At 61.8% G+C, this 57,671-nt stretch carries 44 protein-coding genes (1 of these 44 running past the window's edge); 11 read left to right on the plus strand and 33 right to left on the minus strand.

Going from position 1 to position 57,671, the window contains the following annotated elements; translation table 11 throughout:
* Positions 1-121: 121 nt before the first annotated feature.
* From P3T24_RS31795 to P3T24_RS31855, 13 genes are all read right to left on the minus strand, one after another.
* The gene (locus P3T24_RS31795; RefSeq protein WP_429440719.1) at positions 122-1,480 is read right to left on the minus strand and encodes a sigma-54-dependent transcriptional regulator; all 1,359 of its coding nucleotides are present in this window, start codon (positions 1,478-1,480) and stop codon (positions 122-124) included.
* Entirely contained in the window at positions 1,473-3,347 is a 1,875-nt protein-coding gene (locus P3T24_RS31800) for a sensor histidine kinase (protein ID WP_429440721.1), read from the minus strand. Before P3T24_RS31800 ends, P3T24_RS31795 begins: the two co-directional genes overlap by 8 nt.
* A 265-nt stretch (positions 3,348-3,612) precedes the next feature.
* Entirely contained in the window at positions 3,613-4,359 is a 747-nt protein-coding gene (gene phbB / locus P3T24_RS31805) for an acetoacetyl-CoA reductase (RefSeq protein WP_429440723.1), read from the minus strand.
* A gap of 41 nt (positions 4,360-4,400) precedes the next feature.
* Positions 4,401-5,582 carry an acetyl-CoA C-acetyltransferase gene (locus P3T24_RS31810; protein ID WP_429440725.1) on the minus strand — a complete coding sequence of 394 codons (1,182 nt, stop codon included), beginning with the start codon at positions 5,580-5,582 and terminating at the stop codon, positions 4,401-4,403.
* A gap of 70 nt (positions 5,583-5,652) precedes the next feature.
* Entirely contained in the window at positions 5,653-6,948 is a 1,296-nt protein-coding gene (locus P3T24_RS31815) for an MFS transporter (RefSeq protein ID WP_429440945.1), read from the minus strand.
* Between the two features lie 93 nt (positions 6,949-7,041).
* A complete protein-coding gene (locus P3T24_RS31820; protein WP_429440726.1) occupies positions 7,042-9,741 on the minus strand; it encodes a CoA-binding protein in 2,700 nt (899 codons plus the stop codon).
* 29 nt (positions 9,742-9,770) lie between these two features.
* Positions 9,771-11,057, minus strand: a complete 1,287-nt coding sequence (locus tag P3T24_RS31825) for an ATP citrate lyase citrate-binding domain-containing protein (protein ID WP_429440728.1) — start codon at positions 11,055-11,057, stop codon at positions 9,771-9,773.
* A gap of 490 nt (positions 11,058-11,547) precedes the next feature.
* A complete protein-coding gene (locus P3T24_RS31830; protein ID WP_429440729.1) occupies positions 11,548-13,827 on the minus strand; it encodes an NADP-dependent malic enzyme in 2,280 nt (759 codons plus the stop codon).
* 73 nt (positions 13,828-13,900) lie between these two features.
* Positions 13,901-15,649: a dihydrolipoyl dehydrogenase gene (gene lpdA / locus P3T24_RS31835; protein ID WP_429440731.1), complete on the minus strand. Its 1,749-nt coding sequence runs from the start codon at positions 15,647-15,649 to the stop codon at positions 13,901-13,903.
* 13 nt (positions 15,650-15,662) lie between these two features.
* Entirely contained in the window at positions 15,663-16,961 is a 1,299-nt protein-coding gene (aceF, locus tag P3T24_RS31840; protein WP_429440733.1) for a dihydrolipoyllysine-residue acetyltransferase, read from the minus strand.
* 22 nt (positions 16,962-16,983) lie between these two features.
* Positions 16,984-19,677: a pyruvate dehydrogenase (acetyl-transferring), homodimeric type gene (aceE, locus tag P3T24_RS31845; protein ID WP_429440734.1), complete on the minus strand. Its 2,694-nt coding sequence runs from the start codon at positions 19,675-19,677 to the stop codon at positions 16,984-16,986.
* 337 nt (positions 19,678-20,014) lie between these two features.
* Complete coding sequence (aspA, locus tag P3T24_RS31850) at positions 20,015-21,442, minus strand: aspartate ammonia-lyase (protein ID WP_429440736.1); 1,428 nt, start codon at positions 21,440-21,442, stop codon at positions 20,015-20,017.
* A 352-nt stretch (positions 21,443-21,794) separates the two neighbouring features.
* On the minus strand, positions 21,795-22,070 hold the full coding sequence (locus P3T24_RS31855) for a DUF883 family protein (protein ID WP_429440737.1): 276 nt from the start codon (positions 22,068-22,070) through the stop codon (positions 21,795-21,797).
* Between the two features lie 713 nt (positions 22,071-22,783).
* On the opposite strand from P3T24_RS31855, the gene P3T24_RS31860 reads away from it, so the two are divergent.
* Entirely contained in the window at positions 22,784-23,068 is a 285-nt protein-coding gene (locus tag P3T24_RS31860; RefSeq protein ID WP_429440739.1) for a hypothetical protein, read from the plus strand.
* 3 nt (positions 23,069-23,071) lie between these two features.
* Here P3T24_RS31860 and P3T24_RS31865 read toward each other — a convergent pair whose 3' ends face one another.
* The 4 genes from P3T24_RS31865 to P3T24_RS31880 all read right to left on the minus strand — a co-directional run bounded on the left by P3T24_RS31865 (position 23,072) and on the right by P3T24_RS31880 (position 35,719).
* Positions 23,072-24,172 carry an aspartyl protease family protein gene (locus P3T24_RS31865; protein WP_429440741.1) on the minus strand — a complete coding sequence of 367 codons (1,101 nt, stop codon included), beginning with the start codon at positions 24,170-24,172 and terminating at the stop codon, positions 23,072-23,074.
* Between the two features lie 831 nt (positions 24,173-25,003).
* Positions 25,004-25,858, minus strand: coding sequence for an EAL domain-containing protein (locus tag P3T24_RS31870; protein ID WP_429440743.1), 855 nt, complete (start codon positions 25,856-25,858; stop codon positions 25,004-25,006).
* 93 nt (positions 25,859-25,951) lie between these two features.
* Positions 25,952-26,773 (minus strand): OmpA family protein, encoded by an 822-nt coding sequence (locus tag P3T24_RS31875; protein ID WP_429440745.1) that lies wholly within the window; start codon positions 26,771-26,773, stop codon positions 25,952-25,954.
* Between the two features lie 84 nt (positions 26,774-26,857).
* Positions 26,858-35,719, minus strand: coding sequence for an ESPR-type extended signal peptide-containing protein (locus P3T24_RS31880; protein ID WP_429440747.1), 8,862 nt, complete (start codon positions 35,717-35,719; stop codon positions 26,858-26,860).
* A 584-nt stretch (positions 35,720-36,303) separates the two neighbouring features.
* On the opposite strand from P3T24_RS31880, the gene P3T24_RS31885 reads away from it, so the two are divergent.
* Together P3T24_RS31885 and P3T24_RS31890 are read left to right on the plus strand one after the other, a co-directional pair.
* Positions 36,304-36,957, plus strand: a complete 654-nt coding sequence (locus P3T24_RS31885) for a response regulator transcription factor (RefSeq protein ID WP_429440748.1) — start codon at positions 36,304-36,306, stop codon at positions 36,955-36,957.
* 780 nt (positions 36,958-37,737) lie between these two features.
* Positions 37,738-40,314, plus strand: a complete 2,577-nt coding sequence (locus P3T24_RS31890; RefSeq protein WP_429440750.1) for an autotransporter outer membrane beta-barrel domain-containing protein — start codon at positions 37,738-37,740, stop codon at positions 40,312-40,314.
* 95 nt (positions 40,315-40,409) lie between these two features.
* On the opposite strand, the gene P3T24_RS31895 is transcribed toward P3T24_RS31890, so the two are convergent.
* From P3T24_RS31895 to P3T24_RS31920, 6 genes are all read right to left on the minus strand, one after another.
* Complete coding sequence (locus P3T24_RS31895) at positions 40,410-40,634, minus strand: hypothetical protein (protein ID WP_429440752.1); 225 nt, start codon at positions 40,632-40,634, stop codon at positions 40,410-40,412.
* Between the two features lie 108 nt (positions 40,635-40,742).
* Entirely contained in the window at positions 40,743-41,489 is a 747-nt protein-coding gene (locus tag P3T24_RS31900) for a hypothetical protein (RefSeq protein WP_429440753.1), read from the minus strand.
* 233 nt (positions 41,490-41,722) lie between these two features.
* Complete coding sequence (locus tag P3T24_RS31905) at positions 41,723-42,004, minus strand: helix-turn-helix domain-containing protein (RefSeq protein ID WP_429440754.1); 282 nt, start codon at positions 42,002-42,004, stop codon at positions 41,723-41,725.
* 332 nt (positions 42,005-42,336) lie between these two features.
* A complete protein-coding gene (locus P3T24_RS31910) occupies positions 42,337-42,561 on the minus strand; it encodes a DUF3717 domain-containing protein (protein WP_429440756.1) in 225 nt (74 codons plus the stop codon).
* 38 nt (positions 42,562-42,599) lie between these two features.
* Positions 42,600-42,821 carry an antirestriction protein gene (locus P3T24_RS31915; protein WP_429440757.1) on the minus strand — a complete coding sequence of 74 codons (222 nt, stop codon included), beginning with the start codon at positions 42,819-42,821 and terminating at the stop codon, positions 42,600-42,602.
* Positions 42,755-43,006, minus strand: a complete 252-nt coding sequence (locus P3T24_RS31920) for a hypothetical protein (RefSeq protein ID WP_429440951.1) — start codon at positions 43,004-43,006, stop codon at positions 42,755-42,757. Before P3T24_RS31920 ends, P3T24_RS31915 begins: the two co-directional genes overlap by 67 nt.
* Before the next feature lie 276 nt (positions 43,007-43,282).
* Here P3T24_RS31920 and P3T24_RS31925 point away from each other — a divergent pair, with 276 nt between their 5' ends.
* The 7 genes from P3T24_RS31925 (at position 43,283) to P3T24_RS31955 (ending at position 46,666) form a co-directional block, all read left to right on the plus strand.
* Positions 43,283-43,645, plus strand: coding sequence for a single-stranded DNA-binding protein (locus P3T24_RS31925; protein ID WP_429440759.1), 363 nt, complete (start codon positions 43,283-43,285; stop codon positions 43,643-43,645).
* Positions 43,646-43,701: 56 nt separating this feature from the next.
* Positions 43,702-43,944 carry a hypothetical protein gene (locus P3T24_RS31930; RefSeq protein WP_429440761.1) on the plus strand — a complete coding sequence of 81 codons (243 nt, stop codon included), beginning with the start codon at positions 43,702-43,704 and terminating at the stop codon, positions 43,942-43,944.
* Positions 43,945-44,055: 111 nt separating this feature from the next.
* Complete coding sequence (locus P3T24_RS31935) at positions 44,056-44,259, plus strand: hypothetical protein (RefSeq protein ID WP_429440763.1); 204 nt, start codon at positions 44,056-44,058, stop codon at positions 44,257-44,259.
* A 23-nt stretch (positions 44,260-44,282) separates the two neighbouring features.
* Entirely contained in the window at positions 44,283-45,053 is a 771-nt protein-coding gene (locus tag P3T24_RS31940) for a ParB/RepB/Spo0J family partition protein (protein ID WP_429440764.1), read from the plus strand.
* Positions 44,959-46,005, plus strand: coding sequence for a hypothetical protein (locus P3T24_RS31945; protein WP_429440766.1), 1,047 nt, complete (start codon positions 44,959-44,961; stop codon positions 46,003-46,005). The genes P3T24_RS31940 and P3T24_RS31945 overlap by 95 nt, the downstream gene beginning before the upstream one ends.
* Before the next feature lie 72 nt (positions 46,006-46,077).
* A complete protein-coding gene (locus tag P3T24_RS31950; RefSeq protein ID WP_429440767.1) occupies positions 46,078-46,377 on the plus strand; it encodes a type II toxin-antitoxin system RelE/ParE family toxin in 300 nt (99 codons plus the stop codon).
* A 1-nt stretch (position 46,378) separates the two neighbouring features.
* Entirely contained in the window at positions 46,379-46,666 is a 288-nt protein-coding gene (locus P3T24_RS31955) for an addiction module antidote protein (protein WP_429440769.1), read from the plus strand.
* 176 nt (positions 46,667-46,842) lie between these two features.
* Here the strand turns inward: P3T24_RS31955 and P3T24_RS31960 are convergent, their stop codons facing one another.
* The 3 genes from P3T24_RS31960 to P3T24_RS31970 all read right to left on the minus strand — a co-directional run bounded on the left by P3T24_RS31960 (position 46,843) and on the right by P3T24_RS31970 (position 49,775).
* Complete coding sequence (locus P3T24_RS31960; RefSeq protein WP_429440771.1) at positions 46,843-47,313, minus strand: hypothetical protein; 471 nt, start codon at positions 47,311-47,313, stop codon at positions 46,843-46,845.
* Between the two features lie 1,192 nt (positions 47,314-48,505).
* The gene (locus P3T24_RS31965) at positions 48,506-48,721 is read right to left on the minus strand and encodes a hypothetical protein (protein ID WP_429440773.1); all 216 of its coding nucleotides are present in this window, start codon (positions 48,719-48,721) and stop codon (positions 48,506-48,508) included.
* 352 nt (positions 48,722-49,073) lie between these two features.
* Entirely contained in the window at positions 49,074-49,775 is a 702-nt protein-coding gene (locus P3T24_RS31970) for an IS6 family transposase (protein WP_429440775.1), read from the minus strand.
* 47 nt (positions 49,776-49,822) lie between these two features.
* On the opposite strand from P3T24_RS31970, the gene P3T24_RS31975 reads away from it, so the two are divergent.
* Complete coding sequence (locus P3T24_RS31975) at positions 49,823-50,077, plus strand: hypothetical protein (protein ID WP_429440777.1); 255 nt, start codon at positions 49,823-49,825, stop codon at positions 50,075-50,077.
* Positions 50,078-50,290: 213 nt separating this feature from the next.
* Here the strand turns inward: P3T24_RS31975 and P3T24_RS31980 are convergent, their stop codons facing one another.
* From P3T24_RS31980 to P3T24_RS32010, 7 genes are all read right to left on the minus strand, one after another.
* Positions 50,291-50,797, minus strand: a complete 507-nt coding sequence (locus P3T24_RS31980; RefSeq protein WP_429440779.1) for a hypothetical protein — start codon at positions 50,795-50,797, stop codon at positions 50,291-50,293.
* Between the two features lie 1,004 nt (positions 50,798-51,801).
* Entirely contained in the window at positions 51,802-52,635 is an 834-nt protein-coding gene (locus P3T24_RS31985; protein WP_429440781.1) for a hypothetical protein, read from the minus strand.
* A gap of 2 nt (positions 52,636-52,637) precedes the next feature.
* Positions 52,638-55,406: an LPD7 domain-containing protein gene (locus P3T24_RS31990; protein WP_429440783.1), complete on the minus strand. Its 2,769-nt coding sequence runs from the start codon at positions 55,404-55,406 to the stop codon at positions 52,638-52,640.
* The gene (locus P3T24_RS31995) at positions 55,396-55,785 is read right to left on the minus strand and encodes a plasmid mobilization protein (RefSeq protein ID WP_429440785.1); all 390 of its coding nucleotides are present in this window, start codon (positions 55,783-55,785) and stop codon (positions 55,396-55,398) included. Before P3T24_RS31995 ends, P3T24_RS31990 begins: the two co-directional genes overlap by 11 nt.
* A gap of 68 nt (positions 55,786-55,853) precedes the next feature.
* Positions 55,854-56,387, minus strand: coding sequence for a PH domain-containing protein (locus tag P3T24_RS32000; protein WP_429440787.1), 534 nt, complete (start codon positions 56,385-56,387; stop codon positions 55,854-55,856).
* A gap of 59 nt (positions 56,388-56,446) precedes the next feature.
* A complete protein-coding gene (locus P3T24_RS32005; RefSeq protein WP_429440789.1) occupies positions 56,447-57,076 on the minus strand; it encodes a phospholipase D family protein in 630 nt (209 codons plus the stop codon).
* A gap of 73 nt (positions 57,077-57,149) precedes the next feature.
* A protein-coding gene (locus P3T24_RS32010) for a YadA family autotransporter adhesin (protein ID WP_429440790.1) crosses the window boundary here: on the minus strand, positions 57,150-57,671 show its end. The gene runs 825 nt beyond the window's last position; the window shows 522 of its 1,347 coding nt (coding positions 826-1,347); the start codon falls outside the window, past its right edge; the stop codon is at positions 57,150-57,152.

The following is a 57,671-nucleotide window of genomic DNA, read 5'->3' on the forward strand; positions in this document are numbered from 1 at the left end:
TCGGTCAGAACTTCAATGCTTTCCACGATTTGCCTAGGCTTGAAACTAGTCACAAGACTCCCTCTTATTTTAAGGGGTGTCTCGTGTCCTGAGAATCAAGGGGCTACTCCACTTCCCCACGTCACCCCTCCTGCCTAAACCCCTCCACCAAAATCCTCAACCTGCGAAGCTTGTCATACAACGTAGGCTTAGGTAACCCAAGCGCCTTAGCCGTCAGCGTCACATCGCCATGATTCCGCCTCAACTCTTCAGCAATCATCGCCCGTTCGAAATGCTCAACCTGTTGCGGCAAACCACTAAGCATCTCCTGACCGTCCGTTGTAGCAGTCAGGCGATCCCCAAGCAGGCCCAGCACAAACCGGTCTGCTACGTTGCGCAGTTCCCTCACATTGCCCGGCCACGCATGCGCCATCAACTCAGCCAGTTGCGCACCATCAAGCACAGGCGCCATGCGCTCATAGCGAGTCGCCGCCAGCAACGTAAAGTGTTCGAACAGCAGCGGGATATCCTCTCGCCGCTCGCGCAGCGGCGGCAACTTAACAAACGCAACGCCAATCCGGTAATACAGATCCGAACGGAACTTCTGCTGATCACTCAGCACTTTCAGATCATCCTTGGACGCCGCAATCACCCTGCAATCCACCGGAATAGCCTTGTTCGACCCAATCCGCTCAATACTGCGCTCCTGCAGCGCACGCAGGAACTTGACCTGCACGGCCATCGGCATGCTTTCAATCTCATCCAGAAACAAGGTACCGCCTTGCGCATACTCGAACTTCCCGATCCGCACCTGCGTAGCCCCCGTGAACGACCCCACTTCATGCCCGAACAGTTCACTCTCCGCCAGCGACTCCGACAAGCCCCCGCAGTTCAGCGGCACATAGTTGGCACGCCGCCGGCCGCTATGGTCGTGAAGGCATCGCGCAATGAGGTCTTTGCCGGTGCCAGTCTCGCCGTAAATCACCACATCGGCCGAGGTACCCGCCAGCGTCAGAACCGTTTCCCGCACATGCGCCATCTGTGCAGACTGCCCCAGAATCGCGGCCTCGATGCCTCGTGAATTCTCCAGCCGCTCGCGCAGCACCTGCACCTGCAGCGTCAGACAGCGTTTTTCGGCAGCCCGTCGCACCACCACCACCAGGCGCTCCGAGGGAAACGGTTTTTCGATGAAGTCGTAGGCACCCTGGCGCATCGCCTGTACCGCCATCGCGATGTCGGCGTGGCCCGAGACCAGGATGACCGGCAGATCAGCATCGATAGCGCGGATCTCATCCAGCCACTGCGTGCCATCCATGCCGGGCAACTTGACATCACACAGCACCACCGCCGGCACGCCGCTGCGGACGTGCGGCCGGGCCTCCTCGACACTCGCAAAGGCATCGACCTCGAAGCCCGCCAGCTCCAGAGCCTGCTGGCTGCCCATGCGCACATCGGGCTCATCCTCCACGAAGATCACGCGAATGGTCTGTTTGTCACTCATCGACGTTTGTCTCCGGTGTCGCCGCAAGCGGCAATTCGATTGTGAAGCATGCGCCCCCGCCGTCGATATTGCGCCCAAGCAGGTTGCCGCCCAGCTCCCGCACAATGTGGGCCGAGATCATCAGCCCCAGCCCCAGGCCAGCACCGGCCGGTTTGCTGGTCGTAAAGGGCTCGAATAGCCGCGGCAAAATGTCAGCACGGATGCCCGGACCGGTATCGCTGACCTCGATCACACAGCGTGTCCCGGTAGCGTCGGCGACGCGCGCTTCGACACGCAGTTGCCGTCGCGGCCAAGCCGCCATGGCGTCGATGGCATTACCGAACAGGTTGACCAGCACCTGCTCCAGGCGGGCCTCTTCTGCAAACGCACAAAGCGTGGCGGGATGGATCTGCACCTCCAGTCCCACGTTGTTGTCCTGAAGACGTTGCGTCACCAGGAACTGGGCGCCGCCAACCACCTTCTGGACGGACACCGGTACCCGGGTCGGGCTGGCCTTGTGCGCAAAGGCCTTGAGCTGATAGGTCAGGCGCCCGAGCCGATCGACCAGATGCGCAATGCGGTGCAGGTTCCCGCGTGCATCGTCCAGCCGGGCATTCTCGATAAGGACACACGCGTTGTCGGACAACGTGCGCAAGGCAGCCAGAGGCTGATTGAGTTCGTGGACCATGCCGGCCGACATCTGCCCCAGTGCCGCCATTTTGCCCGCGTGGACCAGTTCGGTTTGCGTGACGCGCAGATCAGCCTCAACGGCCTTGCGGACTTCCACCTCCGCGCCGAGCTGGGTCACGGCGCTGCGCAACTCGGCTGTGCGCTCCGTCACCTTGGATTCGAGGCTGTCATGTGCGGCCTGGAGGGCGGCCTGTCCGGCCAGCCGGTGACGCAGCGCGCGTTGGCGCTGCACCAGCATCGTCGCCAGCAGCACGATCACGACGGCGCCCAGCGCGGCCGTCACGGCCAGGTTGCGCGCGTTCGCACGCACAGGCTCCACGTCGTCCAGCACGATCAGGCGCCAGCCGTTTTGACCGAAGGGCCGCGTCGTCGCCAGCGGGCGACTGTCGCCGAGGCTGACAAGCGACGTGTCGGGCGCGAGACGCTGCGTCACACGCCAATCCAGCGGCACCAGTGCAGCGTCCCCATAGGGGCGCGTCGTGGCGATCTCGGCGCGTACCTGCGGGGTGAGAGGCGCCAGCGGTCTGAAGTTCCACTCGTCGCGCGACGACAGGATCACCACGCCGCGCTGGTCAACCAGAAGCACGCTGCCCGGAAGCTTGTTCCAGCCCAATGCGGTTTTCTCGAGATCGACCTTGACCGTGGCGATTCCGCTCATCTGGCCGCGATGATAGAGGGCATAGGAGAGGTAGTACCCTGCCCGCTTGCTGGTGAAGCCCATGCCGTAGAAACGGCCCCGGCCACGCGCCAGTGCGTCTTTCACATACGGCCGAAAGGAGAGATCCGTGCCGATAGGTGTGCCGGGCTGATCCCAGTCTGACGCGGCAAGGCCCACGCCCGCGAGGCTCAACACGTAAAGGCTGGACGCACCAGCCGTTGCATTGACGCCCTGCAGGTAGCGGTTCACCTCGTCACGCAGGCTGGCATTCCCTGGCGAAGCGAGCAGGTCAAAGACACTGGGGACCATTTCGAGCAACGACGGCAGGTAATCGAGGCGCGCCAGATCGCTTTGCAGTCCTGCGCCGACCAGGTCGAGACGGTGCTGCGCGGCATCGTGCATGCGAGCCAAACCCGCGTGCATGCCCACGGCATGTCCCGTCATTGCGGCAGCGGCGATGAATGCCAGGGCGGCACATCCGCTCAACGCGCGTCGAATGCCAGCCCTGGTATTGCGTCGCCCCATCTGCTCCAGGCTCATGGCTCGACGGGCCAGCGCCCGCGGCGGATAGCGCCGCAGTGCTGCAGTCTGATCCCGGGCGTGAACGGCGTCACGATGATGTCTCCTCTCAGGGGTCAGCCGAAAGCCACTTGCCACGCATGCCCCTGTGTATCACCCATGATACCTTCGACATAGCCTGCCGGGCGGGACGCCCGGTTGCAAACCATCCGGCATCCCCTGGTGTTTGCACCAGGACGCCCGCCCGTTCATCGCGGGCGTCCTGAAGTGTGGATGCGTTACAGCGTCACTGCATGTGCTGGCCGCCGTTGATGGCGATGTTGGCGCCGGTCACAAAGGCGGCTTCCTCCGAAGCCAGGTAGATGATCAGTCCCGCCACTTCCTCCGGCTTGCCGAGACGGCCGACCGGAATATTGGGCAGGATCTTCGAGTTCAGCACTTCCTCCGGAATGGCCGTGACCATCTTTGTGCCGATGTAGCCGGGCGAAATGGTATTGACCGTCACGCCTTTCCTGGCGACCTCGAGCGCCAGTGCCTTGGTGAAACCGTGCACCCCTGACTTGGCCGCCGAGTAGTTGGTCTGGCCAAACGCCCCCTTGGAGCCGTTGACCGACGACACGTTGATCACGCGCCCCCAGTTGCGCTCGACCATGCCGTCCGCGACCTGCTTGGTCATGTTGAACAGGCTGTCGAGGTTGGTACGCAGCACCGCGTCCCAGTTGATCTTGTCCATCTTCCTGAAGGTCATGTCGCGCGTGATGCCCGCATTGTTGACGAGGACGTCGACCGGGCCGAGCGTCTCCTGCACGAACGCGACGGCCCTCGCGCACGAATCGATGTCGGTCACGTCGCAGGGCACGGCGAGGATGCCATAACCCTTCTCCTTCATCTGCGCCACCCATTCGCCGTGCCGGCTGTTGCCGGGCGAGTAGGTCACGGCCACCTTGTAGCCGGCATCCACCATCTTGGTGGAAATCGTTTCGCCGAGGCCGCCCATGCCGCCAGTGACGAGTACCACGCGTATGTTTGTCATGCTCTGTCTCCATGTTGGTAGATACAACCGCCCAGTGCCACTCAAGCCCGCTCGACGGCGAGCGCCACGCCCATGCCACCGCCGATGCACAACGACGCCAGGCCCCTGCCCGCGCCACGGCGCTTCATCTCATGCAGCAGCGTCACAAGGATCCGGCAGCCGGACGCGCCAATCGGGTGGCCGATGGCAATCGCGCCGCCGTTGACGTTGATGCGGTTCGTGTCCCAGTCCATTTCCCGGTTCACCGCGCAGGCCTGCGCCGCGAAGGCTTCGTTGATTTCCATCAGGTCCAGCGCATGCGCCGACCAGCCTGCGCGCTGCAGGCACAGACGCGAAGCCGGCACGGGCCCCATGCCCATCACGCTCGGGTCGAGCCCCGCCGACGCATACGCACGAATCACCCCCAGCGGCTCCAGACCGAGCGCCGCTGCGCGCTTCGCGCTCATCACCAGCACCGCGGCCGCGCCGTCGTTGAGGCCCGAGGCATTGCCGGCGGTCACCGAGCCGGCCTTGTCGAAGGCGGGCCGCAGACCGGCCAGCCCATCGGCGCTGGTCTTGCGGTTGACGAATTCGTCGGCGCTGAAGACGATCGGATCGCCCTTCTTCTGCACAATGGAGAACGGCAGGATCTCGTCCTTGAATCTGCCGGCGTCTTGCGCGGCGGAAGCCTTCCGCTGCGAGGCGAGCGCGAGGGCATCCTGCATCTCGCGCGTAATGCCGTAAGCCCGGGCCACATTCTCGGCCGTGATGCCCATGTGGTACTGGTTATAGACGTCCCAAAGCCCATCCACGATCATGCTGTCGACAAGCCTGGCGTCACCCATGCGGAAGCCGTCGCGCGAACCCGGCAGCACGTGTGGCGCGGCGCTCATGTTCTCCTGGCCGCCGGCTATCACGACCTCCGCGTCGCCGCATCTGATGGCCTGTGCCGCCAGCATCACAGCCTTGAGGCCCGATCCACACACCTTGTTGATGGTCATGGCGGGAACGCTTTGCGGCAGCCCGGCCTTGATGACGGTCTGCCGCGCCGGATTCTGACCTGCCCCGGCGGTCAGCACCTGACCCATGATGACTTCGCTGACGGCATCGGCCGGCACGCCGGCCTGGGCCAGCAGCCCCTTGACGACGTGAGCGCCGAGATCGACCGCAGAGGTCCTGGCGAGCGTGCCGCCGAACCTGCCCACGGCGGTGCGGGCGGCGGCAACAATAACGATATCGGACATGTTCACTCCTTCCCGGTGGATCGATGAAAAAAGCACGAAGTTAGTTTTCCTGTCCTGATTGACTGAATCATCACGCGTGCAGCGACGCTTCCCGTCTCGCCACCGCGCCACGCCGGTACAGCACCCAGGTGCCGATCAACCCGCAGCACGCAGCGAAGCTCATCCACAGGCCCGGGGCGCCCTTGTTGCCGGTCATCTCGATCAGGACGGTAGACACAACCGGTGTGAAGCCGCCGAAAATTGCCGTGGCCAGACTGTAGGCGAGAGAGAAGCCTGAAGTTCGCACATCGACCGGCATCACCTCGGTGAGCGCCACCACCATCGCACCGTTGTAGCTGCCATACAGGAACGACAGCCATAGTTCGGCGATCAGCATCTTCTCGAAGGTGGGTGCGACCACCAGCCACGCCATGACCGGATAGGCAGTCAGAATGGTCAGTACGGTAAACACGATCAGCAGCGGCTTGCGGCCGACCCGGTCGGACAGCGCACCCATCACCGGCAACCAGAACAGGTTCGACAAACCGATGCAGAAGGTGACGATCAGGCTATCCCCTGCGCTCAGCTTGAGCACGCTACGTCCGAAGGTCGGCGTGTACACGGTGATCAGATAGAACGACACGGTGGTCATCACCACCAGCATCATGCCGGCGACCACAATGCTCCAGTTATGCACCATCGAGCGGAAAATTTCGCGCGCGTTCGGCCGGTGCTTGCGGGCCATGAACTCCTCTGTTTCCTGCAGCGAGCGACGAATCACAAACAGGAACGGCACAATCATGCAGCCGATAAAGAACGGAATCCGCCACCCCCATGCCGCGATCGTGTCGTGCGCCATGGTGGCGTTGATGGCGAAGCCGATCAAGGCGGCGACGATGATCGCGACCTGCTGGCTAGCCGACTGCCAGCTCACATAAAAACCCTTGTGGCCGGGAGTCGCCATTTCCGCGAGATACACCGACACGCCCCCCAGCTCCACGCCGGCCGAAAACCCCTGCAGCAGGCGTCCGATCAGTACCAGCAGCGGCGCGAGCAGGCCGATCGTCGTATAACCCGGCACAAACGCCACCAGCATCGTGCCCATCGCCATGATGCTTAGTGTCGTAATGAGCCCCTTCCTGCGGCCCACCTTGTCGATATAGGCCCCTAGCACGATCGCGCCCACCGGCCGCATGATGAAGCCGGCACCGAACGTGCCGAACGTCAGCATCAACGAGGCGAATTCGCTATCGGCCGGGAAATAGGTTTTGGCGATATAGCTCGCGTAAAACCCAAACAGGAAAAAGTCGAACATCTCCAGGAAATTGCCGCTCGTCACCCGGATTACCATTCCGACTTTGGACTGTGTTGCACTTGCGTTCGACATGTTCGTCGTCTCCGGAATCTGAATCCTGATCTCACGTTCGACCGGCATGGCCAACTGCTGGCCATGCCGGTCAGAACATCCGGCCGCTATCGTTCAGGTAACGAACTGGCACTGCGATGCCGGCGTACGGGTGTCCATGTTGCGGCCGCGGTTCATGTGGTCATCCACCTCCGCGGCGCAACCGAGCATGCGGGGGTACAGGAAAATCGTAAAAGCCGCGGTCTCCAGCGCGGCGCTGTTGTATTCGCCGCGGCGGTACGGTTGCCACAGCATCTTCAGCAGCAGCGCGGCGATGACCGCATCCACATTCACGCAATAGACGTTGCGCGATACCCCTGCCTCGAACAGCGTCTGCACCAGGGTCGAGTAAAACTCATGAAAGACGTTGTACTCGTGATGCTCGGCCATCAGCTTGCGGATGAAGACTTCGCGTGGATCGTGATTGACCGGCTTGTCCTTGAACACCGGATGATTGACGCCGGGGATCTTCTGGATGTCCAGGCTGCCGGCGTTCTTCTTGTTCGACTTGTAGCGGGCGTATGACTCGACATACTTCAACGCCAGGGCCTTCAGATCGATGCCATGACTGGGGTCGCCCGGATCGGTCAGACCGGTCTCCCTGAACTGCTCGATCAGGAAGGCGATACCCTCGTAGCCGTTGCCGCCATGCGTATAGCCCGTGTGGGTGAGAAAGCCGACGAGGCCCTTGTTGAGCTGAATCCGCTCGGGATCTTCCGGGCCATCCGCCGACACCGCGCCTTTGGCGCCCTGCGCCGAGATCGTGCCCGGGCCGTTGGACAAAAGCAGTCCCACCAGCACCTGGAACGACAGCAGGTCGGCAGGTGTCGGGTTCACACCGAGCAGCGCGACGAAGGCGACTTCACTGATCGGTCGCTGCTGCAGAATGTCCGTCGTCGCGATTCCACAAAAACTGTTCGGCCGATGCTCTTCAGCGCGGACCGAGGCGCCGATCAACGCGCCGAAGAGCCGCATCCACCATGGCAGGCTTTCGGCCGTCAGGCGTGAGACGCGCTTGCGCATCAAGGGTCCCCACGCGAGAGTGGTGGTGATCGCCGCGAGCACGGCATCCTCAGTGGGATGACCGGGCAAGCTTTCCAGGTGACGCACGAAGATCGACTTCGCGCCGCGGGCGCGCAGGCCGGCGAGCATAGCCTCGGCGCGGGCATCCGGGTCGGTGCCAACGAAGAGCGCCGGGTCGTCGACCTTGATGCGGGCGGTATCGAAGTCTTCGTCCAGTGCATCGCTCACGCCCGCCGCTGCGAAGCTGTCGATCAGCACGCGCGCCGCCTGGCGCGCCCGCCCTTGGCTACGCGGCCCGAGAATGCTGGCCGCAGCCGCCAGTACGCTGTTCGGGGCGTTACCTGCCTCGCGCGCCGCTTGTGCCGCAGCCAGCGCCGGGTGGCCGTAGAGGTTGAGACCGGCGCCGATCGCCACGTTGATCAAACGCTTGTCGTTCGCGCCGCCGGGTTCGTGCAGCAGCGCAAGGCTGACGTTCGCTTCCAGTGGATATTGCGCGGCATCGAGCATCGAGACCCCGTGCAGGCTGGTGACCTGGGTTTTCGCATCCATCTGCGAGGCGCCCGAAGCGTCCTTGAGGCTCTGGCGCGGCGGCACAGCGCCGATCTGCTGATTGAGCGCCGCGATCTGTTCGTTGTACGGAACAGCGGCCTCAACGACCGGCAGGTCCAGCTCGGGTGGCAACGTCAAGCCGTGGTTGGCGCCAAACCATGGCTTGAGCGCGAGGTTACCTTCGGATTCGAAGTCGGGACGGCAGGCATTCTCACGCATCACCGCAGTCAGGGCCGCCGGAATGTGGGCGATGTTGGCCACTACCGCACCCTTGGCCGAGAACACCGGATGCTCGGGCGTGAAGATGCCATCGACGCCGAACTTCTCCATGAACCAGCCTTCCTTGCTGAGTGCGTCGTCGGCGCCACCCGCCATCGCGCCGGCGTGCCCGACCGAGCGCGTCAGCCTTGACTTCCAGCGTCCCACCACGCAAGCCACCACAGGCTTGGTGAAGTGGGCGTCGTACTCGTAATAGCCGCCGGGCTCGACGTAGAGTACGGCCGCCTTACTGCGGGCATCGTTGGATAACGCAAACGCAAATTCGGGCGCCGCAAAATGAATGTAGACATCTTTGCCGCTGGAAATCGATGTCGTGGTACCCCAGCCGGCCATGCGCAGATAGGTTGCAATGGTCGTGGTGAAGTTGCCCGAGTTGGAGAAGATCGCAATCGAGCCGCGCCGCAGTGCCTCCTCCGGATGATCGCCGCCCAATGCGCCACCGATCCGCACCTGGTTCCACGTGTCGGCCACTCCCAGACTGTTGCCACCGAAGATGTCGATACCATTGGCCTGCCCCATTGCGCGGATTTCGCGTGAATCGTGTACCGCCAGCTTTTCGGTAACGATGAAAATCTTCCTGAGCTCCGGATTGACCCGGATCAGTTCGGCCACGCCGTCGCGGGCAGCCGCCGGCGGCAGATAGATCACACCGCAATTGAAGCGGTGGCCGTCGTTGATGCCCTCGAGCACGTTGTTGTACACGGGCACGTTGCCAAGCGCCGTCTCCAGCACCTGACCGCGCTTGCCTGGCGACGTGCCAAACACCACATTGCCGCCCGAATAGGCATGGCCCACTGGCGTCACGTCGCTCGACTCGCCGCCGAGGATATTGAGCACGCAGACCCGGTCGTCACGCGTCGCCACCTGAGCGAGCGAAGAGGTCCCCACAAAATATTTGAAATCGCCTACGCCTTGTTTGTACATGTCTCTCTCCTTGTGCGCGATTGCAATCTTCAGGCTGCGAGGCTGGGCACGATGCCGAGCCGGGCCGCGACCTGCTCGCGGCCACCGGCTTTCATCCAGGCGTCAACCTGCTTCGCATGCAGCACCACTTCGCTCATGTCGGAGTCGAAACCGAAGAAGCGGTATGGCAGGCCCAACGCATCGAGGGTGTCGCGCATAGCGCCCATGCCACGCACGAGGTTCGGGCCGCCGCGGCCGATCACCACATACAGCGGCGTGGCCCCGTGCCGGCCGAAATGCTCGCGCAGCGCATCAGCCATCGCGCGGAAGGTCTCGAAGATGTCCGTGTTGTTCGATTTGCCGCCGATGATGAACAGCACGTTGCTCTGTTTGAGCCAGTGCTTGAAGCAGATGCTCGCCACTTCCTTCATCTTTTCGTAAGGCGGGTTGCCGCCGAAGTCCGAGGAGATAATGGCGTCATCGCCGAGCATCTGGGTCACCAGAGAATTGGCGCCACCACCGAAGGTCGGGGCGAGAATCGTGCCGTTCGCGTTGATCACGTAGACGTCGCTCTGCCCCTGGTAGGTGCGCAACTGGTTGATCTCCTGCTCGAAGTCGGAGTAGTCGACCGCAAACAGGCTGGCCGGCAGGTTCAGGCGGCGCCAGCGCGGGTCGTCGCGGTCGAAACCGCACTTGAAGTCACACGCTACGGGCGTCATGCGACCTTTCCTGTCCACCCGCATGCGGATCGGATTCAACTCGAGCGTGGTCATGCCGTAGTCGTGGTACAGCTCCCAGAGCTTGGGCAGGTGCTGCACCAGCGGCGAGATGATCTGCCTGGGCGCCCCGAGTGCAGAGAGCGCATTGGCCACGACGAACGCCTTCAGTCCGGTGAGCGGGTCGAACGGCACCTGCGCCACCTGGCTCCTGTCAAGTTCCTCGATGTCCATGCCGCCGTGGTGGGTGAGCGTCATGGTCGGCGCACGGAAATGGGTTGAGTCGGTGATCGAGAAATAGACCTCGTGTTCGGCGGGCACGCCCGCTTCGAAGGTCACGCCGTTAGCCTTGGCCACCGTTTCGCCGACGCGGTGCTCCACGAAGTACAGACGTTCCTTTTCCTTAAGCGCGGTTTTCAGGTCAGTGGCCTTGCCGATCAGGCCGGCCTTGCCCTTCTTGCCGACACCGCCCTTGAACACCGGCTTGATGAAAATCAGGCCGTGCCTGTCGATCAGCGCGCGGATATCTTCTTCACTCGCGTCTGGGCCCAGCACTTCGGTGGTAGGGAAATCGACGAACTGGAGCATCCTTGAACCATGAAACATACCGGTGACTTGCATGATGTGCCTCGTGAGAAGAGCATTTCGCTAGCGGTCGAACAGGATGGGTATAGATTCAAAATCGGCAGCGCTTGTAGGTAGCGTGGCCTGACGCTTCCGTGCTGCGGCAAACAGGCAGGCACGGCGGCGCCCGGCGCAGTCTGGAGACCGGCTTGGGCGCGGGGTGTTTACGGAGGGATGGGTCGCGGATGCAGCACTCGCTCGCCGGGTGCGAGCGGATCGCGCTTGTCACTTGTGTTCATTTCGTCTCCTCCCGGCGGCTCGCATCGAAGGCGGCGCCGCGCGTTTTGACCTGAAAAGAGCAACGGCCATGCCAGCCGGAACGAGACTCTCTCGCGCCAACCAAGCCGTTGATTTGATTTATTTTTCGAAGAACCTTGCAGCGGCGCCAGAACGAAAAGCCGGAATAGCAACAGCGGCGGCGTATGGTTTTCCGTGCGCACCGCCGCGGGTAAACACCCAGTACGACGCGCATCCCGTCATGCCGTCATCAGGCGCCGCGAGACACGCCGGCATCGACGGTGGCGAGCGCCGTCATGTTCACGATGCGGCGCACGGTCGAGGACGGAGTAAGGATATGCACCGGCCGCGCCGCGCCCAGCAGGATGCCGCCCACGGTGATGCCCCCGCCTGCTGCGATCCGCAGCAGGTTGTAGGAGATGTTGGCCGCATCGACATTGGGCATCACCAGCACATTGGCCTCCGTGCTAAGGCCCGAGTCCGGAAACTCGTGATCAAGGATCGTGCGCGACAACGCTGCGTCGCCGCGCATCTCGCCATCCACCGCAAGCAGCGGATCGAGCTCACGCACCATCGCCAGCGCCTCGCGCATCTTGACGGCGCTGTGGGCGTCGGAACTGCCGAAGCTCGAATGCGACAGCAGCGCCACGCTAGGCGTGATGCCGAAGCGCCGCACCTCGTCGGCTGCCAGCAGCGTGATCTCGGCGATCTGCTCAGCCGTCGGATCCAGATTGACGTGGGTGTCGCAAATGAATAGCTGACGCCCGGGAAGCATCAGCATCTGCATTGCCGCGAAAGTCTGCGTGCCGCGCTTCAGGCCGATCACGTCGTGCACATAACGCAAGTGATCCTGGTAGCGTCCGAAGGTGCCGCACAGCATCGCGTCGGCACGGCCCTCGCGCAACGCCATCGCACTCAGCAAGGTGCCGTGGCTGCGCATCTCTGCCTGCGCCTGGGCGCTCGACACGCCCTGGCGGCGCACCAGTTTGTAGTACAACTCAGCAGCCTCGCCGTAAGCGGCTGGATCGAGCGGGTCGATGCACTCGAAATCGATCCCGGGCCGCAGGCGCAGACCGTACTGCGCGATACGTTCTGCAATCACATCCGGCCGCCCGGCCAGCAGCGGATGCGCGATCCGCTCGTCCACCGCCACCTGGGCGGCGCGCAGCACGCGCTCGTCTTCGCCTTCGGCATAGAGCACCCGCTTGGGGGCGCGCTTGGCGGAGGCGAACACCGGCTGCATCGCGCTGCTCGACTGATAGACGAACTGCCCAAGACGTTGCCGATAGGCCACCATGTCGCCGATCGGACGCGTGGCCACCCCGCTGTCCATCGCCGCCTGCGCCACCGCTGGCGCCACCACTTCAATGAGGCGCGGGTCGAACGGCTTGGGGATCAGATACTGCGCGCCAAAGCGCAGGCCAGCCGCGCCGTAGGCATTTGCCACCACTTCGGGAATTTCGGCGTGTGCGAGCTCGGCGATCGCGCGCACAGCCGCCAGCTTCATGGCCTGGTTGATCGTCGTGGCGCCGACATCGAGCGCGCCGCGGAAGATGAACGGGAAGCACAGCACGTTGTTGACTTGGTTCGGATAGTCCGAGCGGCCGGTGCCGAGGATGGCGTCAGGCCGCACCGCGAGTGCCGCTTCGGGCATGATCTCGGGCGTCGGGTTGGCCATCGCCAGAATGATCGGCGCATGCGCCATACGTTTGACCATGTCCGGCTTGAGCACGCCGCCCGCCGACAGGCCGAGGAAAATATCGGCACCCTCGATGATCTCGCCGAGCGTGCGCGCTGAGGTATCCTGAGCATAGCGCTCCTTGTTCGGGTCCATTTGCTCCTTGCGCCCGGCGTAGACGACGCCGGTGCTGTCCGACACGAACACGTTGTGCTTCGGCATCCCGAGACTGACGATCAGGTCGAGGCAGGCGAGCGCCGCGGCGCCCGCTCCCGAGGCCACCAGCTTGACCTCGGCAATATCCTTGCCGACATGCCAGAGCGCATTGAGGATCGCCGCTGCGGCCACGATTGCCGTGCCGTGCTGGTCATCGTGGAAGACTGGGATCTTCATGCGCTCGCGCAGCTTCTGCTCGATATAAAAGCACTCGGGTGCCTTGATGTCCTCGAGGTTGATGCCGCCGAACGTCGGCTCCATGCGCGCGATGGTGTCGATCAGCAGGTCAGGGTCAGTCTCGTCGAGTTCGATATCGAACACGTCGATGCCAGCAAACTTCTTGAAGAGACACCCCTTGCCCTCCATCACCGGCTTGCCCGCCAGCGCACCGATGTTGCCGAGCCCCAGCACCGCCGTGCCGTTGGTGATAACGGCCACGAGATTGTTACGCGCCGTCAGGTTGCCGGCCTCGAGCGGATCGTCGACGATCGCCAGACACGCTTCGGCGACGCCCGGCGAATAGGCCAGGCCGAGGTCGCGCTGCGTGACCATCGGCTTGGTCGGCATGACCGAGATTTTGCCCGGCGTCGGATAGCGGTGGTAGTCGAGCGCGTCTTCGCGCAGATTGTCTGTCATGGTTATCTCCAGATTGGTTTTTTAGACCGGCGCAGCGGGAATGGGCATGGATGGATCAACCAACGTGGCGCACCTATTTCTTCTTCTGCGGCGGCAGATCGGTGCAATGGCCTTCGAAGAGTTCAGCAGCCATGCCGATCGATTCGCCGAGTGTCGGATGCGGGTGGATGGTCTTGCCGATATCGGCCGGCTCACAGCCCATCTCGATGGCGAGGCACACCTCGCTGATCAGGTCGCCCGCGTGTGTGCCGACGATGCCGCCGCCGATCACGCGATGAGTCGTCTCGTCGAAGATCAGTTTGGTGAAGCCTTCATCGCGGCCATTGGCGATGGCGCGACCCGAAGCAGCCCACGGGAACATTGCCTTGCCGTACTTGATGCCTTCGGCCTTGCACTGCTCCTCGGTCTTGCCGGCCCAGGCCACTTCGGGATCCGTATAGGCCACTGACGGGATCTGCCGCGCGTCGAAGAAGCTCGCCTCGCCATGCGCGGCCTCGGCGGCCACATGCGCCTCGTGCACCGCCTTGTGGGCCAGCATCGGCTCGCCGACGATGTCGCCGATCGCGTAAACGTGCGGCACGTTAGTGCGCATCTGCCGGTCGACGTCGATGAAACCGCGCGCCGACACCGCCACGCCGGCCTTGTCCGCGCCGATCTTGCCCCCGTTCGGGCTGCGGCCCACGGCCACCAGCACCAGGTCATAGAGCTGTGGCTCGCCGGGGGCGCTCTCGCCCTCGAAGCCGACTTCGATGCCGGCCTTCGTCGCTTTCGCACTCACCGCGCGAGTCTTCAGCATCACGTGGCCAAAGCGATGCGCGTTCATCTTGTCCCAGACCTTCACCAGGTCGCGGTCGGCGCCCTGCATCAGGCCATCGAGCGTCTCGACGACATCGATGCGCGTGCTGAGCGTCGAGTAGACCGTGGCCATCTCCAGCCCGATGATCCCGCCGCCCACCACCAGCATGCGCTTGGGGATGCTCTTCAACTGCAGCGCGCCGGTCGAGTCGACGATGCGCCCGTCCTCGGGCATGAAGGGCAGCTTCACGGCTTGCGAACCCGCCGCGATAATCGCCTTGGCAAATTTCACGACGCGTTTGCCGCCATCCGGCGCGACGACTTCGAGATGGTGAGGATCGACAAAGCTGCCGACACCCGTCAGCACCTCGACCTTGCGCGACCGGGCCATACCGGCGAGGCCGCCGGTGAGCTTGCCGACGACACCGTCCTTGAAAGCGCGCAGCTTGTCGAGGTCGATCTCCGGCGCCTCATAACGGATGCCGTGGTCGGACAGATGGCGGGCCTCGTCCATGACAGAGGCGGTGTGCAGCAAGGCCTTGGACGGGATGCAACCTACATTCAGACACACCCCGCCCAGCGTCGCGTAACGCTCGACCAGCACCGTCTTCATACCTAGGTCGGCGCTGCGGAACGCTGCTGAGTAGCCACTAGGGCCGGCGCCGAGTACCAGCACCTCGCACTCCACATCGACCCTGCCGCCGTAGCTCGAGGCCGGCAGCGGCGCCGCGGCGGGCGCAGGTGATGGCGCCGCAGTTGGAGTCGCCGTCGCAGAGGTTGCTGCATCCGCGGCCTCGACCATCAAAATCACCGAGCCTTCGCTGACCTTGTCGTCCACGTTGACCTTGATTTCCTTGACCACGCCCGCATGCGTGGACGGGATCTCCATCGAGGCCTTCTCGGACTCGACCATGATCAGGCCGGTGTCGACGGCGATCACCTCGCCCACCTTGACCATCAACTCGATAACCGCGACATCCCTGAAGTCACCGATGTCTGGCACTTTCACTTCTACAAGATTGGTCATTGCAGTACGCCCGTCAGAACAGCACACGCCGCAGGTCGGCGAGCAGGTTGGCGAAATGGACGTTAAAGCGCGCGGCGGCGGCGCCGTCGATCACGCGGTGGTCCCAGGAGAGCGACAGCGGCAGCGTCAGTCGCGAGGTCCAGCTCTTGCCGTCGCTGGAGTGCTGCTTCCAGTAGCTCTTGCACACTCCCATGATGGCGACCTCGGGTGCGTTGATGATCGGTGTGAAGTAGATGCCGCCAATGCCGCCGAGCGAACTGATCGTGAAGCTGCCGCCCTGCATCTGTTCGGGCTTGAGCTTGCCCTCGCGGGCCAGCTTTGCCAGCTCGCTCATTTCCTTGGCGATCTCGGGGATGCTCTTGCGATCGGCATCGCGGATCACCGGTACCACCAGCCCGTTAGGCGTATCCGCCGCAAAACCGATGTGGTAGTACTGCTTCAGGACGAGCACGTCACCGTCGGTGCTCTTCTCGAGGCTCGCGTTGAACTCGGGAAAGGCCTTGAGCGTCGCCACCGCCGCCTTCATCATGAACGGCAGCATGCTGATCTTGATGCCCGACTTCTCCAGCTCCTTGTTCATCTGCACACGGAATTGCTCGAGATCGCTGATGTCGGCTTCGTCGTGCGTGGTGACGTGCGGAATCACCACCCAGTTGCGATGCAGATTGGCCGCCGAGATTTTTCTGATGCGAGAGAGCTCCTTGCGTTCGACGGGGCCAAACTTCGCGAAGTCCACCTTGGGCCAGGGCAGCAGATCCAGAGCGCCACCGCTAGCGGATGCCGCGCCGCCTTTCGCGGCAGATCCGGCGGTAGCGAACGCTTCGACATCGGTACGCACGATGCGGCCGTGCTCGCCGGTGCCTTTGACCTTGCCGAGGTCGACGCCCAGTTCGCGTGCCAGCTTGCGCACCGCCGGGCCCGCGTAGGCGAGCGCGAAGGCGGCTTCGTCGATTCCACCTGCCACCGATGCGGGTGCTGCCGCTCCATTGGGAGCAGCCGAAGCTACCGGCCCGCTTACTGGCGAAGACGGCGCGGCGTCACCCGGTTTCACCAATTCGGCGAGTGCAGTAGCCGCTCCCGCGAACTGCATGATCACACTGCCTTCGCTGACGTTATCGCCCACGCTCACCTGGATCGCCGTGACCACCCCGCCCTGCGGCGCCGGCACGTCCATGGTCGCCTTGTCCGATTCGAGCGATACCAGCGGATCCTCGGCCTTCACCGTGTCGCCTACCTTCACATAGATCTCGATCACCGGCACGTCCTTGAAGTCGCCAATGTCGGGCACTTTGATATCGATTGCCTGGTTCATATTTTTTGTCGTCCTGAGCGTTTCAAACGGTCCACGGCGCCGCGCGCTCGGTGTCTAGGCCATATTTGGCAATCGCCTCGGCCACCACCGCCTGGGAAATGTCGCCGTCGTCGGCCAGCGACTTGAGCGCTGCCAACGTCACGTAATAGCGATCCACCTCAAAGAAGCGCCGCAGCTTGGCCCGGTAGTCGCTACGGCCAAAGCCGTCAGTTCCCAGGACGACGTAGCGGCGCCCGCTGTTCTGGACCTGCTCGCGCACCTGGTCGGCGTAGGCGCGCATGTAGTCAGTCGACGCCACCACCGGCCCCGCGTGGCCGTCAAGGCAGCGCTCGAGCCAACTCCGGCGCGGCGATTCTGTTGGATGCAGCAGGTTCCAGCGCTGCGTGGCCATGCCGTCGCGCCTCAGTTCGTTGAAGCTCGTCGCGCTCCAGACATCAGCGGTCACGTCGAAGTCATTCTTGAGGAGTTCGGCTGCGGCCATCACCTCGCGGAGGATCGTGCCGCTGCCCATCAGTTGCACACGATGGCCGTTCTTTGCCGTCTCGCCCCCGTCCTTGAGCAGGTACAGTCCCTTGAGGATGCCCTCGTCGGTAGTGGCGCCCGCTACTGTGGGTGCATCGGCAAGACCCGGATGAGGATAGTTTTCGTTCATCAGGGTGATGTAGTAGAAAACATCCTCCTGCTGCTCGATCATGCGCCGCATGCCCTCGCGCACAATGGTCACCACTTCATAGGCAAACGTTGGGTCGTAGGAAATGCAGTTGGGAATGGTCCCGGCGATGATGTGGCTGTGACCGTCCTCATGCTGCAGACCCTCGCCATTGAGTGTCGTGCGCCCCGCCGTGCCACCGAGCAGGAACCCGCGCGCACGGATGTCGCCGGCCAGCCAGGCAAGGTCACCCACGCGCTGCAAGCCGAACATCGAGTAATAGATGTAGAACGGAATCATCGGCACGTTGCTCGTGCTGTACGAGGTGGCCGCGACAATCCAGCTCGACATCGCCCCGCCTTCGTTGATGCCCTCCTGCAGTACCTGGCCGTCTTTCGACTCGCGGTAGTACATCAACTGATCGGCATCCTGCGGCGTGTAAAGCTGTCCTACCGACGAGTAAATACCGAGCTGGCGAAACATCCCCTCCATGCCGAAGGTCCGCGATTCGTCCGGCACAATAGGCACCACGTGCTTGCCGATGGTCTTGTCGCGCACCAGCGTCCCCAGCATCTGTACGAAGGCCATCGTGGTGGAGATTTCGCGCGCACCGGTAGGTTCGAGCAGGCGTTTGAAGGCATCGAGCGGTGGGATCTCGAGCGAGGCAGAGCGGCGCCGGCGCTGTGGCAGGTAGCCGCCGAGCTCCGCACGGCGCGCATGCAGATACTTCATCTCCGGGCTGTCGTCGGGCAACTTGATGAACGGCACCTTGGCAAGGTCCTCATCGGCCACCGGGATCTGGAAGCGGTCGCGAAAGCCGCGCAGCGCGTCCTGGGTCATCTTCTTGGCCTGATGGGCAATCATCTGCCCTTCGCCCGATTCGCCCATGCCGTAGCCCTTGACAGTCTTGGGCAGGATCAGCGTGGGCCGGCCCGTATGTTTGGCCGCTGCAGCGTAGGCAGCAAAGACCTTGTCGGGATCGTGGCCACCGCGCGTGAGCCCCCAAATCTCGTCGTCGCTCATGTCGGCGACCAGCGCCTTGAGTTCTTCATACTTGCCGAAGAAGTGCTCGCGCACATACGCGCCGCTCTTGCTCTTGAAGTCTTGATACTCACCGTCGACGCACTCTTCCATGCGCCTGAGCAGCAGACCGCTTTTGTCTCGCGCCAGCAGCTTGTCCCAACCACTGCCCCACAGCACCTTGATGACGTTCCAGCCAGCGCCGCGGAAGACCGACTCCAGTTCCTGCACGATCTTGCCATTGCCGCGCACCGGGCCGTCGAGCCGTTGCAGGTTGCAGTTGATGACGAAGATCAGGTTGTCCAGCCGCTCACGGCCCGCGAGCGAAATCGCGCCCAGCGATTCGGGCTCGTCCATCTCCCCGTCGCCCATGAAGGCCCACACCTTGCGCGGCGCCGTGTCCGCCAGCCCCCGCCCCGCCAGGTACTTCAGGAAACGCGCCTGGTAAATTGCCATCAGCGGCCCCAGACCCATCGAGACGGTGGGGAACTGCCAGAATTCCGGCATCAGCCACGGATGCGGATAGGACGACAAACCTTTGCCGCCGGTCTCCTGGCGATAGCCGAGCAATTGTTCTTCAGTGAGACGTCCTTCGACAAAAGCGCGCGCATAGATACCCGGTGCGCTGTGCCCCTGGATGTAGACCAGGTCACCGCCATGCGTATCCGTCGGTGCATGCCAGAAGTGATTGAAGCCGATGTCGTAAAGCGTGGCAGCCGACTGGAAGCTGGCGATGTGGCCACCTAACTCCGAACTCTCCTTGTTGGCCCGCAGGATGATCGCGAGCGCATTCCAGCGGATGATCGAACGCAAGCGGTGTTCGATGCCGCGGTCGCCGGGAGACTTCTCTTCCTGCTCGGGCGTCAGGGTATTCCTGTACGCGGTCGTCAGCGAATGCGGAACGTACACGCCGTCGCGCCGCGCGGCGGCGACCAGCGAATTGACAAGGTAGTTGGTTCGTTCGGTGCCGCGGTGCTGCTGGACCGCGCGCAGCGCGTCCAGCCACTCGCCGGTCTCGAGCGGATCGAGATCGTCATTCGCGTTCATGCTGTCTCCCGTTTTTATTCGCGTCCATGGTCGGCGCGGCAATTTGTCGTCGCAGTAATGCAATGGCTGTGCCACCCAATCGGCAGAATGGGGGAAGTCAACAAGCCATTGATTCGAAACAGGTCATGACGCGCGACCTGGTCGCGCCTGAATGGAATTTCGTAATAGCGCCCCTCGGCGCTATATGGATTTCCGAGTGATTGCTCGTCCTTGCAGTTCGGCGTTGTGCTGCACACCGCACCGATGACGTTTTGCACTGCGGTTATGATTGGCCGCATAGGTAACGCGTAGAGCGCTAACCGGCTCGACGCCGGGCGCTCCATACGCCAAGGATCGCTCAGCGTCTCGGAGGGATATGAAGCGGCGTGGGCTGCGTGAGGACCTCAGGCTTGAGGATCTCGTCGAGTTGTTGCTCGGACAACAAACCCCTCTGAAGCACGATGTCGTACACGCGTCCGCCCGACGCGTGAGCTTCCATCGCCACGGATGTCGCGTTGGCGTAGCCAATGTACGGATTGAGCGCCGTGACGATACCGATTGAATTCTCGACCAACGCCCGCAAGCGCGCCTCGTTGGCCGTGATTCCTTTGACGCAGCGCTCGGCGAGCGTCAGGCAACCATTGCGCAGGTGGGTTACGCTCTTGAACAGGCTGTGTGCGATGATCGGTTCGAATGCATTTAATTGCAGCTGACCGGCCTCGGCCGCGAAACTTACGGTGAGATCGTTGCCGATGACCTCGAACGCAATCTGGTTTACTACCTCAGGAATGACCGGGTTTACCTTCCCCGGCATGATGCTCGATCCAGCCTGCATGGGCGGAAGGTTGATCTCCCCAAGGCCAGCGCGCGGACCACTGGAGAGAAGACGCAAGTCGTTGCAGGTTTTCGAGAGCTTGACTGCCACCCGCTTGAGCACGCCCGACAACTGAACGAAAGCGCCGCAGTCCTGAGTTGCTTCAATGAGGTTGGGCGCCGTAACAAGCGGAATGCCCGTAATTCTTTTGAGATGCTTTAGAACCAGCGGTGCATAATCGGGATGAGCGGTAATGCCTGTGCCGATCGCTGTCGCTCCCATGTTAATTTCGCAGATCAGCAGAGTCGCCTCTCGAAGCCTTTGCTCATCCTCTTCGAGCATCACGGCGTAGGTGCTGAACTCCTGCCCGAGTGTCATCGGGACCGCGTCCTGTAATTGCGTGCGCCCCATTTTCAGAACGTCCTTGAACTCTCGCGCCTTTGCTTCGAAAGCGCAACGCAAAACGGTCATTGCCTCGATGAGACTCAGAATGCCAAACCACGTCGCGATTTTTAGCGCCGACGGGTACACATCGTTAGTGCTCTGGCCGATGTTGACCTGCTCGTTCGGATGTAAAAACTGGTATTCGCCCTTCTTCTTACCTAATAATTCAAGTGCGCGGTTAGCGATCACCTCGTTGGCATTCATGTTGGTCGATGTCCCGGCGCCCCCCTGAATGACGTCGACCACAAACTGATCGTGTAGCTTACCTTCCAGCAATTCGGCACAGGCACTGACGATGGCATCAAAACGCGTCGCGTCGAGCAGGCCCAACTCGCGATTCGCCTGCGCAGCGGCCCGTTTGATGTAAGCGAGTGCTTTGATCAACTCCGGATATACCGAGATCGGTGAACCCGTAATCGGGAAATTTTCCAGCGCACGTAGCGTGTGAATCCCATAGTAGACGTGAGCAGGAACTTCACGATCACCTAGCAGATCATGTTCGATTCTGAAGAGAATTTCGGCGGCCATGGACATGCTCCTCATGCGACTTGGGGTTGAAGACACCCTTGCACCTTAGGGAGGAAAACAGATTAACGCGAACGTGATGCCAATTCCTCATGACGCGCGTCAGTCCACGCATAGGTCGTAAGGATTTCCGTGGTTGGTGACACGGTGCTGGGTTTTACGGAGTCTTGTATTGTCGATCTACCCGGGCCGATCATCGGGCACGTATCCACTGCCCGCCTAAAGGGAAGTATGTCCTGCCATTCCTGCTGTGCATAAGGACGACGAACTCTCGAACTGAAGGGGCCGAGCCCGACTCCTTCCGATTCGAGTCAGGTCCAGCCGCATCGCTATGTACCGGTGACCCGCTGGATATTCATTTTCGACCGATCAACAAACCTATCAGCACGCCAACTCCCAAGGCCACGCCGGCGGTCGACCACGGACGTTCATGCACATAATCGTCGGCAACCCGTGCAGTCTTGCGTCCCTTCTCGACGACGATGACCTGCACATCGGCCGCCTTCTGTTTGGCGCGCTTGAGGCGCGCACGTACGTTGCCGGACATCGGCTCTGTATTCACACCGGAAGCATTTACAACGTCATCCGGCGAGCCATTGACGCCGCTCACTACCCTATCAAAATTTGACATACCGCCTCCCTCCAAGCGTGGTTAGGAAAATCTACGAAAGCCTCATCAACACAAGCGCCGACACGGCGTTACGTCAAGCCATCACTCTCCGTTTTGGCTCTGGCCTGGGGGCCGCACAACACTAATCCTGACGTTCTGCATCTCTGCCCCCTAGCCCGTTCGCATACCCGACACCGGCGTCGCGTCGCGGTAATCGAGGCCGGTCGTGGTGCGCACATAGCGCTCGTCCGGACATTTGCCGTTCGCTGCGTAGAACCCCCCGCAGCCCAGTCCCTCGAAATGAGCTTTTGCCTGCGCGCACGGTGACGGCGGGCGGGGTTTCGCGCTCAAAGATCAGAGGTAGCATCGTCTCGTTGACGATGCCGTAGATGCCGGTCATGTCCTCTGTTAGCCTGGGTTCCTGATTCGGAATTCCCGGAGATAGTCCGCCGGGTATAGGCGCAACCGCACACAGACAGATTTCAACGAACCAGCACGGCACCCATAACCGGAATTGACAATAGCCGGATTACAGAATCCATTCAGCTCGCATTTATCATATCGGCACAGCGTCATGTCAGCACTGCGTAATGCATGGGCAGCAGGGGCATGCACGCCAACGGTATGTAGCCCAATTTATGGTGGCAACGCTCATGCATATTTCGACTAACATTCATCGAAAAAAACATCGGTATGCTGAGAGCACTAGGCACTAGGCACTAGGCACTAGGCTAATGAGTCGTCTGTATTCCGTGCGCATGAGCGTCCTGGCGATGACGTACGGTAGGCCGGTCGCCGAAGACCGGATCAACCTCGACTGGACCCGTGCGGGCATCGGCATCGACAACCTCAACGGTTTGCCGCTCGAAAGGCGGGTTCGCGCGCGCAATCTGGTCGCTGCCCGTTCCGGTGTCTATTCGGAAGTTCCTTTCCGCGCGCAAGGAGGCCGGTGGACAAGTCGCCTGTCGGTATTTTGTGCTCCATTATCTGGGGCTAACGATCGTTGGGAGACGACCTGACTGCTATCTGGTCGGCGAGCCTTGGTCCAGTTCGTCGTCGGGTGGCAGAGCGTCAATCTGCCGGGCAACGCGCGCTGGCAGAAAGGTGGTCTTCCCGAACTGCGGCGGGGCCACTTGCGCCGCGAGCGGACCCGAAGCGGGTTGCATGAATACCCAGCCGGTTGAGTAGGAAAACCATACGCGACGCGATTTCATGAAGTCCATACCCAATAACATATCGGCGTCAGCCAGAGGCGTATCACCGACATCGATCACGACATTCCGGTATGTGATGGGACCGATCCTCAGGCTATCGAACCGGTGGAGGCGAATGTCGATGGGGGTACCTTTCATGCCGGTGCCGGACGACGTTGGATCACGATCGAGTGTCGCGCCATCTACGCCAACTGCCACGGCCGCCGCACGCGTAAGAAGCGAGCGGGACGCCCCCGTATCAATGACGGCGCGCACACGATGGCCATTCAACACCAGCGACAGGATGAAACGATGCCGCTGGGTGTACTCCGGAGAGTATGAATAGTAGTTTCCCACCCATGGCGCGAAGCGGCCGAGACAACCCTCCGCAGAGTAAAGGGTCATGGTGCTTGCCGGGAAATCGAACTCTACGTCGTAGCGGGACAGGACGTTGGCACCCAGTAGTCCGATCGGCGTGGGCGACATGGCAAGTTGAGTCGCTGTCAACATGTTCGAGGTCGGGACAACCAGGTTGTCCCATTCCGACGAGCCGAATTTGAGCGCCGATATGATGCGCGAGTATTGGGGGTCAACGCTGCCGCCAACGCCACCTACACGCTCGGCCGCCGACATATCCTGACCCAGTTGCAGTGTATCGGCCGCCTGCGGCGTGAGAGCCGTCTTGTCCGCCCCAGTATCGACCTCGATGGGATAGCTTTTGCCAGCAATATCTACCGGTGCGAGATAGTGGCCGTGAATCTGCGTCAAAGGAAGTTTCGCTTCAACCTTGAGGCGGCAATTGTGATCGGGCTCGACATCCACCATCTGCGCCCATGCATTTGTCCAGGGCAGGATCGCGATCACGCAGCAGACAGGCAGTCCCGCAATGCGTCGCACAGTGCGGAATTTCAGGCTGATTGTGTTCGTCATGGCATTTTCTACCCGCTTCCTTCAGACTCCGCCTCAAGACGAAGTTGTTGCGTTTTGCTAGTCTTTCGAGACCTTCGGGCTGACATGGAAACTGCCCTCAAGTGCTGCACGTGTTCGACTCGTCAAAAAAAAGCCTTCCCGAAACGGGAAGGCACGCCAAGAGGGTCAAGCTGTGGTTACCGAGGGTACGGAAAACCACGCGTAGATAGTAACGGGATTCGAGGCATTTCCATAGTCAGGGATTGTCAAGTACGACGCGAAGCATTCCGTCAGCTCGTCTCATCGAGCCCCGTGATCTCACATACCGGATCGGGACATCCGTCAGTTTTTCAACTCGCGCCTAACGGACATTCAGGCAGCGATACATCCGCGTAAGGTGCAATGATTGCCGGTGAAGAATGGCTAACCACGGCCTGCGAGAATCCCGAACCACACACTAGAACCCTGAACAGACTTCGGTGGAACTGGTGACCGTAGTGCCATCATCCTTTGTTACAGTGCTCTCCTGCTTGCGGCACTTCATCGGTGCCGGCGGACTGGACGACGTTCCTGCCCCGCGCAGACCTTCACATGTGTAGTTATCCGTAAAGAACCCGCCAGCAGCCACACAATCCTGTCTTTGCTGCCTTCGGTAAGCCATCTGCTGATCGGCCAGATCACAACCCGACAGCGTAACGACAATCATAAGTAGTCCGACAACCCTGCCCGAATGACCAGTCATATTCGATTTCTCCGCGCGATGATGTATTCGATACGCCATGTCCGTCCGCTGTCCAATACGGTTGCTTCATGACTTTCCCAAGCAAAAAACGGCGCGTGCCGCGTCTGCGCCTAGGCAGACGGAGTTCCATCTATAGCGGCCACTGCTGCGGCAAGCGTAGGCTGAGGCCGGGCGATGAGATAGCCCTGCACATTGACGTCAGGTCTCTGAGCGAGCCATCGTAGCTGGGCATCAGTTTCCACTCCTTCTACGGTCGCTGCAACGCCGAGCCCCGCCAGGAGATCGAGGATGCTGCTAACAACCGTACAGGCCAGCGGCGAAGCCGGCACGCGAGGCAGGAACTCGCGAGTCAGCTTGATTGTATCGATATGCATCCTGTCGAGCATGACGAGCGACGCGTAGCCTGCACCAAAGTCGTCGAGCGCCAGACGAACGCCCAGGCGTCGCAGGGACCGCGTGAACTCATGTGTAGTCAGAACTTTCAGGAGATCTTCCGTTTCAACAACCTCCAGTTCGATCAGACACGGATCCAAACCTGACCGGCCTGTTACCTCCCTGATCGTTTCGCTGAGACTGTCATCAACAAGCTGTGAAGGCTGGATATTGATCGCCACTCGCGGCAGTGTGCCACCCGCTCGCCGCAACTCTTCCATCTGCTGGCACGCAGACTCGAGAACAAAGGAGGTCGCGTCACGCGCCGCATCAACGTCTTCGAACGCGCTCAGGAAGCTTTCAGGCAGAAGCAGCCCATACTGCGGATGCTGCCACCGGAGTAGGCATTCAACGACGGACAGACGACCGGTCTGCGCATGAACAATGGGCTGGAACGCCACCCGGAAATCGCCGGCCTTCAGGCCCGTACGGATCCTTTCCGACAGCATCAAATTGGCTCGCGTCGCTGTTGCCGGCAAGACCTCTGGCGTGCTCTTGCGCAAGTATGTTGGCGCACCCGTTTTCCCATTCATTTCGCAATCCTGTTCATCGGATGCCAGTCGTCTCTGACGATGACGTCAGACCGGAACATCCTGTTTTCCGAAACGCGCGGTACCGCCGCACGCTCAACGCTTTTCGCCGAAAGCCTCGATGGTGACCCGGCGGTCATGTGACAGACAGCGTATCGCTGCCGGACCTTTGCCCGGTGGACAGTTAACTGTGACCGGATCCGATTTCCCAAGGCCAGCAACCGAGATGGAGACACCGGGTATGCCCCGCTCAATCAGATAGTCACGGACAGTCTGCGCACGTGCGAGCGACAGCTGGTCGTTGTAGGCATCCGCGCCAATCCGGTCCGTGTAGCCGGTGATCCGCAGCGACTTCACGTTCCGGTATTTCCCGGCGAGCGATGTGGCAATGTTGTCGAGCGCGGTACGACCCGCGGGCAACAGGTCCTGCAAAGACGACTTGCCGAATGGGAACAACACCCCGAAATCCAGCGTAAACTTCCCCGGCACTGCCTGATCATCGGGTGTCGATGCCGTTTCCTGTTGCGTAGGCGCAATCAGATCAGCGCAGGCGGGGTCCTTCCAGTAGGTTGCCTTGACCCGATACTGATCGTCGAACTGGACCTGATACTGACAGGTCACCACATCCTGGCCGTGACCGGTGCGGAAGTTGAAGATGTAATTCCAGACGTGGACTCCGAAGACCCCTTCACTGAAATGCGGCTCCTGCAGCAGCGCGTATACCTGATTCTTGGTCAGGCCTGGCCCCACCTGCCGCAGATTATCGACGTTGACAAAGGTCCCTTCCTTCAGCCAGGCCGAGCTGCGCTCGGGAAACCCGACGGCGCCATTCGCGCCCACTGTGGGGGTCATTCCGCATCCCGCCAGCAACGCGCTGCACAGGACGATTACCGGCAAATATCTTGTTGTCTTTTTCATATCAGGTCTCATCGCCATTGATTTTCATCAGGGTAAGTAGAGGATCAGCCGTCCGTCTTTGGACAGGCGGGACGTCACGGGTACTTACCACTGGTAACCTGCACCCACTACCGCCCCCGTCTGGCCGCGCGTATTCGTGGTCAGCGCCCCCTTGTAAATCCACTTGCCGTTTTCAGCGATGGTCGAGACGCCCACTGCCATCCCCTGCTGGCCCATAAACGTCGAACCCGCTATGGCCACCATGCTTTTGCCCGGCCCGGTCGGTTGCGGCAAACCGGCCACGGCCATCGCGGCAGCCGCAGCGCCATACGCGTCCTGACGCAGTGAGCTGATCTGCTGGTCCGTGTACTGGTTCGCCTGACCGACGGCGCTGCTCACGCCCGCATTCAGCTGGTTGACGTTGACCGCGTCTGTCCCGTTGACCCCCGGCGCAACGTTGGTAACCGTGCGCTCATTACCCTGCGAACCCACCGAGACAGAGTTGGCTTCCGTCGCAACCGAACCCGCGCCAAGCGCTACAGAATTAGCAGCCGTCGCCTGTGCTCCGGTACCCACTGCCGTGCTGCTGGTGCCCGAGGCCACGCTACCGCTACCCGCGGCGGTCGCATTCGACCCGCTTGCGACCGGCGCCGAATACGTGGCTGGATTACCGGTAATCCAGGAAGTCGAGCTACCTGAGCTTGCGCCTGAACCCGAACCGGACAGCGAACCGGAACCGACCTGCGACAGGATTGAGCTGTCGAGGGAGTTGATTGCGCCTTCCAGCTGGGCGAGATCCACGGCGTCCGTCAGTTGCGTCCCCGGTGCGACATTCGTGATCTGCCGCGGTGATCCCGCTGAGCCGACGGACACCGCTCCCATCGTGGTCGTGAAGGTGCTGCCCGTGATCGGATCGGTATAGGTGCCTGCCGCACGGTTCGCGACAGAATCGTCTCCGATCGCAACGCCCCCAGCGGCAGTGACGCTGGCACTCGCACCCAGGGCGATGGAAGAACCTGCCGTTGCGCTCGCACCGGTTCCAATTGCGACATCATTTGTCACGGTCGTCGGAGAGCCCGCTACGCCAGTGACCGCGCCATTGCCTTCGGCGATACTGTCGTCGCCATTTGCCGTGGCAACCGGCCCGACGGCGACGGAATTCGCGCCGGCCGCGCTCGAATCGGCGAGGGTCGAATTCGCGTGGAAATATTTGATCCCACCGCCGTCGACCGCATTGTTCAACGTACTGGCCACCGCATACAGCTCCGAGCCATTGACCGCATCCGTCGAGGTAGCGGAAATCTGACCCGCAGCGACGTTCGTAATCTGCCGCTCATTACCGGGCGAACCCACGCTGATAACGCTCGTCGGATTGGTGCCGGCAAATCCGCTATAGGTCGTAGTTCCGATCGTAGCGCTGCTGGTGGGGTTCGGTGCCGCTGTAACGGAACCGGATCCCAACGCGACATCGTTCGCGTTCGTCGCGATGGCGCCGGAACCGATCGCGACACCGCCAGTCACCGTAGCGGACGCGGCATCGCCGAGCGCCAGCGAACCGGCGCCCGTTGCGGACGACGCGCTGCCCAGCGCGACCGAACCCTGACCCGTCGCGATATTGCTGTTGCCCAGCGCGACCGCGCCTTGACCGCTCACCGTGTTGTCCGCGCCGACGCCAACCGCGCCGGTACCTGATACCGTGCTTGGGTCGCCAATCGCGACGGCTCCGTTGCCCGTTGCGGAATTGCCTGCGCCGATGGAGACTGCTTCACCGCCGCTGGCTGCCGCGTTGGTGCCGACGGCTACGGCGTTGGAGGAACCGGCTTGCGCCGCATAACCAATGGCTACTGCCTGGTCGGCCCCCGTCGCGACCACGGCGCCATCCCCAGCGGCGATGCTGCTGGCGCCATTTGCCACGCTGTTCGGGCCAACGGCCACGCTGTTTGTCCCGATAGCCTGCGAGTCCGGATCTGTCGAATTGGCATGGAAGTACCGGATGCCGCCGCCGTCGACGGCACTGCCAATCTGGTTAAGGACGTTCTGCACGGAGCTGTACGTGTTGCCCGCGTAAGTGAGGCTCGTGGTCAACACGCCGGTGCTGCTGTTATAGGTCGAGCCACCGCCCAGACCAGTCGCCACACTGTTACCCAGCGTGTTGATCTGCGTGCTCAGGCCATTGCCTACTGCGTACAGTTCCGAGCCGTTCACAGCGTCGGTGCTCGTCGAAGTAATCCGGCCGGCAGCAACATTCGTGATCGTCCGCTCCGAGCCCGCAGCGCCGACGCTGACCGTACTTGACGGTGTTGTCCCGGCAAAACCTGAATAGGTCACGCCGTTGATGGTCGCACTGGACGTCGGTGTGACGGTCGTCGTAACCGAGCCTGAACCCAGGGCAACGTCGCCAGTGTTGGCGCTTGCAACCGCGCCGGAACCCAGCGCTACCGCATTCGTCGCGCTCGCCTGGGCGCCTCCGGACGGGTAGCCGACGACAGCATCCGGCCCACCCGTGCCGCCACCGATGGCCAGCGATCCATTGCCGCTAGCGGTCGAGTTCAGACCCAGTGCGATGGCCGAAGCGCCAGAGGCGTTCGATTCGATACCTACGGCGACCGTACCGGTATTGGAGGATTTTGCGAGCAAGCCGGCGGCGATCGCGCCGTTGCCCGACGAGATGGTGGGGTACGGCGTGCCGGTCGTGCCAATCGCGATTCCGTTCTGCCCCGTCACCTGGGCGCCTGCGCCCAGCGCCGTATCGTCGACCCCTGCCGTGGCGTTCGAACCGATGGCCAGGCCACCCACAGCCGTCGCGCCCGTGCCGATCGCCATCGACGTCTGCGTCTTCACACCGGCGACAAACGCGTCGCCCAATGCGGTCGCGCCGGTGCCGATGGCAATCTCGTCAGTCCCAACACCGGGCACGAGGGCCGACGCGTTCGCGCCCGAGCCGATCGCAATGGCGTTGGTTGCAGTGGCCATCGCGCTGCCGATTGCGACGGTGGATGCTCCCGTCGCGGAAGCGCCAACACCAGCGGCCAGCGAGTCGAGACCGGTTGCTCCCGTATTGTTGTAGTTGACACCGGCTACTCCGCCGTCGTTGACGCTGTAATAATGCGTAGCGTCAGCAGTCACCGCACTGCTCAGACTATCGATGGCCTGGTCCGTTGCATACAGTTGCGAGCCGTTCACTGCGTCTGTCGAGGTCTGAGACAACACCCCGGCGGCCACATTCTGTACCTGCCGCTCCTCGCCTGGTGCTCCCACGCTCACCACGCTGGCCGGACTCACACCCGCAAAGTTATAGGTGTTGCCACCGATTACGGCGCTGGCGGTTGGAGTCGGTGCCGTTGTCACTGAACCACTTCCCAATGCCACATCACCGGCGTTGTTGGCGACCGCGTTCACGCCGATCGCGACGCCGGACGTGGCGCCGGAGGCAACCGAAGACGATCCGCCAATGGCAATCGAATTGTCCGCGCCGGCAACCGCGCCTCCGGTCAGTGACGAGCCTGTTCCATTGCCGCCGAGGGCAATCGAACCCGTCCCTGCCGCCGTTGCAAGTCGACCAATCGCGTTGCTGTCCGCGCCGCTCGCGCTCGCCAGTTCGCCGATCGCCGTCGACGCCACGCCCGTCGACGCGACATTTGCCCCTACGCCGAGCGCAAGGCCAGCCGCCGCGCTCGCGGTAGCGTTGTAGCCAAACGCCGCGCTCTCCAGCGCTGAAGCAGTCGTGCCGGTGCCCACGGCAGTGCTCGCGAGAGCGCCCGCCAGGGCCTGGTTGCCGACTGCGACTGACTGGTCGCTGGAAGTCTGCGCGAGCGAGCCAATTGCCACGCTTCCTGCACCATTCGCCGTGGCCTGCTGTCCGAGCGCTACATTGCCGGTTACGGTCCCCGGGGGTGCCACGCTTATCGGGGTGCTGTTCGCCACGGCGCCGGAACCGATCGCGATGTCGCCCGTGTTGGCCGTTGTGGCCGCGTCACCCTGGGCAATCGATTCATTGCCGGTGGCTACCGCCGCCGGACCAACTGCGATCGCGTTTGTACCAGCCGCCGTTGAGTCCGCCAGCGTCGAATTGGCGTGGAAGTACTTGATACCGCCTCCATCGACAGCACCGCCGATCTGGTCGATGACGTTCTGCACCGAGTCATAGGTATTGCCGCCATAGCTCAGGCTGGTGGTCACTGCGCCGGTGCTGCTGTTATAGGTCGAACCACCGCCCACGCCTGCGGCCACCGAGTTGCCCAGAGTATTCACGCCGTTGGCAAGCGAGAACAGTTGCGAGCCGTTGATCGCGTCCGTGCTGCTGGCGGAGATAGTGCCGGCCGCCACGTTCTGGATCTGACGCTCGGCGCCCGCCTCGCCAACCGACACGACACCGCTGGCCGCGCTCGCGATTCCCGCTGCGATCCCTCCATACAGGGCGGTGGTTCCCGTGTGAGCTGCGGCAGCGACGGAATTCCGACCCAACGCCACGTCGCCAGCGTTGTTTGCCTGTGCGCCCGAACCCAGCGCGATCCCACCCGCGGCGCCGGTGGCGACCGCCGCCGTATCGCCCAATGCCAGCGAACCCGCGCTGCCTGCTGTCGACGTGTTCCCCAGCGCGACTGAACCCTGTCCAACCGCCGTGTTGCTGTTGCCGATAGCGACGGCGCCATTGGCCATATTGGAGGTAGTCGCCGTCTGCGTCCCGTCGGAATTGGCGATATTGTTCGCACCGCCCGCGAAGGCGCCAGTGCCACTTGCAAAACTCGGATCGCCGATGGTCACTGCACCGTTGCCGTTCGCGGTATTGCCCACGCCGATCGAGACCGCCTGACCACCGCTTGCCGTCGCGCCCTGACCAATTGCCACTGCCCCGGCCGTATTGGCCAACGCTGTATTACCGACCGCTATGCCGTCATCCGCCATCGCCACGGCGCTCGTGCCCAGAGCGACGGTATTGCTCACCGCCAGGCCGCCGCCATTCTTGTAGGATTGGTCGATATCAGTCGCGTTGACGTTGATCGAAGATGTGGTACCAGCGTCGTAACCGACCGCTACATTGTTGCTACCATTGACATCCAGGCCTGCGCCGGCTCCTTCGGAAACGTTGGCGCTACCCGTCGCGCCGGAGCCCGCATAGGTACCGGCAGAGGTATTGCCATTACCGCTGACCTGACCAGCCAGTCGACCGATGGCGGTATTACCGTTGCCAGAAACGCCGTAACCAGCCCAGTTGCCCATGGCCACATTGCCGCTGCCCGTTACTTGACCGCCGGCGCTGTCCCCAAAGGAGTCGTTGTTGGAACCTGTAACGTTGCCACCGGAATAGGCCCCAAATGTATTATTCCCGATACCCGCGACCGCGTCGCCCGCGGCAATGCCGACTGCTGCGTTGGAGCCTGCACCCGTTGCACCATTGCCGCCCGGTCCCGCGGTGACGTCCTGACCAGCACTGGCACCCACGGCAATGTTAGGTCCCTGGTCTGGGCCCACCGGCGCAGTGGAACCGTAACCGGCGCCGGCACCAATGGCAATCGACTGCGAGCCGGTGGCTTGCGCACCCGATCCAATAGCCACAGCACCACCCACGTTGGAACCGTCAAGGGCAACACCATTGGCTACAGCGCCAGACCCGAGCGCCACGTCGTTCGCACTGGTGGCAGAGGCGTTCACACCCGCTGCCATCGAATCCACGCCCGTGGCGCCGTTGTTGTTGTAGTTGCTACCCTGCGTGCCGCCATCGTTCACGCTGTAGTAATGCGTCGCGCTCGCCGCCACCGTATTGTCCAGCTGGCTCACGTTCACCGCGTCCGTGGGCGCCGTACCTGCCGCCACGTTCGCGATCCGCTGCGCACTGCCGCTGCCGTGGCTCGCGTCATACGCGCCCAGCATGGGGCTCCACTGCAGCGCGTCCTGCTGCAGCGCCGTGATGTTCGTCGTGTTTGCCGTCACCTGGTTGTCCAGGTTCGTCACCGTGCTGCCCAGCGAGCCAAGCGCCTGGTTAGTCGCAAACAACTGGCTTCCATTGACCGCATCCGTGCTGGCCGCAGTGATCTGTCCGGCTGCCACGTTCGTGATGGTGCGCTCGCTACCTGCTGCGCCCACGCTCACAGTACTGGCCGGATTGCTGCCGGCAAAGCTGTAGGTCATGCCGTTGATCGTGGTTCCGCTGGTCGCCACCACTGTCGCCGTGGTCGAGCCCGCACCAAGGGCTACATCACCCGCATTCGCCGAAGCTGTTGCCCCATTGCCGATCGACACCGCGCTGGCCGTACCCGCGGTCGACACCGGACCGATCGCCACGCTGTTAGTCCCCGTTGCGGTGCTGTCGGCTAGCGTCGAGTTTGCGTGGAAATACTTGATACCACCGCCATCGACAGCGCTCCCGATCTGATCGATGACGTTCTGCACCGAATCATAGGCATTGCCGCCATAGTTCAGGCTGGTCGTCACCGTGCCGGTACTGCTGTTGTAGGCGGAGCCGCCGCCCAGGCTGCTGGCGGTACTACTGCCCAGATTATTCAGTGACGAGCCCACTGCATACAGCTGCGAACCATTGATCGCATCCGTCGAAGTCGCGGTGATCGAACCGGCGGCTACGTTCTGGATTTGACGTTCGCTGCCCGCGGCGCCAACGGATACCACACCATTGGTGTCGCTGGTTGCAGCTGGAGTTCCGCCATTTATCGTGAACGGTCCTGTCGACGGGGCCACGGTGATCGAGTCGCTGCCCAGCGCCACATCGTTCGCATTCATCGCCCTGGCGTCGGAGCCCAGCGCGACGCCACCGGCCGCGAAGGCACTACCGTTGAAGGCAATCGAACCATCCCCTGAAGCGGATGCGCCGCCGGAGATGGCATCACCAATCGCAATGGCCCCCGTACCGGAAGCGGAAGCTTCCCAGCCGATGGCGGTGCTACGCAGTCCTGTGGAAGTTTGCCGCCCTATGGATACTCCGTAATCACCCGTAGCATTCCTGGCCTGATCGCCAATAGCCACTCCCCATTGGGATTGGGCGCCCGGGCCAATGGCGATGCCGGCGGTATCAGCGGTGCCACTAGTCGGCGTCGTGGTCGCGTTCGTTGCTCCATCGCCGATGGCGATACTGCCGGTCGAATACGAAACGAGCGCCTGGTTGCCGATGGCGACAGAGTTGTCTCTCAGCGCTTGTGCTCCGTCACCCGAGGCAAAGCTCCCGTTGCCTCCTGCCGACGAGTTGGGCCCGATCGCCACGCTGTTCGTGCCCGTTGCAGTGCTATCGGCCAGAGTCGAGGTGGCATGAAAATATTTGATGCCGCCACCGGTCAGCGAAGTGTTGATCGCGGCCAGCGCGCTCCCAACATTGTTGTAGGTATTACCCTCAACGGTATAAGTAGGGATACTCAACGCCCCGGTACTGCTGTCGTACACCGCGCCACCACCCAGATTCGCCGCCACGCTACCGCCCAGACTGTTCAGCGATGCGCCAACGGCATACAGTTGCGAACCATTGATCGCATCCGTCGAGGTCGCGGTGATCGAACCGGCTGCCACGTTCTGGACCTGGCGGTCAGCGCCCAATGCACCGACGGACACCACGCCCGTAGTGTCCGAGGTACCCGCAGGGGTGCCGCCATTGATCGTGTATGGGCCGGTAGACGGCGATGAGGTCGTCGAGTTCTGGCCTAGTGCGACATCGCCCGTGTTTGTCGCCACCGCGCCCGAACCTAGCGCCACGCCATCAGCGGCCTTCGCATTTGCCGTATCGCCCATGGCGATGCCGCCTGCGGCCGACGCTGTGCTGCTGTTGCCCAGCGCCACCGAGCCCTGACCGATAGCACTGTTCGAATTGCCGATAGCCACCGCGCCATTCGCAGCCGTGACCCCCGCCGAGCTACCGGCGGCGATGTCGTTCGCACCTGTCGCAACAGCGCCGGTGCCGTTCGCCGTATTCGGGTCCCCGATGGCCACCGCTCCATTGCCGGTAGCCGTCTGCTTCATACCGATTGCCACCGCGCCACCGGTCGACGACCCTGCATTGGCCGTCGTCGCTGACGAACCGATTGCCACGTTCTGGCCAGTCGCGCCGCTGGAGATGCCATTGCCTTCTGCGATGCCAAAAGCGCCGTTCACGATGGCGCCGTTGCCCACCGCAATACCCGACGCGGGACTCACCGATGCTCCTGCACCCAGAGCGATGGCGTTGGTCCCGCTGGCGGATGCCTGCAAACCGATGGCCACGCCGGCCGCTCCTGAGGCGACCGACTGGCCGCCAATCGCGATCGCGTTGGCGTTCGTTGCTTCTGCACCGGCCACAGCATTGGAGCCGATTGCGGTGGCCCCGGTGCCACTGGCAGTCACAGCGCCAGCACCACCGCTAACATTCGTGCCCGTGCTCCAGCCGCCGATGGCCGTGGCAAATGCCGAGCTGGCCTTGGAGCCTCCGCCCAAAGCCAGAGTCTGGTTGGCACTCGCACCTGCGTTTTCACCGATAGCCAGCGCTGCCCGACCCCCGTTCGAATTGGCTTGTGCCCCTGCTCCGATGGCGACGTCACGAACACCCTGCGCGTCCGAAGCGGTTCCCAGGCTCACTGCGTCCTGCCCGTTGCCAATGGCGCCGGCGTTCTCACCTAGTGAAACCGCGCCGCAGGAATGCGCCGTGGCGCCCACCCCGATCGCTGTAGCACCCTGGGTACAACCGGTCAGGCTTGACAGATTGGCCGTGGCGCCAGGACCAATCGCAATGGCTCCAGCGCTGCCGCTGCTGCCGGAATTAGCCGTTGCCGTACCAACGGCAATAGCACCACTGCCGGTTGCTGCACCACCACCTGCCGCATATTGCGCCTGCGCCATTGGTGCGAAACCGGCCGTCACTGCGATTGCCGCCAGCACTGCAGAGCTGCGAGCAGCTGATTTCGCGCGCCCCTTTCCGTCCGCTCTGGCAAATTCTGATGCCACGACCAGCTGACCCAGTGCTTTATTCCAGACAACGCTGTAGATTCTGTTCACGCATTTCCCCTCAAACCCGACGTGTGCCGCGCCATGCCCACAGGGATATCTCGCACGATAACCAGCTATGGATGGGACGCATCCCCGATGCAACGGCAATCGCGACAATGACGGGTTAGCCCGATCATTAATGGACTGATTGATTTACGATCCACGCGCTTTAATGCTCGTTACATTTTGTTGCAGCTTAAGCTCAACACGCCTCACGCACTGTCAAGGAATGAAAAATTGATGGTGCCCAATTTTTAGTTATTGTCAAACGCACACAAAGCGACACCATTCCAAGACAAACGAAATACGAACGTCGGATATTCGACAGAAACGAGGGAAAACTTGCTCGGAAAATAAAAATACATCCCTTTTATCAGACAATTAATAATGCCAAGTCGAACCGGTCCGGTAAAATTATTCCCACGCTGTTTGACAATTCCTGAACGACCCGATACCCGGCTGAGCTTAAACTGCGTGTTAACAACGGGCATTCTCAAAACGCCGACTCGATACCGGCCGGTCATGGCGAACCGCTCGCACGGGTGCATTCGCGCGACCGGAGGTCTTCGGTCAGGGCAAAAAACGAGGGAGTGATGGACAGAGCGGTTACGAAATCTAGGCCCGACGGTCGAATCCGGCAGGCCCATGGTAGTAAACAGTCTGGCAAGCGCGCAATGCGGATCGGCATACTCGATGGTGATCCTGCCCATTCCATGCTGATTGCACCTGCCCTCACACGAACTGATTATTCATATTTCTTCTTTACTGACAGGAAGATGTTCGCGAGTCATTTCTGGCAAAATTCGACCGATCTGCTTGTTATCAACTGGGAAATCCTCAATCCAGAAGCATCAGAAACTGTCCGGTGGATCCGCGAACATCTTTCAGCAGTTTTACCCATATTATTTCTTGCCGCCCGCACTGACAATAGCGATGTGTCGTCAATACTCGATGCCGGTGCGGATGATTATCTGGAAAAGCCCTTGCAAACAAGGGTATTCGTCGCACGTATTAATACCCTGTTGCGTCGGACACCCCCGCAGATGTTGCATGCTGGAAGAGAGAGGTTCGGGATCTATGAGTTCGATCTGGTCACTGGACAGGTCAGGTTCGGCGACCACCGTATTTGCCTGACGCTGAAAGAATTTGAGCTTGCATTGCAATTTTTTCGCAAGCCGAGTGAACCGCTTTCCCGCCCGCACCTCTTCAAAACTATCTGGAAGAAAGACGAGGCTGCTCACTCCTGAACCCTTGATACCCATGTCTCGATGCTGAGGGTGCGACTCAGGTTGCACGAAAACGGGTACCGTCTCACCCCCGTCTATCGGACTGGATACCGGCTCGACCAGGTCGGGAATGAAAGCGTGCACGGGATCAGCGCGCGCAACCGTTGATGGGACCCGGCGCGGATCCACGAACATTTGATGTGTGCGACGCCAAGCCCGGCGTCGTGTGGCTAGCCAGATTCCGGACAATGGCAACACGGTAAAGATCAACCTCGCCGGAGCCGCACCACCGACACTCTCGATACGGCGACGGGTATCGCTTGGCAAAGTTAGATCGTTGCATCTTCTGTTGCCAATAAACGGGGTTGATGCAAAATCGCTCACGCCATGCCGGTCAGGTTGTGCTGCGGAGCGTTCCCGCTACGCAAGGCGCCAAGGAGCATCGTTTAAAGATCGCTTACCTGACTAGTCGGCCAGGATCAGGGGCCGTTCCCACACCGTTAATCCGGCCAATTCTTTGCATTCAACGAGGCGAATAAAATCGGCTCCGCGCCGGGACTTTCGACCCATTCATACGCGAGGCCCCAAAATTTCGGAATTTCGCCGTTAACTTATTACTATTAGATTCCGGACTGGCAGAGTTTTTGACCCTGCCAGTTTGCGTGCAAGACATACAAAGCCAACGAGGGCGCAGCCATGCATCACCAACTGTCTTTGTGGGCGGCCCCTCGGCCGGCCCGCGTGATTCGGCACCATTTATCCGCGCCCAGGCGGGTAACGGCTGGCGACGTGTGGCGGCCGATGATCCGCCTCACCCATTGCGCGTATGGCGCTCTCACCCTGTTTCTGGTCGCGGCGGCGCCAGCATGGTCACAACAAACGAGTAACTGGACCAATACGGGTTCCGGCAACTGGACCACACCGGGGAACTGGGATACCGGGGCAGTACCGAACACAACGACCAATGTGTTTATAGAAAATGGCGGGACAGCGGTCGTATCGACGGGCGGGCAGACTGTCGACCTGCTGCAAGTCGGCATCGACCCGGCGAGCTCAGGCTCGCTGGTGATCCAGGGCGGCGGTACGCTGACCCAGGCGAGCAGCGGGGTGTTTACCCTGATCGGCACAGGCAGCCTCACCATCAATGGCCAGGGGTCAACCTACTCCACACCGAACGACCTGATACTGGGGCGCGGCACGGGGACCAACACAATCACGGTGGAAAACGGCGGCCAGCTCTATACGGGCAACGCTTTTATCGGCGAGGGCACGTCCAGCGTCAGCACCAACATCAGTGCGACGGTGACCGGTGCGGGCTCGTATTGGAATGCAGGTCAGTTCCTCGGTGTCGGCGGCGGACCGAACGCCGCGACACTGACCATTTCCGACGGCGCCACAGTGACCGCAACCTCATCAGGCAGCAATGGCGCAATCGAGTCAATCGGATCGGGCGCAACCGGCATTACCACAGTGACCGGCCCCGGCTCCCAGCTGCTACTGCCGGGTACTCCACTTGCGGTCGGCGAATTTATCAACGGCGGCGAGGGCAACGGCACGCTGACGATATCGAACGGCGGCCTGGTGTCGGCGCAAACCGTGACGCTGGGTGATTTCGATGCCGGCACCACCGGCGTGCTGAACCTCGACGGCACATCCAGCGCCCGCGGCGTTCTGGTGACGAGCGGCCTGACGAAGGATCTCGGCAGCGGCACGGTCAACTTCGATGGCGGCATCCTGCGCGCGGGCGCCGCCAGTTCGAATTTTATCTCCGGATTTGGTGCCGGCAGCCTGGTGGTCAATGCAGGCGGGCTGTACCTTGACACCAACGGATTCAACGTCACCGTCACGGACGCATTGAGTGGCAGTGGCGGCCTGACCAAGATCGGCAACGGCACGCTGGTGCTGGATAGCGACAACACGCTGACCGGTAACAGCGAAGTCAGCGTCGGCACACTGGAGGTCGGCGACAGCAGCGCCAGCAACGCCGTACTCGGCGGCAACCTCACGGTCGATGTGGCCGCGGCCCTGCTCGGGTACGGCACCATAGGCGGCAATCTGGTCAACAACGGGACGGTGGTTCCGGGCGGCACCGCCGGCACCATCGGCAACTTGTCAGTCGGCGGAAACTACACGCAGGCCAGCACAGCGGCGCTATCGGTCGAGGTGAGCCCGACGTCGGCCTCTCAACTGAAGGTGAACGGCAGCGCGACGCTCAACGGCGTGCTGGCCATCACCTTCGATCCGGGCACCTACACGGCGACGCAATACACGCTTGTTTCCGCGGCGAACGGGGTGAGCGGGAAGTTCTCCAGCACCATGGCGACTCTCTCTGGCGGTGCGAACCTCGGCACACTGCAATCGGCGGTGACGTACGACGCAAACAGTGCCAATCTCGTGCTGGCCAATGCCACGACCACGACTACGCCCACGACGCCAGTGATCGTCGCGCCGAACGATACGAGCATCTATGGGGCGCTCGGCACGGCCGCGGTGATGAACGCACAGGGCAACACCGCGGCGCTGCTCGATCGCACCGGCCGCGCGAGCACCGCGCCCCCGGGCGCGCCGGATGGCTGGATCAGCGCGACGGGCGAACAGACGAAGGTGGGCGGCTCGAATGGCGAACCGGGCTTCCAGGCGAACCAGTATGGTTTCCTCGCGGGACTGGAGCAGCGGCTGGGCGAGTACACGCTCGGCGTGGCGGGCGGCTACACGCATACCGATCTGGACGAGCAGGTCACCGGCGACTCGGGCGCAACCGATTCGCTGCGTGCGGCACTGTATGCGAGCCGCTGGCTCGGACCTGTTGACGTCTCCGGCACGCTGGGCTACGGACTCGACTTCCTGTCGCAGAAGCGGCCGTTTGCGGGTGTCGGAACGGCCGAGGGCAATCACATGGGTCAGGAGTTCACGACAGGTGCGCAGGCGAGCCTGCCGTTGACGCTCGGCAGCGTCGTGCTGACGCCGCGCGTGGGTCTGCGCTACGCGTACTTCCACGCGAACAGCTTCGGCGAAAGCGGCGCGGCGGGCCAGGACCTCGACGTCAGCACGGACAACGTACACAGCCTGCAGCCCTACGCGGAACTCACGCTCGACAAGGCCTTTGGCAATGCGCTCAAACCGGTGAAAGTGCAGCTACGCGTGGGCTACGCGCGCGAAGTGCTCGATGCGGGCCGCGCCCTGAGCGTGGCATCGCAGGACGGAACGCTCTTCACCGCGCCGGGTACGAGCCTGCCGCGCGGCTATCTCACGACGGGCATCAGCATCGGCACGCAACCGGTGAAGAACCTCACGGTCTCGCTGGCCTATGACGCTCTCATCAACACGACGCACGCGTCGGCACAGACGGGCACGCTGAGGGCCGATTACCGGTTCTGAACGGGTGAGGTTGCGGGAGCGGGGCCGGGAGTAGTCGCAGAACCGCACCCTGCGTGCATGTCGCTTGCGCCCGCGTTTCACCGGTGCGAATGCGATCAGGCTTCGTGTGTATGAATATCACTTTCGCTCTCGAGGGCGGTTGTACCGCCGACGGACATTAATGTCGTAACCTGGCGCGCGCCGTGCAGTGTTGGATGGCAACGCAAGATGACGATGGCTTCGCCCATCTTCACCACCACTCCGGCGGTGGCTTTCCTGCGCGAAAAACTCAGCCGATGGGGTTGATTCGGCTCGCTGTTCAGCTTTGCAGGCGGCAGCATGATTGCATGCGGGCAATGCGGCGGCCTCGCGCTCGGCAGCGGTGCAACCCTGATCCTGCTTGCTGCCCCGGAATCCTCGGCAAATCTCGTGTTCCAGCGGTCTCAGAGCTACCAATGAATGCCGAAGTGTCCGGGGTGAGCGACGACTGCACCCAGGATAAGCGAGCAGCCGATGATCGGCCAGTTGAGGAATCGTGCGATCGAGCGAGCCAGCGTCCATAGATGGATCTCTTCCTTGACCCTTGCATCAAGTAGCTCGCCCTTACAGGCATCCTCCTCCTGGAAGGCGTGTCGCTCGATGGCCAGTTTTTGCGTCGCGCGTGGAACGTCTATTTCCATAACATTGCCCATTGCCGCCGCGGGGATTTCCTTTAGATCCTGCGCTCGCATGTCACGGGACGAACCGTGGGCCAGTGGTGGCTGATCCTCGACGAAGTCAAAGGTGAGGCCGAAGCGACGGTAGAAGCGATGCCGTCGTTCGGAATTGTTCTTGCCGTATCCCAGCTCATGCGATGCCAACAGTTCGATCGGCAGCACGCTGTCGGCCGGAGCGACACGCCGCGCCCACTTTACGATCTCGTTGAAACAGAGACTTCCAATGTTCAGGCTACGCAATTCGTCCTGTTCGATGATGACGAAACCGTTTGTGAGTTTCACGCCAAATTCCCGGTGTGCAGACATCTCGCAGACCAGCTCGACATCCTTCCAGCTATCAAACCGCTGAGTGCCCATTGCATACGCGACAAGATCAATCCTCTCGCGCCCATTGGTACCTGTTTCGTCAACACCGACGGCCAGCATATGCTGCCTTTTTCTTTTCGCATCCGTTATCCGGAAGAAGCGCCACTTCCACACGCACTCCCGTCGACCGCCTTCCTGGGGCCACTCGAAAGCTTTGCATCTCACGTCCTTCATCGCCTGAGATCCCTCAACACTTACTGTCAAAAGTACTCGTTCCCAGCCAGATCGAGCATTTGCCTCGAGGTGCTGATCTGCCGGAACCGCTAACCGTCGTCCCGCAGTCGACTATCGAGCACTCGACCGGGTTGCACTTTCCAGAGAAATCTGGTGGATTTCGAAAGTTATCCTCACGATTCATTGTCGACCCAGATAATTCCCAGGCCTGCGACATGACAGAGAATCGCCCACGCGGAATAGGGAATATCTGACTCGCCGCTTATCCAGCGGCGGACTGTCCGTCCGCCGGAATCACCACTGATGCCGAGGAGCGCGGCGGCCTGACCTCCGGTCAGGCCGGCCCGCCGGATGACCTCGCGGATCTCGACCCCCGTCGGCTTGCGATCGCTCTTCTGCCAGTCGGCGCCGGCGGGCCGAAGACACTGTGGGCGGATCGGTTCACTGGTTCCCATTTTCTCTATCTCTTAAAAACGTGCTACTGGTTCGCGGGCTTCGCAACTTGCGCGAAGCGCCTCTTGGCATCCAGCCCCCACGGCTTACGCCGCGGGGGATTCAACGCGGCCGCTGGCCGCTGGACGGCCCCACGCCGTGGTTCACCCAGGCCCAACCGTCACGCCCCTGCGCTTCGCTCCGGTTACGCCGCTCTCCCCACGCTACCGCGCGGGTCCCCGTGCGGCTCGCTCCGGGCGCGACGGCGCGCGCCGGGTGCCGGTGGTGCGCGTGACATCTGGCTTGCAGGAAGGGAGGTCGGTACGACCCGCTGGCCAGCACCTGACGTCCTGGACTATAGCGGCAGGTTCGACTGGCCCAACGCCGAGCGCAGCGCAGCATTCACGTCTTCCGACAATTCCGCTGAGTCGATGATTGCCCGCTTGCCGAGAAACATTAACGTGTACGGTTTTGCAAGCAGTCGGGCCTCGCTACACAGTGCCCCATCTGTTCCCGTTGCCCTGCGAGACCTCCAGACGTTGATCGCCTTTTCAAAATCATCGATTGTATAAGCTGCCATAATCAACTACCCCCAGCCTCCCGGCTGGGGCCTCCGATTTAGTCGATTGCCTGGAAGATCAGGTTTGATTCGGGATGGCCGAGTGCGAAGGAACGCAACGCCAGATAGTGCGTGCTGAACGTGACGTCCTCCAGAGCTTCTGCAAGGTGGCACAGCGCAAACAGCGTGACCACGATTCCCATTGCGTCCGCGCTCATCTCACGATTGAATCCGTTTCCGTCACACTGAACATGGAGTTTTTCACGCCCGGTCGGTGCCATGTAAAACCCACCGTTCGAAAGCCTGTAGAACGCCCATAATCCACGGACAGTGTAGCTGCCCAGGAGTAGACGGTTGCTTCTCCGCGCATCAGATGCCGACCAAAATACTGAGGAAGAAACGCCATACGTTCGTTCTCAGGAACCAGATCGGCAATAACACAGGTATTGCCAGCTTGAGTGCTCATCGGATGACTCCGGTATGCGGCCTTGACGATATGCCCGGCCATCAACTGCATTATAGGACAATATGTCCTCATGTTCAATACATGATGTGTTGAATTTTTGTGATTTTCAAGCTGACGTGGCGCGATACATATTTAATATCGAGACGGATTATTTATTTATAAAAATATTCAAGTATCCTCTATATTTAACAGTATGTTAGGGCAAATTGTCCTATACTAGGTGTGTGGTGATCGAGTTCACCACCATCCATTGCAACTTTATATAGGAGTCCTACGATGAACAAACTTTTCTTTACCGGTCGTGTTGCTTCTGCCCCAGTGCTTTCGACCCACGGCGAAACGAAGGTCACGAAATTCACCCTGATCCGCAACGAGTACGCGGGCCGGGACGAGGACAGCGGCGACAGCCGCGAGCGCGTAGTGAACATCCAGTTCACGGCATTCGGCGCACGTGGCGAAGCGATTGCCAAAAACGTCATGAAGGGCGATCAGTTGATCGTGGAAGCCCGCCTCTCCAACAACAATTTCACGGATGGTGACGATATCGAGCGCTACGGTTTTAACTTCGTCGTGTCCGACTTCGAGTTCGGTGCGCCTGGTGAAGCGAAACGCGAGCAGCTTGCGAAACGTCGCGCTTGATCCGCGTCCGATGCTGGTATCCGTAGCAACGGGTACCGGCTCCAGGGAGATAGACGATGGTGGACGATGAAGCAACCGTGATTGAAGGCGCCGTTGGCGGTACCGCATGGAGAGAAAGCTTGCGTGTCACTGTCTACGACGAGGATGGCGAAACGTTGTTTTCTCTACCGACGAACTGGACGGCTGACCAGATCAACATTGCATTACGGATTTACAGAAAGGCACTCGGCCTAGGTGTGGAGATTGGCGAACGCAGCATGCAATCGAAGGTGCGCAGCCTTCTCGGGATCACACAGTAGCACCGTGCATTTCGACGCATCCGGGTCACGATGACCGGATGCCAGTATCGGGCGTCTCTGCCCTCAACGATGGCCGGGCATATCGCCAAGGCCGCATACCGGAGTAATCTGATGAAGAAGTTCAACGAGAACGATGTACCCTTTGCCGATACGAACGAAGTGACTGCGAACGCAGTGCTCGAAGCAGATTTCGGAGGCAACGCCAAGATCGAATATGTGGCTTATTCGCGCCTGTGCAAGTCACCGCATAATGTACGCACGAAGCCGCCGACTGGCATACCAGATCTTGCGGAGAACATCGCGGCCAAGGTCTGAAGCAGAATCTTATCGTCCATGTGATGAAGGGTTCGCGCAGCAAGAATCCTCCGCTTGGAGTCTGCGCAGGCAAGCGCAGGAATGCTGCGCTCGATCTGCTGTTCGAGAGTGGCCGTATCACCCCGGAGTTCCCGGTGCCAGTCATGATCGTCAGTGAAGCCGAAGCGCTGGCCGCATCACTGATCGAAAACCTTCAGCGCGAGCCCATGCACCCCGCTGACGCTGCGGTGGCGTTCAAACTCCTGACAGACGAAGGTCGTAGCATCGACTACGTTGCTGCCCTGTTCGGCACCAAGCCGTTCGACGTGCGACGGAACCTCAAGCTCGCCAACGTCTCCCCGAAGCTGCTCGACCTGTTCCGCAATGACGAAATGACGTACGAACACGTGAGTGCGCTCGCGCTGACTGACGACCACGACATACAGGAGCGCCTGTGGTTTGGCGCTGTGAATTCGTGGCAGCGTAACCCGTCGAACCTGCGCGCCGCTATCACGCGCGAGGAAGTGGACGCGCGCAACAGCAGCCTCGTGTCATTCGTCACAGTGAAGGCCTACGAGGAAGCGGGCGGATACGTGCGTCACGACCTGTTTAGCGCTGAAACCGACGCCGTCTACCTGGGGGACCCGGAACTGCTGCAACGGCTGGCCGCAGAGAAGATGGTCGGCATCGCGCAACAGTTGAGCGCTGATGGCTGGTCGTTTGCCTTCCACAACGCGCAATTACACGAAGAAGGAAAAAGCGGAGCTTCGCGCCCTGGAGAAAGCAAAAGAGGCCGCGCAGAAAGCCCTGGATGATTACTATGACGCCGAGGGCGAAGGCGACGATGCTACGTTACGCGAGCAGCTTGAAGTAGCGTCCGAAACAGCGGACCATGCTGTAGACGAATTCGCTGCGCGCCTTGAATCATGGGATGACACGCAGAAAGCGCACGGCGGCGCATTTGTCACGCTCGACCATAACGGCAACGTACAGATCGAGCGCGGCCTTATCAAGCCGCAGGACCGGGCAGCCGCAAAACGTGAGAACGTGACCGGAAGCGACGATATCGAAACCGGTCGCCTCGAAAAGCCCCTGCATGGCAAGGAGCTTTGCAAGCGTCTGACTTCCCACCGCACGGCAGCGGTGCAGGTCGAGCTTGCACGCAACCCGGTCGCCGCCCTCGCCGTCCTGATGACCCGGCTCATCCCGACCGAGTTCGATGAACACTACGACTACCTCTACAACGCTCACGCAGTCACGCTGCAGGCGACCTGCACGCACGGCAAGCTGGCCGAGGTCGATGACATGGATACCAGCCCCGCCTGGCTGGAAATATCGGCCGAGCGCAAGAGGTGGGCAACGATGCTGCCGAAGCGTTTCGACCAGTTGCTGCCCTGGCTGCTCGCACAAAGCGAAGACGTGACAAGCAACCTGTTCGCGTTCTGTGTGGCCGCGACGGTGGACGGCGTGAGTATTACGGACACACCGCATCCCGTAAATGCGATTGCCGACATGCTTGAGCTTGACATGACGAAGTACTGGACGCCGACCCGCGCGAGCTACCTGAACCATGTGCCGAAATCGCGCATTGTCGAAGTGGTGTCCGCTGCTGTCTCAAGGGACGCTGCTACGCCGATGGCCGCGATGAAGAAGGATGCAGCCGCAGAGGCGGCTGGCTGGTTGCCGGAGGTACTGACGAAACGGCAGAAGCCGGATGCCTACGACAGCGACGATGATGGCTCGGAGGACCACGAACAGGAAGTGTGACACGTTTGAACCGATGCCCGGGCTGACACGCCCGGGCTTGATTGGAAGTAGTTTATAAACTACACTGGTGTTATGGCAATCGAGATCAGGCAGACCGAAACATTTCGCTTGTGGGCGTCGCGGCTCAGGGACCGGCGGGCGCGAACCATGATCGCAGCCAGGGTGTTTCGACTGGCTCAGGGACTCCCGGGCGACATAGCGCCGGTCGGTGAAGGGATAAGCGAGCTACGGATTCACTACGGTCCTGGCTATCGCGTCTATGTTCAGCAACGCGGCAACACGCTGGTTGTACTGTTGTGTGGCGGCGACAAGAGCACCCAGGCACGCGATATCGCTATGGCGAAAAAACTGGCTCAGGAATGGAGCGAATGACATGGCCGAAAAACTGACCACCTATGACCCGGCTGTTGCCCTGGTCGACAACGAAGAAATCGCGGCTTTCATGGCCGATGCGCTGGAGACGGGGGACGCCGGTTACATCGCGAAGGCGCTTGGCGTTGTGGCACGCGCCCGAGGGATGGCGCAGATCGCAAGCGAGACCGGCCTGTCGCGCGAGCAGCTTTACCGCTCATTTAGTGAAAGTGGCAACCCGACCTTGAGAACGACGCTTGCGGTGATGAAGGCGCTCGGGATTGACCTGACTGCAAAAGTCCACGTCTAACCCCGGCACGAACTTTTACCCCCTCTTTCTGCAAGGCCATGAGCGTTCGCTGACCGCAAACGTTCCGCGCGCGCCGGCGCGCCCGGATCGAGGCGCATGGGGACCCACGCGTGAGCGTGGGGAGAGCGCCGACCCGAAGCGCAGCGCAGGGGCGATCCGGACAGGCCGCTCCTTGGCTAGGTCAGTTTCTTGTATGGATTCGGGAAAACTTTCTCGACTGCGGCCTTACGCTTCTGCTGCTTCTGCTCCGTTGACAGCAGCCGATACTGCGCTGGTGTCAGGTCGGCGATTAGCCAGTCGTCAGGTACAACAGCACCTACACCACTGCCTCCACTCACCCTGCTGACTGAAGTGCCAGCGGCCGGCGCGACAGGCCGCTGCGTAATGACGCGTGGGGTCGGGCCTTGCTCTACCGGGTTATTCGCGCGCCGTGCCTTGCGGATTCTCTTGATCGTGAGAGCGAAGGTCGGGAGGGTGAAATCCAGGCCAGCCACCGAGAGTTCGCGCACGACCACCTCGCGTGCGACACCAGCGTGCAATGCCGCTTCGATGTCTTCGATGACGTCGCGCAGTCGTGCCGCCTTCGACCGCCCTTCTGATTGAGCAGCGAGGGTCGCGAGCCGTTCCGAAACCTGTTCCCTGTCCATTTTGCTTTTGTCGTGCCGGAAGATTCCGGACTGATCCTGAAGTGATTTCGGAACGATCCTAACATGATCCAAAGGCGATTCCTACATGCTCCCTGATGATTTCGGAGTGATTCCGGAATGATCCCGATGGTGCAATTTCGGAGTGCGGAGAGGCACGATGGATATGTTCGACAAATTGCTACGCACTTTGCCAAACATATTGTGCCCAAAAGGGATGCCCCTTTGGAAACCCCGGCGGCGAAGCCGCCAGGGTGAGCGCCGGCTGGCGCTCATCTGGTCGCGACGCGGCCCGGTCTGGCAGAGGGGTGGCGTGCTCGAAGCGCCGCTGGCTGGGCACTCTCCATGCGATTCGCTTGGCCGCAGTCGCGGGGCCGCTTGACAGTGTTTTACCTTTGCTTTCCCCGATGGTTGTTAGTATCGCGTTGATGGCAACACCCCCGTGGCCATCGCACTGCCAGACCGGTCTCTGGCAGTGCTGTTTTCGAAGCTTGGCGCGCCACCCCCTGGCGCGCTTTTTTTTGCGCTCCGCAACGGCCACCGCCCTTCATGTCCGCATGACAATCGTTGACAGTTGCACCGAGGCATCGTCGATATCATTTGGCTGATGGCGCGGCCTTGACCGTCGCACCATTGCACGAAAACCTCCACGTGCGTAACCTCGATTTTCAGCGCGTCCTCCCCGGCGCGCTTTTTTTTGCCCTCTGCGTCACCCCCTTCCTGCAAACCAAAGCCCTCGCATTCCTCCCACGGACTGCGCGCGCCGTCGCGCCCGGAGCGAGCTGCTCCGGGGGACCCGCGCGTCAGCGTGGGGAGAGCAGCGTTCGGTGCGCAGCATGCAGCGACGATCCGGTTAGGCAGTGGCCTTGCGATCGGGGGCCGTCCAGCCGCTGAAGGCGGCGGTTCAAGCCCCCTCAGGGGGCGTGGAATCAACGCCGGTTGGGTAGTGATAAAAGGCGGTGATTAAGAGCCGACACTTATCGATGGATTTGCCCGACAGATATTCGCCAACCGATGCAACTAACCGTCAACAAATCATGTTTCCGCGCTCCGGGGCGCCCTGCCAGTGTTGAATGCACCACGACGCAGCGGGCAAAAGTAATGCAGAGCTGGGGGCGGTCAACGAGGATGCGTTGAGAGCCGGTATCCGGCCATCAGGGCGCCTCGCGTGTGCGATTTGAGGGTGAGGTCGTGATCAGCGGCCGCGGCCGCTCTGCGTCGCGCCTGACGGCGCGAGTTCGTGATACGCCTGGTCATAGCAGGCGTCGCGGTCCCAGTCGGGATGCTGCAGCTGCGCGCACGCGATGCGTCGCTCGAGGCGTTGCTGCCGGTCCACGCCGTTCGCCGCGTTCAGCGTCGGCAGGGATGACTCCGGATCGCCCTCGCAGAACACAGCGAGCCGATCGATCATGGTCTTCAACACCTTGGGTAATCCGCCAGCGCCGGTCTTTGGCGGGAAGGGCAGACTACCGGCCCGGGCCGGGACGGCTACAGAATCAGAGAGAGGGGGCGTCGACGGCTCGATCATCCTTAGCGCGTCGGATCTTCGTTTGAGGGGCCTGTGGGACCCGACGTTGAGCGCCCCACTTCTGGCGGCGCTCGCTGGACCCCGGGGCCGGCAGGTGCACCGGCAGACGGATGGCGCGCGGCGACGTCGTTCGCACGCTGCGCGACAAGCTCGACCCTGCGCGCCTGCGTGGCACGGTGGTTCTGTCGCGATAAGGACGAAGGTCGACAGACGTCCCTGGGATCCCCAGAATTCCTTAGAAAGCCAACGAATAGAATTGCTCTGCAGCTGTCTGATTCTTGCGAGTCGACTTCATTTGCCCTTTTCGGATCATATGCATTACTTCGATGCCGCCGAGCACTATCCTCGCACATCGAAAATTCTTGAAGCCCATCATCGGGCGAGTTCGCCGTTTGATCGCTCGGTGGTCCTGCTCGACGATGTTGTTCAGGTACTTACTTTGACGAACCTTGATCGGCTCCTCGCGTTCGGCGTTGATGTCTTTCAAGGCGACCAGATTCGCGCCGCTCTTGTCGATCGTCACAGTCTCGGGTGCGCCGTTCTGATCGATCGCCTTCTCGAAGTAGCGGCGGCCCGCAGCCTTGTCCCGCTTGGCTCGCAGCAGGAAGTCAATGGTGCCGCCCGCCTTGTCGACGGCCCGGTACAGGTACTTCCACTCCTTGCCGATCTTCACATAGGTCTCGTCCATCCGCCAACTTCCGCCGACCGGCCGCTTGCGGCACCGAAACGCCTTCTCCAGCCGCGGCAACATTTTCAGCGCCCAGCGATGCACCGTCGAGTGGTCGACCGACAGCCCGCGCTCCGCCATCATCTCTTCAAGATGCCGAAGGCTCAGCGGGTAAGCGACGTACCAGCGCACGCACAATAACATCACATCGAAAGGATAATGTAGGCGCTTGAACACTTTTGCCAGGCCGGTATTCAGCTTCGGGTTCATCTCTTGACTCCCTCGCTCTCGTCTCGTCACTCTACCAGACGGTCTTATTGCGACAGAACCTGACGAAGTACTGGACGCCGACCCGCGCGAGCTACCTGAACCATGTGCCGAAATCGCGCATTGTCGAAGTGGTGTCCGCTGCTGTCTCAAGGGACGCTGCTACGCCGATGGCCGCGATGAAGAAGGATGCAGCCGCAGAGGCGGCTGGCTGGTTGCCGGAGGTACTGACGAAACGGCAGAAGCCGGATGCCTACGACAGCGACGATGATGGCTCGGAGGACACGGAGGACGAAGCCGCATAGCCAAGGCATCCCGCGCGTCCACTTAGATGCGCGGGTTCGGTCTGCGGCGCGGAGCCGACCACTTCCCTGCTAGCCATGAGCGTTCGCATACCGCGAACGCATCGCGCGCACCGTCGCGCCCGTATCGAGGCGCAAGGGGACCCGCGCGTGAGCGTGGGGAGAGCGCCGACCCGGAGCGAAGCGTAGGGGCGATCCGGCCAAGCCGCACCCTGCCTAGGTCGGCTTTTTGTAGGGATTCGGGAAAACCTTCTCGACTGCGGCTTGGCGTTTCTGCTGTTTCTGCGACGTTGAAAGCAGCCGGTACTGTGCTGGAGTGAGATCGGCGGTTAGCCAGTCGTCAGGTACAACCGCACCTGCGCGACTGCCCTCCCTCACTCCACTACCTGAAGGGACTGCGACCTGCGCGACAGATGAGGCGATTGGCGTGACGCTTTGCACTGCCTGTGAGCCTGACGTCAGCGGGCCGGTTGCGCTGGTTTGGCCCGCGCCTTGTTTTGTTCGATTTTCCGCTTTTCGAAGGCGGCGCAGGATGACCTTGAAGGTATTGAGCTTGAGGTCAAGGCCGAGCGCCGCGAGTTCATCACGTGCGGTGACGTGACTGACCCCGGAAGCAATTGCGGCCTCTACGACCGCGGACACATCACGAAACCGAGCGGTGAGCGAACGGTTGTCGCTTTTTGAGATAACTGCAAACCGTTGTCGTACTGCTTCGATGTCCATATCAGGCCGTGTTGTATCAATTCTGTACCCTGATCGTACCTGAATTGAGCCGGTTTGACTTGGTCCGTACTCCTGCCGAACTATCCTGAATCGAAGCGTACCCAATGTGAATATCCGGCCACATTTCGGAGGCGGAGGGAGGCACGATGGATATGTATGACAAACGCGTACGCGTTTCCCATACATATCGTGCCCAAAGGGGATGCCCCTTTGGAAACCCCGGCGGCGAAGCCGCCAGGATGAGCGCCGCCGGCGCTCATGTGGCCGCGACGCGGCCCAGTCTGGCAGGCGGATGCCGTGTCTCGCGCCGTTCCTTGGCTGAGCAATCTCCACGCGACTCGCGTGGATCGTCGGGCCGTTTAACATTGCCTTACCTTTGTTTTCCCCGATCGTTGTTAGTATCGCGCTCATGGCTACATCCCCGTGGCCATCGCACTGCCAGACCGGTCTCTGGCAATGCGGTTTTCCGAATTCGGCGCGCCCCCCTCCGGCGCGCCTTTTTTTTGCCCTCGGCCGCGATCGCCCTCCTTCCTGCAAGCCAGATGTGTCGCACTCCGCACACGGACTGCGCGCGCCGTCGCGCCCGGAGCGAGCCGCACGGGGACCCGCGCGCAAGCGTGGGGAGAGCGGCGATCGATGCGCAGCGCGCAGCGACGGTCCGGCTGGGCGGTGTATGTGCGATCGGGGGCCGTGCAGCCGCTGAAGGCGGCGGTTTAAGCCCCCTCAGGGGGCGTGGAATCAACACCGGGTTGGTAGTGATAAAAGGCGGTGATTAAGAGCCGACAGTTATCGCCCGAGATGCCCGACAGTTAGCCGTCAACGCACGCAACTAACCGTCAACAAATTACGTGTCGACGTTCCGGTGCGCCCTTTCCACGCGAGCGTGACTCTACCGCGCCGGTCGAAAGGTTCTGCAGAGATGGGGGCCGTCCGCAAGAACGCCCTGGGAGCCGATGTCCGGCCGCCATGGTGCCTCGCGCGCGCGATTTGATAGTAAGGCGGGGTCAGCGGCCGCTGTGTATCGCCCCTGGTGGGGAGAGTTCGCGATAGGCCTGGTCATAGCAGGCCTCGCGGTCCCAGTCGGGATGCTGCAGCTTCAGCGCGCCGATGCGCCGGCGCACCTGGTCCTCGAGCTCAGGGGGAAGATCGTTGGGATGGGTGGCATGCGGCCGGGTGTGCCGGCCGCTCCGATCAAGTCGATGCTTCAGGCTCGCGAGGAACAGCGACCCCTGGGCCTCGTCGCGCTCGCGGCGCTCCGACTTCGCCGCGGCGGCCGCGGCGCGATAGCGACGCAGGACCGCCTTGCTGCGTTCATGTCGCAACCACTTGCCCAGACCGAACGCGCTGAATAGCGCCGTCGGTAGCTGCCGGATTGCTGCAAGCCCACGGTAGTTGCCCGCCTCGTCCTGCTCGCAACGCTGCCAGCTCCGCACAAGACCGGCGGCCTGCAGGTCGCGCATGGCGCGCTCTGCACGGCGAAGGCCGATGCCAGCCTGCTTCGCAAGATAGCTCAGCGTCAGGCACAGGAAGCCACCGCCAGGCTGAGGAATGCCCACCCGCATACTGGGCAGGTCCATGTATTTGATCTGCGCGCGCAGCAACTGCACGCATGCGACGCGTCGCTCGAGGCGCTGCCGCCGATCGGCGCCGTTGGCCGCATTCAACGTCGGCAGGCATGATCCGGGATCGCCCTCGCAGAATTCGGCTAGGCGCTCGATCATGGTCGTCAATACCTTCGGCAATCCGCCGGCGCCGGTCTTCGGCGGGAAGGGCAAACTGCCAACCCCAGCCGGGGCGGCGATAGCGACAGCGAGGGGGGGTGTCGACGGCTCGATCATCCTTAGCGCGTCGGCTCCTCTGTGGTGGGGCTCGCCGATGCCGGACCCATCCCGGGTGTCGATTTCCGCACATCGTGGTCCGCTGGTGTGCTGACCGATGGATGGCGCGCGGCGACGTCGTTCGCGCGCTGCGCGACGAGCTCGACACGACGCACCTGCATGGTACGGTTCAGGTTGTCGTCCGTGAATTCAATGTACAGACCCGCTTCGGCCGCCACACGTGCCGCCTCGAACTGGAATGCTTCAGGACCAGCGAGCTGCAGGGTGCCGCCGAACTTGGCCTGGGCCAGGCGAAGACCCGCCTCGATCGCGTCGCGATCGACCTGCAGCACGCGGACGTCTGGACCCTGATCGCGTACGACGTCGCGGCCGTCGTGTCGATAGGTCACGTCACCGTTACTGTGAACCTGCCAGCTCAGCACCAGCCCACGAAACAGGATCTCGTTACGGCCGCCGGCGGAATGGTCCGCGAGAATGGCGCTGGCCAGCGCGGGCATGATCAGGTTTTCGGGCCCCGTGACGTCCGGAGGTGAGTTGCGCGTGCGGCGCAGCTCGACCAGCGCACGATCGTCACCGGCCTGCGCGCGCTCCTGCAGGTATTCGGAAAACGACCGCCCTTTCGCGGCCCCATAGCGGGCCCTGAAGGCGTCACGCTCGGCGCTGATCGTATCGCGAAGCGTCGCTTCCTGTGTAACGCGCTCCATGCGCAGGACAGACACTGCGGCACGGCGTTGCGACGGCCGGAGATTTGAATCAGCGCGAATTGCATCACGCGCAGATACGAACGCATCACGGATCTGCGTGCGGCGTGCGCGCTCGCTGTCCCGCTGCGCATCGGCCGCAGCGCCTCGTGACTGAGATTGTTTGTCGCGTTGGGCGGTGTAATCACGCCAGAGCGAAGCACGCGGCAGCTCTTTCGCCGGTGGCGCGGGCGTGCGGTCGACCTGACTGCGCCACGTGTCGCGCAGGATCTTTGAGGCATCCTGCCATGGCAGATTGAGCTCCCTGGTCAGGAAGTCCGATACGTTCAGTTGCCGCTTTCCGCACCGGATGCGATCGCCACCATCGCGGCCCTTCGTCACTGCGTACTTCTCCGGCCGCACGCCGTGCGAGTGCGAAAGCGTGGCCAGCAGCCGGCCGGCGTCGAGCTGCCGGCGAATGATGGCGAATTCCGCCTGATCGCCCACGCTGGCCACCGCCTGCCCTTCGCGAACGTCACGCACACGCTGCGACAGCGTGGTGTCGGCTACGCGGCCGGTCGGCCTTACCCGGCCTGCTCGGCGGCGATCGCTATCCCGTCGCAGGCTGTCCGGTTGTACGGAGCGCTCGTGCTCCAGCTCACGATGTGCATGATCCGGCAAAAGCACTGGGTGTCGTACGGGGAGCCGGACCACAGGGACGCCGGGCACACCGTGCACACCGTCGACGTTGAACCCCGCGGCCGTCGCTCTTTTGGGAGCTGCTCGAGTGCCATACTGCCAACGGTCGGCAGGACGCCCAGACTGTCCGCGTCTTGCTCCGCCGGCTCCAGGTCGTGCGTGGCCGACGTCTCGCTGTGCATCGATTCCCCGGACGGGCCCGGGGAATCGTCCGTCGACGTCGCGGACAGATCCGCGCTTGAATTCAAAAACTCGTCCAATGCGTCTAAGCCGCTGCTCGGTTTCGTCGTAACCGGCGCTTCCGGTTCGTGCTGCTCCATCGGTTCCTGGTTCATGATGTTCCTTCAGGTATTGAGAATAAAAGCCGCGCTCGAGCTCGGCGAGCTTCATGAGGCGGTCCTGCGGCGAGGCGTCCCGATACGCCTCGTACACTCGCGTGTTGCCGCTGTTGAGGTACTTCACTTCACGTGCGCGCGTCTCGTACCACTCGGCAAGCGCCGACTGGATCTCGGGTGCTACTTCGCGCGGCTTGCCGGCGACGTCATACGTAGGCTTCACGTCGGCCGATAGCTGCAGGAGCTTTTCTGCGGTCGGCAGTTCGACGAACGCACGGGAAAACACGTGCTCTTTCAGATTGACACCCTTCGCGGCGCCGGGCAGCCTGACGTTCGGATATTCGTTCTCGCGGCCGGCGTTGCGCAGCCGCGTTTCACCGTGCTCGGCAAGCAGCGCCATGAAGTCGTCGTAGCGCTCGACCTGACGATCGAGCACTGTGTCCAGCAGCGATTCCTTCAGTTCCCGCGTCGAATCCCTGAACATGTCGCCCTTGTAGCGGCTGATCATCTCCGAGGCGTCGGTCAGCTCGACCCGGCGATTGTCTTTCGGACTCGCCAGGCCGTGCCGCGTGTTCACGTGTTCCTGAAACGCGTCGATGAAGCGGATATTCGACTTCACGTAGCCGAGCGGTTCCATGTGCTGGCCTGAAATCAGATTGAGCTTCGGAATCACGATGTGGATATGCGGCTTGCGCTCGACCAGCTGGCCGGTCCTGCTGTCCTGATAGCTTTTCACGCGAGGCAGATGCGCTTCGGCGTAGAAGTTGTATTCGTCCGGCCGGTACGCAGAGAATGCGAACTTCTGGAACTCGCGCACGACCGCATCCAGCGTCTCCCGGTCGACGTCATCCTCCTTGAAACTGAGCGTGATCGACAGATAGCGCGCGACGTCCGGATCCGAGTCGATCGACTGGATGATGGCGTCGGTCAGGTCAAGGTCGCCCGCGAGCATCACGCGCTCATCGAGTTCGTCACGTCTGAGCTCACGCCCGAGCTTCTGCCCCTCTTCCAGATATTCCTTCACGCCATCGTGGCGACCCTTCACCCTAATCAACACGATGTAGGTGCGCCTTGAGAAGCTGTTCAACGAGTTCGAGCTGGTCGAGGATCGCGAGAAACGTGGATTCAGAAAGCTTGCCGGCAAGCTGCTGCGTGTTAGCCACGTGCGCGAGCTGGTTCAGGTTATTGCCGGCCTTGTTGACGACAAACAGGATCCGCTTGCGATCGACGCTCGCCGGCAGACGGGCGACGATCTTTGTCCGGTTCGTCAGCACGCACTCGCGCAGGAACCCGGACATCGTCAATCCCGAACTGGTCACCTTTTCCATCAGGCAGACCAGCTCAGCTTCGGACAGCCGGAAAATGACACGACGCGACAGCGGCTCCTCGGGAGTCGGTCTGGATCTGGACGTTGAGTTCGATGGGTCTCTGGTCATCTGTGCTACCCCCACCATGGGTTGAACGTGCGGTCAGTCCATTCGATCGAACTGTTCATCGCCATGCGTCACACCCTCCCAACGTTAAATTCGCGAATGCCTCTGGCATCCCGAAGCGCAAGCGCATAGCTGTTGAGTGCATCGCGCATTGCTTCAGCATCAGGTATGCCGTGCAGAATCCAGAGCGGATGATTCGCATCGCTGCTCTCGATAATCAGCGTGCCGAAGCCGAGAACGCGCTGCCACCACCCAATGCTGGCCTCGACGTTCTGGATGCGGAAAAGCTCCACGCTTGCGACATGTCGTGTCAGGATCCCGCTGCGCCACGTCAGCCGCGCGCTGTCGATCACGATGTGCGTCAGTTCGGTTTCGCAGATCCGGTACGCGGCCAGCCCGAGCGGACAGGCAAGCAGCGCAACCAGCACGGGCCAGGGCAGCACCCAGCCGTGTGCGCTCACGTACACGGCTGCGACGACGAGCACCAGTTCGACCAGGACGCATTGCACAAGCAGCGGCAGGTTGATCATCCAAACGGGCGAGCCGTTGAAGGCGATTTCCCAGTGGTCTTTTAGCGGCTGCAGTTCGTACCGGTGTTCTCGCATGAATCCATCCTCTTCAGGTTCAATCAGGCCGCTGGTGTGCTGTCGGCCGCGTTCAGTTCTCAATACGTCGACCGATAGTCGACGCCCTGGTCCCAACGGCTGTTCCAGTGGTCGAGATAGTCCTTCGCACTGGACGGGCACCGCCACAGAAGCAGCACATTCTCGCTGTTACGCCGTGCAGCTGAGTCGCTGAAGTTGTAGCTTCCCGTTTCGAGGTGATAGCCGTCGACGACGAAGTACTTGTCGTGAGCGATCGCGTAGACGCCAAGCGTGCGGGTCGGAATCCGGGCATTGACCAGCAGGTTGAGTGCGGCGCGCGCCTTGCCAGACCTGTCTTCGACCAGGTTGTTTTTCTCATCGACCACGACAGCGACGTCGACACCCCGACTCTTCGCCTCAACCAGATGGCGCACGACCTCACGTGATGTGAACGAATAGGCCGCGAGCCGGATCGAATGCTGCGCGCTGTCAATTGCCCTGAGAACCAGTCGCTGTGCGCTGCCCTCCGGAGAGAATCCCTGTTCCGGCTGACACGACGAATCGGAGGATCCTGCCTCCACACTCTTGCTGCCGCCGAAGCTCGCCCGCAGGTCATCCAGCAGTCCGGCATGCACAGCGTCAGTTGCCGTCGCTGCGATCGCGAGTACGGCAACCGCGACAGCCGATCTCTTTGTCTTTGAAAATCTCACGTCCACGCTCCCAAGATTGAATGATCCAGCCTGCCGACGGCACCGGCAACGAAGCCGGGCCGTCAGCTGCTCATTACCAGCGATAGCCCGCCTGCACCCGGAACCCGGCCGATCCGCCCGAGGCCTCCGACACGCCGCCAGCGACGTTCAGATTCATCGTCACCTGATACGCGAGCGCCACGCCGACCGCGGCCGCATCGCCGTAACTGCCAGCGGCAACGCCGACCCACTTCTCACCTGTGTTGAGGACCGGAATGCTGGGCATCGCCAGTGCTGCCGACACGCCGCGATCGGTGTATCGCTGTGCCGCGCTCAGGCCTTCGGAAACAGCTCCGTTCAGCTGGTTCACGTTGACAGCGTCAGTGCCGTTCACGCCAGGAGCCACATTGCTGATGGTCCGGTTCAGGCCTGTGGATGCGTTGCCAACGGACACGGTGTTGTCAGCGCTGGCCGACGACCCCTGTCCCAACGCAACCGAATTGCTGCCAGTAGCCGATGAGTTGGCACCGACCGCTACGGAATTCGCGCCCGTAGACCGGGCTGAGGATCCGAGCGCAACGCTGTTCGCTGCACTTGCAACCGAGCTGCCGCCAAT

This window comes from Paraburkholderia sp. GAS33, assembly GCF_050436645.1.
GTDB lineage: Bacteria > Pseudomonadota > Gammaproteobacteria > Burkholderiales > Burkholderiaceae > Paraburkholderia > Paraburkholderia phenazinium_B.

Bases quoted from the DNA above. Each gene is read 5' to 3' on its own strand.
- P3T24_RS31795 (WP_429440719.1), bottom strand. From the start codon at position 1,480: ATGAGTGACAAACAGACCATTCGCGTGATCTTCGTGGAGGATGAGCCC.
- P3T24_RS31800 (WP_429440721.1), bottom strand. From the start codon at position 3,347: ATGAGCCTGGAGCAGATGGGGCGACGCAATACCAGGGCTGGCATTCGA.
- phbB (WP_429440723.1), bottom strand. From the start codon at position 4,359: ATGACAAACATACGCGTGGTACTCGTCACTGGCGGCATGGGCGGCCTC.
- P3T24_RS31810 (WP_429440725.1), bottom strand. From the start codon at position 5,582: ATGTCCGATATCGTTATTGTTGCCGCCGCCCGCACCGCCGTGGGCAGG.
- P3T24_RS31815 (WP_429440945.1), bottom strand. From the start codon at position 6,948: ATGTCGAACGCAAGTGCAACACAGTCCAAAGTCGGAATGGTAATCCGG.
- P3T24_RS31820 (WP_429440726.1), bottom strand. From the start codon at position 9,741: ATGTACAAACAAGGCGTAGGCGATTTCAAATATTTTGTGGGGACCTCT.
- P3T24_RS31825 (WP_429440728.1), bottom strand. From the start codon at position 11,057: ATGCAAGTCACCGGTATGTTTCATGGTTCAAGGATGCTCCAGTTCGTC.
- P3T24_RS31830 (WP_429440729.1), bottom strand. From the start codon at position 13,827: ATGACAGACAATCTGCGCGAAGACGCGCTCGACTACCACCGCTATCCG.
- lpdA (WP_429440731.1), bottom strand. From the start codon at position 15,649: ATGACCAATCTTGTAGAAGTGAAAGTGCCAGACATCGGTGACTTCAGG.
- aceF (WP_429440733.1), bottom strand. From the start codon at position 16,961: ATGAACCAGGCAATCGATATCAAAGTGCCCGACATTGGCGACTTCAAG.
- aceE (WP_429440734.1), bottom strand. From the start codon at position 19,677: ATGAACGCGAATGACGATCTCGATCCGCTCGAGACCGGCGAGTGGCTG.
- aspA (WP_429440736.1), bottom strand. From the start codon at position 21,442: ATGGCCGCCGAAATTCTCTTCAGAATCGAACATGATCTGCTAGGTGAT.
- P3T24_RS31855 (WP_429440737.1), bottom strand. From the start codon at position 22,070: ATGTCAAATTTTGATAGGGTAGTGAGCGGCGTCAATGGCTCGCCGGAT.
- P3T24_RS31860 (WP_429440739.1), top strand. From the start codon at position 22,784: ATGAGTCGTCTGTATTCCGTGCGCATGAGCGTCCTGGCGATGACGTAC.
- P3T24_RS31865 (WP_429440741.1), bottom strand. From the start codon at position 24,172: ATGACGAACACAATCAGCCTGAAATTCCGCACTGTGCGACGCATTGCG.
- P3T24_RS31870 (WP_429440743.1), bottom strand. From the start codon at position 25,858: ATGAATGGGAAAACGGGTGCGCCAACATACTTGCGCAAGAGCACGCCA.
- P3T24_RS31875 (WP_429440745.1), bottom strand. From the start codon at position 26,773: ATGAAAAAGACAACAAGATATTTGCCGGTAATCGTCCTGTGCAGCGCG.
- P3T24_RS31885 (WP_429440748.1), top strand. From the start codon at position 36,304: ATGGACAGAGCGGTTACGAAATCTAGGCCCGACGGTCGAATCCGGCAG.
- P3T24_RS31890 (WP_429440750.1), top strand. From the start codon at position 37,738: ATGATCCGCCTCACCCATTGCGCGTATGGCGCTCTCACCCTGTTTCTG.
- P3T24_RS31895 (WP_429440752.1), bottom strand. From the start codon at position 40,634: ATGCTGCCGCCTGCAAAGCTGAACAGCGAGCCGAATCAACCCCATCGG.
- P3T24_RS31905 (WP_429440754.1), bottom strand. From the start codon at position 42,004: ATGGGAACCAGTGAACCGATCCGCCCACAGTGTCTTCGGCCCGCCGGC.
- P3T24_RS31910 (WP_429440756.1), bottom strand. From the start codon at position 42,561: ATGGCAGCTTATACAATCGATGATTTTGAAAAGGCGATCAACGTCTGG.
- P3T24_RS31915 (WP_429440757.1), bottom strand. From the start codon at position 42,821: ATGGCACCGACCGGGCGTGAAAAACTCCATGTTCAGTGTGACGGAAAC.
- P3T24_RS31920 (WP_429440951.1), bottom strand. From the start codon at position 43,006: ATGAGCACTCAAGCTGGCAATACCTGTGTTATTGCCGATCTGGTTCCT.
- P3T24_RS31925 (WP_429440759.1), top strand. From the start codon at position 43,283: ATGAACAAACTTTTCTTTACCGGTCGTGTTGCTTCTGCCCCAGTGCTT.
- P3T24_RS31930 (WP_429440761.1), top strand. From the start codon at position 43,702: ATGGTGGACGATGAAGCAACCGTGATTGAAGGCGCCGTTGGCGGTACC.
- P3T24_RS31935 (WP_429440763.1), top strand. From the start codon at position 44,056: ATGAAGAAGTTCAACGAGAACGATGTACCCTTTGCCGATACGAACGAA.
- P3T24_RS31940 (WP_429440764.1), top strand. From the start codon at position 44,283: ATGAAGGGTTCGCGCAGCAAGAATCCTCCGCTTGGAGTCTGCGCAGGC.
- P3T24_RS31950 (WP_429440767.1), top strand. From the start codon at position 46,078: ATGGCAATCGAGATCAGGCAGACCGAAACATTTCGCTTGTGGGCGTCG.
- P3T24_RS31955 (WP_429440769.1), top strand. From the start codon at position 46,379: ATGGCCGAAAAACTGACCACCTATGACCCGGCTGTTGCCCTGGTCGAC.
- P3T24_RS31960 (WP_429440771.1), bottom strand. From the start codon at position 47,313: ATGGACAGGGAACAGGTTTCGGAACGGCTCGCGACCCTCGCTGCTCAA.
- P3T24_RS31965 (WP_429440773.1), bottom strand. From the start codon at position 48,721: ATGATCGATCGGCTCGCTGTGTTCTGCGAGGGCGATCCGGAGTCATCC.
- P3T24_RS31970 (WP_429440775.1), bottom strand. From the start codon at position 49,775: ATGAACCCGAAGCTGAATACCGGCCTGGCAAAAGTGTTCAAGCGCCTA.
- P3T24_RS31980 (WP_429440779.1), bottom strand. From the start codon at position 50,797: ATGGACATCGAAGCAGTACGACAACGGTTTGCAGTTATCTCAAAAAGC.
- P3T24_RS31985 (WP_429440781.1), bottom strand. From the start codon at position 52,635: ATGATCGAGCCGTCGACACCCCCCCTCGCTGTCGCTATCGCCGCCCCG.
- P3T24_RS31995 (WP_429440785.1), bottom strand. From the start codon at position 55,785: ATGACCAGAGACCCATCGAACTCAACGTCCAGATCCAGACCGACTCCC.
- P3T24_RS32000 (WP_429440787.1), bottom strand. From the start codon at position 56,387: ATGCGAGAACACCGGTACGAACTGCAGCCGCTAAAAGACCACTGGGAA.